Source organism: Kushneria avicenniae (genome assembly GCF_900112585.1).
Classification (GTDB): domain Bacteria; phylum Pseudomonadota; class Gammaproteobacteria; order Pseudomonadales; family Halomonadaceae; genus Kushneria; species Kushneria avicenniae.
The window spans coordinates 1-57,328 of record NZ_FOLY01000007.1 but is presented as its reverse complement, the minus strand read 5'-3'; the positions used below and the strand labels follow the sequence as shown (position 1 = coordinate 57,328).

The 57,328-nt window shown below is 61.2% G+C and carries 47 protein-coding genes, 1 tRNA gene and 1 riboswitch (1 of these 49 cut by a window edge); of the genes, 36 read left to right on the top strand and 12 right to left on the bottom strand.

Annotated features, from left to right (window positions below; translation table 11 throughout):
- The 3 genes from BM079_RS14830 to BM079_RS14820 all read left to right on the top strand — a co-directional run.
- Positions 1 to 874 carry the 3' portion of a metal ABC transporter permease gene (locus tag BM079_RS14830; RefSeq protein WP_245743104.1) on the top strand. The gene continues 8 nt to the left of window position 1, outside the view, so only the last 874 of its 882 coding nucleotides appear in the window; the start codon falls outside the window, past its left edge; it ends in the stop codon at positions 872 to 874.
- A gap of 47 nt (positions 875 to 921) precedes the next feature.
- Positions 922 to 1,908, top strand: coding sequence for a metal ABC transporter solute-binding protein, Zn/Mn family (locus BM079_RS14825; RefSeq protein ID WP_090135636.1), 987 nt, complete (start codon positions 922 to 924; stop codon positions 1,906 to 1,908).
- Positions 1,909 to 2,043: 135 nt separating this feature from the next.
- A complete protein-coding gene (locus BM079_RS14820) occupies positions 2,044 to 3,519 on the top strand; it encodes a protein adenylyltransferase SelO (RefSeq protein WP_090135634.1) in 1,476 nt (491 codons plus the stop codon).
- A 20-nt stretch (positions 3,520 to 3,539) separates the two neighbouring features.
- Here the strand turns inward: BM079_RS14820 and BM079_RS14815 are convergent, their stop codons facing one another.
- Entirely contained in the window at positions 3,540 to 4,571 is a 1,032-nt protein-coding gene (locus tag BM079_RS14815; RefSeq protein ID WP_090135632.1) for an oxidoreductase, read from the bottom strand.
- Between the two features lie 92 nt (positions 4,572 to 4,663).
- Between BM079_RS14815 and BM079_RS14810 the strand changes: the two genes are divergently transcribed.
- On the top strand, positions 4,664 to 5,473 hold the full coding sequence (locus BM079_RS14810) for a TraX family protein (RefSeq protein WP_090135630.1): 810 nt from the start codon (positions 4,664 to 4,666) through the stop codon (positions 5,471 to 5,473).
- Positions 5,474 to 5,497: 24 nt separating this feature from the next.
- Positions 5,498 to 6,364: a M23 family metallopeptidase gene (locus BM079_RS14805; protein ID WP_090135628.1), complete on the top strand. Its 867-nt coding sequence runs from the start codon at positions 5,498 to 5,500 to the stop codon at positions 6,362 to 6,364.
- Positions 6,365 to 6,390: 26 nt separating this feature from the next.
- Here the strand turns inward: BM079_RS14805 and BM079_RS14800 are convergent, their stop codons facing one another.
- Positions 6,391 to 6,834, bottom strand: a complete 444-nt coding sequence (locus tag BM079_RS14800) for a hypothetical protein (RefSeq protein WP_090135626.1) — start codon at positions 6,832 to 6,834, stop codon at positions 6,391 to 6,393.
- Between the two features lie 132 nt (positions 6,835 to 6,966).
- Positions 6,967 to 8,130, bottom strand: a complete 1,164-nt coding sequence (locus tag BM079_RS14795; protein WP_090135624.1) for a phosphoglycerate kinase — start codon at positions 8,128 to 8,130, stop codon at positions 6,967 to 6,969.
- A 427-nt stretch (positions 8,131 to 8,557) separates the two neighbouring features.
- Between BM079_RS14795 and BM079_RS14790 the strand changes: the two genes are divergently transcribed.
- Complete coding sequence (locus tag BM079_RS14790; RefSeq protein WP_090135622.1) at positions 8,558 to 9,610, top strand: class I fructose-bisphosphate aldolase; 1,053 nt, start codon at positions 8,558 to 8,560, stop codon at positions 9,608 to 9,610.
- 146 nt (positions 9,611 to 9,756) lie between these two features.
- Here the strand turns inward: BM079_RS14790 and tkt are convergent, their stop codons facing one another.
- The 3 genes from tkt to BM079_RS14775 form a co-directional block, all read right to left on the bottom strand.
- The gene (gene tkt, locus BM079_RS14785) at positions 9,757 to 11,751 is read right to left on the bottom strand and encodes a transketolase (RefSeq protein ID WP_090135620.1); all 1,995 of its coding nucleotides are present in this window, start codon (positions 11,749 to 11,751) and stop codon (positions 9,757 to 9,759) included.
- A 199-nt stretch (positions 11,752 to 11,950) separates the two neighbouring features.
- On the bottom strand, positions 11,951 to 12,718 hold the full coding sequence (locus BM079_RS14780; RefSeq protein WP_090135618.1) for a triose-phosphate isomerase family protein: 768 nt from the start codon (positions 12,716 to 12,718) through the stop codon (positions 11,951 to 11,953).
- A gap of 73 nt (positions 12,719 to 12,791) precedes the next feature.
- Positions 12,792 to 14,507 carry a dihydroxyacetone kinase family protein gene (locus tag BM079_RS14775; protein ID WP_090135617.1) on the bottom strand — a complete coding sequence of 572 codons (1,716 nt, stop codon included), beginning with the start codon at positions 14,505 to 14,507 and terminating at the stop codon, positions 12,792 to 12,794.
- Between the two features lie 421 nt (positions 14,508 to 14,928).
- Between BM079_RS14775 and rpiB the strand changes: the two genes are divergently transcribed.
- The 7 genes from rpiB to BM079_RS14740 all read left to right on the top strand — a co-directional run bounded on the left by rpiB (position 14,929) and on the right by BM079_RS14740 (position 21,721).
- A complete protein-coding gene (gene rpiB, locus BM079_RS14770; RefSeq protein ID WP_090135614.1) occupies positions 14,929 to 15,402 on the top strand; it encodes a ribose 5-phosphate isomerase B in 474 nt (157 codons plus the stop codon).
- A gap of 274 nt (positions 15,403 to 15,676) precedes the next feature.
- Entirely contained in the window at positions 15,677 to 16,657 is a 981-nt protein-coding gene (locus BM079_RS14765) for a sugar-binding transcriptional regulator (protein ID WP_090135612.1), read from the top strand.
- A 328-nt stretch (positions 16,658 to 16,985) separates the two neighbouring features.
- Positions 16,986 to 18,059, top strand: a complete 1,074-nt coding sequence (locus BM079_RS14760; RefSeq protein WP_090135610.1) for a TRAP transporter substrate-binding protein — start codon at positions 16,986 to 16,988, stop codon at positions 18,057 to 18,059.
- A gap of 89 nt (positions 18,060 to 18,148) precedes the next feature.
- Positions 18,149 to 18,709 (top strand): TRAP transporter small permease, encoded by a 561-nt coding sequence (locus BM079_RS14755; RefSeq protein ID WP_175489723.1) that lies wholly within the window; start codon positions 18,149 to 18,151, stop codon positions 18,707 to 18,709.
- Positions 18,706 to 19,965: a TRAP transporter large permease gene (locus tag BM079_RS14750; RefSeq protein WP_090135606.1), complete on the top strand. Its 1,260-nt coding sequence runs from the start codon at positions 18,706 to 18,708 to the stop codon at positions 19,963 to 19,965. Before BM079_RS14755 ends, BM079_RS14750 begins: the two co-directional genes overlap by 4 nt.
- Positions 19,966 to 20,045: 80 nt before the next feature.
- A complete protein-coding gene (locus tag BM079_RS14745) occupies positions 20,046 to 20,918 on the top strand; it encodes a sugar phosphate isomerase/epimerase family protein (protein ID WP_090135604.1) in 873 nt (290 codons plus the stop codon).
- Between the two features lie 44 nt (positions 20,919 to 20,962).
- A complete protein-coding gene (locus BM079_RS14740) occupies positions 20,963 to 21,721 on the top strand; it encodes an SDR family NAD(P)-dependent oxidoreductase (protein WP_090135602.1) in 759 nt (252 codons plus the stop codon).
- Positions 21,722 to 21,781: 60 nt separating this feature from the next.
- Here the strand turns inward: BM079_RS14740 and BM079_RS14735 are convergent, their stop codons facing one another.
- The gene (locus tag BM079_RS14735; RefSeq protein ID WP_090135600.1) at positions 21,782 to 22,447 is read right to left on the bottom strand and encodes a GntR family transcriptional regulator; all 666 of its coding nucleotides are present in this window, start codon (positions 22,445 to 22,447) and stop codon (positions 21,782 to 21,784) included.
- A gap of 376 nt (positions 22,448 to 22,823) precedes the next feature.
- Between BM079_RS14735 and BM079_RS14730 the strand changes: the two genes are divergently transcribed.
- From BM079_RS14730 to BM079_RS14705, 6 genes are all read left to right on the top strand, one after another.
- The gene (locus BM079_RS14730) at positions 22,824 to 23,480 is read left to right on the top strand and encodes a DUF2291 family protein (RefSeq protein ID WP_090135598.1); all 657 of its coding nucleotides are present in this window, start codon (positions 22,824 to 22,826) and stop codon (positions 23,478 to 23,480) included.
- 24 nt (positions 23,481 to 23,504) lie between these two features.
- Positions 23,505 to 25,055, top strand: a complete 1,551-nt coding sequence (locus tag BM079_RS14725; RefSeq protein ID WP_245743103.1) for a sugar ABC transporter ATP-binding protein — start codon at positions 23,505 to 23,507, stop codon at positions 25,053 to 25,055.
- 42 nt (positions 25,056 to 25,097) lie between these two features.
- Entirely contained in the window at positions 25,098 to 26,219 is a 1,122-nt protein-coding gene (locus BM079_RS14720) for an ABC transporter permease (protein ID WP_090135596.1), read from the top strand.
- A gap of 67 nt (positions 26,220 to 26,286) precedes the next feature.
- The gene (locus BM079_RS14715) at positions 26,287 to 27,249 is read left to right on the top strand and encodes a D-ribose ABC transporter substrate-binding protein (protein ID WP_090135594.1); all 963 of its coding nucleotides are present in this window, start codon (positions 26,287 to 26,289) and stop codon (positions 27,247 to 27,249) included.
- Between the two features lie 329 nt (positions 27,250 to 27,578).
- Entirely contained in the window at positions 27,579 to 28,688 is a 1,110-nt protein-coding gene (locus BM079_RS14710; protein WP_090135592.1) for an MDR/zinc-dependent alcohol dehydrogenase-like family protein, read from the top strand.
- An 88-nt stretch (positions 28,689 to 28,776) separates the two neighbouring features.
- Positions 28,777 to 30,096, top strand: coding sequence for an MFS transporter (locus BM079_RS14705; RefSeq protein WP_090135589.1), 1,320 nt, complete (start codon positions 28,777 to 28,779; stop codon positions 30,094 to 30,096).
- Between the two features lie 39 nt (positions 30,097 to 30,135).
- On the opposite strand, the gene BM079_RS14700 is transcribed toward BM079_RS14705, so the two are convergent.
- On the bottom strand, positions 30,136 to 31,140 hold the full coding sequence (locus BM079_RS14700; protein ID WP_090135587.1) for a lactonase family protein: 1,005 nt from the start codon (positions 31,138 to 31,140) through the stop codon (positions 30,136 to 30,138).
- A 339-nt stretch (positions 31,141 to 31,479) separates the two neighbouring features.
- Here BM079_RS14700 and metK point away from each other — a divergent pair, with 339 nt between their 5' ends.
- The 3 genes from metK (at position 31,480) to ahcY (ending at position 35,736) form a co-directional block, all read left to right on the top strand.
- Positions 31,480 to 32,700 (top strand): methionine adenosyltransferase, encoded by a 1,221-nt coding sequence (metK, locus tag BM079_RS14695; protein ID WP_090135584.1) that lies wholly within the window; start codon positions 31,480 to 31,482, stop codon positions 32,698 to 32,700.
- Between the two features lie 130 nt (positions 32,701 to 32,830).
- Positions 32,831 to 34,096, top strand: coding sequence for a cation:proton antiporter (locus tag BM079_RS14690; protein WP_090135581.1), 1,266 nt, complete (start codon positions 32,831 to 32,833; stop codon positions 34,094 to 34,096).
- Positions 34,097 to 34,236: 140 nt separating this feature from the next.
- A riboswitch (S-adenosyl-L-homocysteine riboswitch) is annotated at positions 34,237 to 34,318 on the top strand.
- A 14-nt stretch (positions 34,319 to 34,332) separates the two neighbouring features.
- Positions 34,333 to 35,736, top strand: a complete 1,404-nt coding sequence (gene ahcY, locus BM079_RS14685) for an adenosylhomocysteinase (RefSeq protein WP_090135577.1) — start codon at positions 34,333 to 34,335, stop codon at positions 35,734 to 35,736.
- A gap of 115 nt (positions 35,737 to 35,851) precedes the next feature.
- Here the strand turns inward: ahcY and polX are convergent, their stop codons facing one another.
- Both polX and BM079_RS14675 read right to left on the bottom strand, forming a co-directional pair.
- Complete coding sequence (gene polX / locus BM079_RS14680; protein ID WP_217639709.1) at positions 35,852 to 37,564, bottom strand: DNA polymerase/3'-5' exonuclease PolX; 1,713 nt, start codon at positions 37,562 to 37,564, stop codon at positions 35,852 to 35,854.
- Between the two features lie 152 nt (positions 37,565 to 37,716).
- Positions 37,717 to 38,841, bottom strand: coding sequence for a glycerol dehydrogenase (locus BM079_RS14675; RefSeq protein ID WP_090135575.1), 1,125 nt, complete (start codon positions 38,839 to 38,841; stop codon positions 37,717 to 37,719).
- 174 nt (positions 38,842 to 39,015) lie between these two features.
- Between BM079_RS14675 and BM079_RS14670 the strand changes: the two genes are divergently transcribed.
- The 10 genes from BM079_RS14670 to sodC all read left to right on the top strand — a co-directional run bounded on the left by BM079_RS14670 (position 39,016) and on the right by sodC (position 51,315).
- Entirely contained in the window at positions 39,016 to 39,864 is an 849-nt protein-coding gene (locus BM079_RS14670; RefSeq protein WP_245743102.1) for a UDP-2,3-diacylglucosamine diphosphatase, read from the top strand.
- A gap of 353 nt (positions 39,865 to 40,217) precedes the next feature.
- Positions 40,218 to 43,295: a formate dehydrogenase-N subunit alpha gene (gene fdnG, locus BM079_RS14660; RefSeq protein ID WP_139215319.1), complete on the top strand. Its 3,078-nt coding sequence runs from the start codon at positions 40,218 to 40,220 to the stop codon at positions 43,293 to 43,295.
- 10 nt (positions 43,296 to 43,305) lie between these two features.
- Entirely contained in the window at positions 43,306 to 44,253 is a 948-nt protein-coding gene (gene fdxH / locus BM079_RS14655) for a formate dehydrogenase subunit beta (protein WP_090135568.1), read from the top strand.
- Entirely contained in the window at positions 44,250 to 44,966 is a 717-nt protein-coding gene (locus tag BM079_RS14650) for a formate dehydrogenase subunit gamma (RefSeq protein ID WP_090135566.1), read from the top strand. Before fdxH ends, BM079_RS14650 begins: the two co-directional genes overlap by 4 nt.
- The gene (gene fdhE, locus BM079_RS14645) at positions 44,944 to 45,885 is read left to right on the top strand and encodes a formate dehydrogenase accessory protein FdhE (RefSeq protein ID WP_090135563.1); all 942 of its coding nucleotides are present in this window, start codon (positions 44,944 to 44,946) and stop codon (positions 45,883 to 45,885) included. The genes BM079_RS14650 and fdhE overlap by 23 nt, the downstream gene beginning before the upstream one ends.
- Positions 45,886 to 46,115: 230 nt before the next feature.
- Positions 46,116 to 47,534, top strand: coding sequence for an L-seryl-tRNA(Sec) selenium transferase (gene selA / locus BM079_RS14640; protein WP_090135561.1), 1,419 nt, complete (start codon positions 46,116 to 46,118; stop codon positions 47,532 to 47,534).
- A complete protein-coding gene (selB, locus tag BM079_RS14635) occupies positions 47,531 to 49,462 on the top strand; it encodes a selenocysteine-specific translation elongation factor (protein ID WP_090135559.1) in 1,932 nt (643 codons plus the stop codon). Before selA ends, selB begins: the two co-directional genes overlap by 4 nt.
- Positions 49,463 to 49,513: 51 nt before the next feature.
- Positions 49,514 to 49,609: transfer RNA gene (locus BM079_RS16750), tRNA-Sec, on the top strand.
- Positions 49,610 to 49,855: 246 nt separating this feature from the next.
- Positions 49,856 to 50,698 (top strand): methylenetetrahydrofolate reductase [NAD(P)H], encoded by an 843-nt coding sequence (metF, locus tag BM079_RS14630; protein ID WP_090135557.1) that lies wholly within the window; start codon positions 49,856 to 49,858, stop codon positions 50,696 to 50,698.
- A gap of 89 nt (positions 50,699 to 50,787) precedes the next feature.
- Positions 50,788 to 51,315, top strand: a complete 528-nt coding sequence (gene sodC, locus BM079_RS14625) for a superoxide dismutase family protein (RefSeq protein WP_090135555.1) — start codon at positions 50,788 to 50,790, stop codon at positions 51,313 to 51,315.
- A 74-nt stretch (positions 51,316 to 51,389) separates the two neighbouring features.
- On the opposite strand, the gene BM079_RS14620 is transcribed toward sodC, so the two are convergent.
- A complete protein-coding gene (locus BM079_RS14620; protein WP_090135553.1) occupies positions 51,390 to 51,641 on the bottom strand; it encodes a YheV family putative zinc ribbon protein in 252 nt (83 codons plus the stop codon).
- 47 nt (positions 51,642 to 51,688) lie between these two features.
- Positions 51,689 to 53,731, bottom strand: coding sequence for an oligopeptidase A (prlC, locus tag BM079_RS14615; RefSeq protein WP_090135834.1), 2,043 nt, complete (start codon positions 53,729 to 53,731; stop codon positions 51,689 to 51,691).
- Positions 53,732 to 53,861: 130 nt separating this feature from the next.
- On the opposite strand from prlC, the gene BM079_RS14610 reads away from it, so the two are divergent.
- From BM079_RS14610 to BM079_RS14595, 4 genes are all read left to right on the top strand, one after another.
- Positions 53,862 to 55,205 (top strand): sodium-dependent transporter, encoded by a 1,344-nt coding sequence (locus BM079_RS14610; protein ID WP_090135832.1) that lies wholly within the window; start codon positions 53,862 to 53,864, stop codon positions 55,203 to 55,205.
- 82 nt (positions 55,206 to 55,287) lie between these two features.
- Positions 55,288 to 55,827: a gamma carbonic anhydrase family protein gene (locus tag BM079_RS14605; RefSeq protein WP_090135551.1), complete on the top strand. Its 540-nt coding sequence runs from the start codon at positions 55,288 to 55,290 to the stop codon at positions 55,825 to 55,827.
- Between the two features lie 82 nt (positions 55,828 to 55,909).
- Complete coding sequence (locus BM079_RS14600) at positions 55,910 to 56,581, top strand: metal-dependent hydrolase (protein ID WP_090135549.1); 672 nt, start codon at positions 55,910 to 55,912, stop codon at positions 56,579 to 56,581.
- A 28-nt stretch (positions 56,582 to 56,609) separates the two neighbouring features.
- A complete protein-coding gene (locus tag BM079_RS14595) occupies positions 56,610 to 56,942 on the top strand; it encodes an HAD family hydrolase (RefSeq protein ID WP_090135547.1) in 333 nt (110 codons plus the stop codon).
- Positions 56,943 to 57,328 lie beyond the last annotated feature (386 nt).

Genomic DNA, 57,328 nt, shown 5'->3' with positions numbered 1-57,328 from the left:
TGTAACCATGGCCTATGACGCCACGCTGGCGCCCTTCGTGGAGTTCGGTTTCATGCGTCGGGCGCTGGTCGCCTGCATGGCGCTGGGGCTGGGCTCCGGGCCGGTGGGTGTCCTTTTGATGCTCAGACGCATGAGTCTGGTGGGCGATGCCATGAGCCACGCCGTACTGCCGGGGGCTGCGGTCGGCTTTCTGGTCGCCGGGCTGTCACTGCCGGCGATGGGACTGGGCGGTCTGGTCGTAGGGCTGGCGGTGGCACTGCTGTCGGGACTGGTCAGTCGTACGACTGCGGTGCGCGAGGACGCCAGCTTTGCCAGTTTCTATCTCACCTCACTCGCTGCGGGGGTGTTGATCGTATCGCTCAAGGGCTCGAGCGTGGACCTTTTACACGTGCTTTTTGGCACCATTCTTGCCATCGACCAGAACGCGCTCTATCTGATCGCCGGCATCTCGTCGCTGACGCTGGTGCTGCTGGCCCTGATCTACCGGCCGCTGGTCATGGAGTGTTTTGACCCCGGGTTCCTGCGCGCCGTTGGCGGGCGCGGCCATCTCTATCACGTGCTCTTTTTGCTGCTGGTGGTGCTCAACCTGGTGGCGGGCTTTCAGTCGCTTGGCACCCTGATGGCGGTAGGGCTGATGATGCTGCCGGCGGTGGCGGCACGCTTCTGGGCGGTGAGCCTGCCGGGCATGATGTTCAGTGCCATGCTGGTGGCGTTTCTGGCCGGCATCGTCGGACTCAATATCTCCTTTCATACCGGCGTGGCGTCGGGGCCGACCATTGTGCTCTCGGCCAGCGGGATTTATCTGCTGTCGTTTCTTTTCGGGCGGCTGGGCATCGTGCGCCAGCGCCTGTCACGGCCGCATCTGGCCGGCTAGGCCGTGGCTTTTGGACCAGGATTTCTACTGACAAACGGAGAGCATGCATGAAGATCAGAGTCTGGTGGGCGGGTGCTGCAATGCTGGCCCTGTCACCGCTGTCGGCCGCCGTAGCCCAGGCCGCGGACGTCAAGGCAGTGGCAACCTTTACCGTGCTGGCCGATGTGGTCAGTGAAGTGGGCGGTGACCGGGTCGAGGTATCGAGTCTGATCGGCCCCAACGGTGACCCGCATGCCTATGAGCCGACCCCGAACGACGTGCGCCGGGTGCGTGACGCGGATGTGGTCTTCATGAGCGGGCTGGGCCTTGAGGGCTGGATGGATCGCCTGATTGCGACCTCCGGCTTCAAGGGGCAGCCCGTGGTGGTCTCGGAGCACATCCATACCCGTGAAATGGAGGAAGAAGACCACGATCACGGCCATGACGCGGACGATCACGATCATGGTGACCATGACCATGACCATGACCATGACGATGGCGGCCATCACCACCATCATGACGGTCCCGACCCGCACGTCTGGAACAGCCCGGCCAATGTCGAGGTATGGGTCGACAACATCGTGGCGGCGCTGTCGAAGGCAGACCCGGCAGGCGCCGATGAATATCGCGCCAATGGCGATGCCTACAAGCAGGAACTCGAATCGCTGGATGAGTACGCCAGAACGCAGATCGAGGCCATTCCCGAGGATCGGCGCAAGATCCTGACCTCACATGACGCCTTTGGCTATTTCGGCGACCGCTACGGTGTCACCTTCCTGGCCCCGCTGGGCATGACCACCGACAGCGAAGCCTCGGCGAAGGATGTGGCAGGGCTCATCACCCAGATGAAGGAGGAGCACATCAAAAGCTACTTCTTTGAAAACTCCAACGATCCGCGGCTGGTCGAGCAGATTGCCAGTGCGGCGGGGGCTCAGCCCGGTGGCGAGCTGTATGTGGAGTCACTCTCGAAGCCCGACGGCCCGGCGGCGACCTATGCCGACATGTTCCGTTTCAACGTCGATCAAATGGTGAAAGCCATGAAGCAAAACGATTGATGTGACACGCCACTGACGGCTTTTCCAGGGCCCGGCCTCGTTAGTGAGTGCCGGGCCCTTGCGTCTGTGATGTTCTACCCTTGTCATCCGGACGGATCATTTCATCAATGCGCAGCATCTGCTGCTGGAGTCACCATGTTTCCGACCTTTACGCTTCGCTATTCGAAGCTTCCCGCCCACTTTTTCGAGCCCTTTACCCCCGTCACCGTCGAGAAGCCGGAGCTGGTCGCCTTCAACCGACCGCTGGCCGAAACGCTCGGTTTTGAAGTCGCCGCCTTTGATGAGCGCCAGGCAACTGACTGGTTTTCCGGCAACGATCTGCCACCCGGCGCTGACCCGGTCGCGCAGGCCTACGCCGGACATCAGTTCGGCGGTTTTTCCCCGCGACTGGGCGATGGTCGGGCGGTCCTGCTGGGTGAGGTGACGGATCGTGACGGGCGATTGCGTGATATCCAGCTCAAGGGCGCAGGATGTACGCCCTTTTCGCGCGGTGGAGACGGCCGGGCGCCGCTGGGGCCGGTGCTGCGCGAGTATCTGGTCAGCGAGGCGATGCATGCCATGGGCATCCCGACCACCCGGGCACTGGCGGCGGTGACCACCGGCGAGCGGGTCATGCGGCGCATGCCCGAACCCGGCGCGGTGCTGACGCGGGTGGCTTCCAGCCATATCCGGGTGGGCACCTTTCAGTACTTCGGATCACGTCATGATGGCGAGTCCGTCAGGACGCTGGCCGATCATGTGATCGAGCGTCACTATCCCGAGCTGCTCGAGATCGAAGAGCAAAACCGCTATCTGAATCTTTTGAAGGCGATCCAGCAGCGCCAGGCCGAGCTGGTGGCACGCTGGATGGGCGTGGGCTTCATTCACGGTGTGATGAACACCGACAACACCTCGATTGCCGGCGAGACCATCGATTTTGGCCCTTGTGCCTTCATGGAGCGTTATGACCCGAAGACCGTGTTCAGCTCGATCGATACCGGCGGGCGCTATGCCTATGTCAATCAGCCGGTGATACTGCAGTGGAACATGGCGCGGCTGGCCGAGGCGATGCTGCCCCTCTTTGACAGTGACGAGCAGCGCGCTATTGAACGCGCCACCGAGGTGGTACAGGGCTTCTCCGAGCAGTATCTCGATGCCTGGCTTGGGGTCATGCGACAAAAGCTCGGTCTGGTGCAGGAAGAGGACAGTGATCAGGAACTGATCGAGGCGCTGCAGGAGGCGATGCGTGTCGGACGTGCCGACTTCACCCTGACCTTTCGCCAGCTCGGCGAGTGCGCCCGTAGCGAGGCCGGTGACGACGCCCTGCTGGCACTGTTCGAGCAGGACGGTGATATCCGCGCGTGGTTGCCGCAATGGCGCGCGCGTCTGGCGCGCGAGGGACGCGACGGCGAGGAAGTCGGACGTGACATGCACAAGGTCAATCCGCTCTATATTCCCCGCAACCACCGCGTTGAGCAGGCCCTGAGCGCCGCCGCCGAGGGTAACTTCGAGCCCTTCGAGACGCTGCGCGAGATGCTCGCAGACCCGTTCGAGGTGCAACCCGGCCGGGAAGCCTGGACGCTGCCGGCCGGGCCTGATGAGGCCGTATTTCGCACCTTCTGCGGCACCTGACGCCAGGGCGTGTCGGGCCGCTAGAACTCAACCTCGCGTCCGGTGGCGCTACTTTCGTGCGCGGCGTCGATCACGCGCATGACGTCAAGCGCCTGCTCGGGCGTTACGGCAAGGTCTGCGTCACCGTGCAGATGCGCGACGATGTTGGCGTAGTAGGCGCGATACTCGCCTTGAGCGTTATCGATAGATTCGCTGTCGCCGGTTTCACCATGATAAAGCGTGCCACGGACCGGGTCCTCGCCCCAGCCGGGCTGGCCCGGGGTGCCGCCGTCGCGCAGGGTCTGCTCCTGGGTGTCGATGCCGTGCTTGATGTATGAGGCGCGGGTGCCGTCGATGGCGTAGCGCAGAGAATCATGAGCGCTCAGGGCGTGGCTCGAGAGCACGACCCGATGGTGGTCATAGCGCAGCAGCACGTGGAAATAATCCACTGCGCCGCCACCCGGTCTGAGCGTTGCCAGGTCGGCGTAAACGCCCCGCGGCGTGCCAAACAGCGTCAACGCCTGATCGGCCAGATGCGAGCCCAGGTCATACCAGCCGCCGCTGCCGGGGCCGGGGCGTTCGCGCCAGCGATCGCGCACTTCGGGGCGAAAGCGGTCAAAATGCAGATGGCTACGGGTGGGGTGTCCCAGGCGGCCGGCGTCCAGAAGTCCCTTGAGGGTGAGGAAATCGGCGTCCCAGCGGCGGTTTTGAAAGACGCTGACCATGCGTTTTACGCGCCGGGCGGTGTCGATAATGCGTTCCAGTTCAGCCCGGTCAAGCGTGGCCGGCTTGTCGATCACCACGTGCTTGCCGGCTTCAAGGGCGGCCAGCGCCAGCTCGGCGTGGGTATCGTTGGGCGTGGCAATCACGATCAGATCGACCTCGGGGTCCTTCAGAGCCTGTTCGGCTTCCGGGTAGACCTTGATATCAGGCAGGTCGGCATGAACGTCATCCGGGCGGCTGGAGACCACGCCCCTGAGGGTCAGGCCGTCGGTATGGCGAATCAGCGGCGCATGAAAAACGCGTCCGACCAGCCCAAAGCCGATTATCACAGTGTTGAGGGGGGAGTACATGAACGGCCTCCGTATCATTAAGTGGACTTGCGCCGCGCCCGCCGCGGCTTATGGTGTAACCTTCGCCAAAGTGATCTGACGACGGAGCGCGCATGACCGATATAACCGCCGGGGCCGCGGCACCCGCCTCGAGAGCTGCCCGGTCCCGATGGACGGACTGGGGCAAGTGGCTGGCCCTGATCTCGATGACCGTGGACCACGTGGTGCGCTATGCGCTCTCCAACGAGCTCTCCTGGCAGTTCAGCTGGGCCAGTTCCACCATCGGGCGAGTGGCCTTTCCGCTGTTTGCGGCCATGGTGGCCTGGCATGGACTGTTTGATACCCGCAACCCCATGCGCTACGCGCGGCGCATCCTGATCATCGGTCTGATCGCCCAGCTACCCTATATGCTGATGCCGCGTTACTCCAGCGTGCTGGTGATCAATGTCTGTTTTACGCTGGCCTTCGGACTGGTGTGGGGCGCCTGGCTGCGACAGCTGCTGGTGTCACCGCCCATGGAAATGCGCGCCCGGGTGGTCAGCGCCGCTGTTGTGGCGCTGTCCATTGTCGCCTGGTACACGGCAGGTCCCCTGCTGGAATACGGTCGCTTCGGCATTCTGATGGTGCCGGGTTTCATGCTGGCCATGGCGGCCTATCAGCGCTTTGATCACGGTGTGATGCGCATCTGGGCCTGGCTTGCCGGTGTGCCGATTCTCTGGATCACGGCCCAGCTCAACATCTATACGATCAGCAAGAGCGTGGCGTTTTCGACCACGCTGGTGGTGCTGGTGCTCGCCGCGGGACTGGCGCGCTTTATCCCGGGCGTGGTGCGCATGCCGCGCTGGCTGTGGCTGGCCTGGTATCCGGGCCATCTGACCGTGATCGCCCTGATCGTCTATCTCCCCTATCTACTGCCCACCTGATCATCTGCCGAGAGTGAGTGACCCATGTTTTTTGATGCCACAATATCGATCGCCGGCCTGCGTCGCGTGTTGTCCGGACTGTTGCCGGCCCTGATGCTTGCCGGGACGCTGATGAGCGGCCCTGCTGCGGCTGAACGCCAGGTACCGATTGTCTTTCCCGAGCATGTCCAGCAGGGGAGCATGGTGATCGGTCGGGTGCCGCCCGGCAGTCAGGTAGTGCATGCCGGCCGCACGCTGGGCGTCACCGACTACGGCACGGTGGTGTTCGGGATCGGCCGTGATGCCACGGGCAACAGCGAGGTCAGCGTCACACCGCCGGGTGAGCCGGCGCGCACGGTTGATATCCGGGTAACGCCGCGGGATTTCCCTGTCGAGCGCATTAACGGTGTGCCGCCGAAAACCGTGTCGCCGCCGCCAGAAATCGCCGAGCGCATTCGTCGCGAGCAGGCCGGGGTCAGCCAGGCGCGCACCCGCGATGAGCGCATCACCGATTTCACCGAGGACTTTATATGGCCGGTGAAGGGACGCATCAGCGGACGCTTCGGCAATCAGCGCATTTACAACGGCACGCCGGGCTCGGCGCATTCGGGCATGGATATCGCGGCGGCGACCGGGACGCCGGTCAAGGCGCCGGCCGGCGGGATCGTGACCTTTGCCAATCCGGATCTGTATCTGACCGGCGGGACGGTGCTGATCGATCATGGCTACGGCATCAGCTCCAACTTTCTGCATCTGTCAAAGCTGGATGTGAAGGTGGGCGATCGCGTGGCGCAGGGCGATGTGATTGGCGAGGTCGGCGCGACGGGCCGCGCCACCGGCCCGCATCTGCACTGGGGCATGAACTGGTTTGATACCCGTATCGATCCGCTGCTGGTGCTGGAGCGCCAATAGCGCCCCAAAAGGGCGCCAGGACGCCGTCAGTCGGCGGCGTGATCGCTCAGCGCCTGACGGTATTGACGAATCAGGCGCTTGATCAAAAGCGAGATCAGAAAGACCAGCCAGCCAACGGTCATCAGAAGGCAGGCCAGCGTCCACTGCTGGGCGTCGGGCAGATTGCCCACAAGGCGCTCCAGCAGCCACCACAGGGGCGGGGCGAGCAGCAGCGGCGGGTAGAGGATGTGCATCCACATTTCAGTGCGACGCTTTCTGACCCGATAGCGCGCCAGCGTCAGCTTCAGCGGCTGCCACATCAGTGTGGTGAGCGTACAGACCAGCACCAGCAGGGTCGCCAGCAGAAAGACGAGACTCTGATGATGGACCAGCGACCATTGAATGCTCCAGCCATAGCCTACCCAGAGGGCGCCCTCGAGCAGAGCGGCGGAATCGGGCCAGCTGCCGGCATAAAAAAGTCGTTTGTTCATGAATGGCCTGTTGTGCACTTTGTCGCAGTGTATCGCCACTCATCCGTGACGGAAACATGATGGCAAAGCGGTGTTACAAAAGAGGGCCCCGTTCCCGGGCGGGAACAGGGCCCTTTTCATGCGTGAAGCCGATTATCTGGCGGCGTCGCGCAGGGCGCTGACGGCCGGCAGGGTCTTGCCTTCCACATATTCGAGGAAGGCGCCGCCGCCGGTGGAGATATAGGAGATCCGGTCGGTGACGCCGAACTGATCGATCGCCGCCAGGGTGTCGCCGCCACCGGCGATCGAGAAGCCGTTGCTGTCGGCGATGGCATGCGCCATGGCTTTCGTGCCGGCACTGAACTGCTCGATTTCGAATACGCCGGCCGGGCCGTTCCACAGAATGGTGCCGGCTTCACGCAGGGCGTCGGCGTAGGTCTGCGCCGTCTGGGGGCCGACATCGAGAATCATCTCGTCATCGCGCACCTCATCGACGTTGCGGGTGACCGCCTCGGCCTTGTCCGAGAACTCGGTGGCCACGACGACATCGATGGGCAGGGGCACGTTGACCTTGTTCATGAGCGCTTTGGCCTGATCGACCAGGTCGGCTTCATACAGTGACTTGCCGACGTTGTAGCCGGCGGCTGCGATGAAGGTGTTGGCGATGCCGCCGCCCACGATCAGCTGATCGCACTTTTCGGACAGGGCGTTGAGCACGTCCAGCTTGGTGGAGACCTTGGAGCCGCCGACGATGGCGACCATCGGACGCTTCGGGTTGGACAGCGCCTTTTCAAGCGCCTCCAGTTCCGAGGAGAGCAGCGGCCCGGCGCAGGCATCCGGAGCAAAGCGGGCCACGCCATGGGTCGAGGCCTGGGCGCGGTGGGCGGTGCCGAAGGCGTCCATCACGTAGACATCGCAGAGGCTGGCGTATTTTTTCGCCAGTGCCTCGTCGTCCTTTTTCTCGCCCTTGTTGAAGCGCACGTTTTCCAGCAGCACGACCTCGCCTTCCTGTACTTCGGGGTCCTGCTCCAGATAGTCGCGCTCCAGGCGAACCGTCATGCCCAGCAGTTCCCCCAGATGGTTGGCTACCGGTGCCAGCGACTCTTCATCGTTGGGCTCCCCTTCGGTGGGGCGGCCCAGATGGCTCATCAGCATGATGCGCGCATTCTGTTCAAGGGCCGTGCGAATGGTGGGCAGGCTGGCCCGGATGCGGGCATCCGAGGTGACCTTTCCATCCTTGATCGGCACGTTGAGATCCTGACGAATCAGGACACGCTGGCCGGCGAGGTTCAGCTCGGACATCTTGCGCACAGACATGTCGCTACTCCCGTTTTGGCATTAAGTGATCGGCATTGAGCGGTAACAGGCCCTGTCTGGTATCAACAGGGTTGATCGGAAAACTGTCTCCAGCATAGCAGGGACATGGAAAACGAAGACAGCCGCACCGGGCGCCATTATTGACCGGGCCGACGCCGCTGCGGGCATGAGACTTTCGTCCAGGGTGTGGCGGCGGCGCACACGCTGGTCAAGTGGGGCGGGCCGCATGCGTTCAACAATGATGGTCGGTCATGGCGGCCCTGAGCATGTGGTTGTCCGTGGCAGACATGCGACGTCGCGCCGTTCATGCGTGAATACCACTGACAAAACATGACATGAACTGCAACGTATAGTTGCTTATGCTGTTCGAGCCGCGGCACTGGCCGCTGGCAGTGCAAAATCTTTCGTAGAAAAGAGGATGAAGATAATGACAGATATCGCCAGGCTGCTGGGAGAGGAAGCGGATAGCCTGCTGAACCATACCTGTGAAGGGTTCAGGAAAGAAGACCTGCACCTGCCGGGTCCCGATTATATTGATCGCGTCATGATGGACAGCAACCGCTCGCCTCATGTCCTGCGCAACATGCAGACGATCTTCAATCACGGTCGACTCGGCGGCACGGGCTACGTCAGCATGCTGCCGGTGGATCAGGGCATCGAGCACTCTGCCGGCGCTTCCTTCGCCCCCAATCCGCAGTACTTTGATCCCAAAAACATCATCGAGCTGGCCATCGACGGCGGCTGCAACTGCGTGGCCTCCACGCTGGGCGTGCTGTCCTCGGTGGCGCGTCGCTATTCGCACCGCATCCCGATGATGGTCAAGCTCAATCACAACGAGACGCTGACCTATCCGGCCATCTACGACCAGACGCTGTTCGCGCAGGTCGAGCAGGCCCATGACATGGGCTGTGTCGCGGTCGGTGCCACCATCTACTTCGGTTCGCCGGAAAGCCGTCGCCAGATCCAGGAGATCAGCGAAGCGTTCGAACGTGCTCACGAGCTGGGTATGGTCACCGTACTGTGGTCCTACCTGCGCAATCCCGAGTTCAAGAAAAACGGCGTCGACTACCACGTCTCTTCCGACCTCTCCAGCCAGGCGGTGCATCTGGCGGCGACCATCAATGCCGATATCGTCAAGCAGAAGCTGCCGGAGAACAACGGTGGCTATCGTGCGGTCGGCTTTGGTCACACCCATGATCGCGTCTATGACGAGCTGCTCAGCGACAACCCGATCGACTGGGCCCGCTATCAGGTCGTCAACAGCTTCATGGGTCGTGCCGGTCTGATCAACTCCGGTGGTGGCTCCAAGGGTCACTCCGACATGGGTGAGGCAGTACGTACTGCCGTCATCAACAAGCGTGCCGGCGGCATGGGCCTGATCTCGGGGCGCAAGGCGTTCCAGAAGAGCCGTGAAGAGGGTGTGGCGCTGCTGAATGCGATCCAGGACGTCTACCTGAACAAGGACATCACCATCGCCTGATGGCGCTGTCCTGACGCGTTGCAATACGCAAAAGGGCCCGGCAATCAATTGCCGGGCCCTTTCTTTTGTCTTCGTCATGCGATCCCGGGTGCTGATGCATCACGAAGAATACCGGGCGACACGGGTCACCCGGATGCGGCGAGGCGTTACGCCTTGAGCATTGCTTCGGCGCGCTCGACGACCTTGTCGACGGTAAAGCCGAAGTGCTTGAACAGGTCGCCGCCCTTGCCGGACTCACCGTAGGTGGTCATGCCGAAGACGTCGCCGTCGAGGCCGACATACTTGTACCAGCTCGACGGGATCGCCGCTTCGATCGCCAGACGGTTGCGCACCGACGGCGGCAGCACGGAATCACGGTAGCCCTGATCCTGCTCGTCGAATTTGGTGGTGCAGGGCATGGAGACCACGCGCACCTTCTGACCCTTGCCTTCGATCTCTTTAGCGGCATCCATCGCCAGGCCCACTTCGGAGCCAGTGGCGATCAGGATCAGCTCGGGCTGGCCTTCGCAGTCACGCAGGATGTAGCCGCCGCGGCGGATGTTTTTTACCTGCTCGTGATCGCGCGACTGGGCCGGCAGGTCCTGACGCGAAAAAATCAGCGCGGTCGGGCCGGTTTCGCGCTCGAGACCTTCGACCCAGGAGGCCGCGGTTTCGGTCGCGTCACAGGGGCGCCACGTGGCCAGACCCGGCAGGTTGCGCAGATCGGCGAGCTGCTCGATCGGCTGGTGGGTCGGACCGTCTTCGCCCAGACCGATGGAGTCGTGGGTAAAGACGTGGATGATGCGCGTGTGCGACAGGGCCGACATGCGCACGGCGTTGTGCATGTACTCCATGAACACCAGGAAGGTGGCGTCATAGGGAATGAAACCGCCGTGAGTGGCGATGCCGTTGGCGATCGCGCCCATGCCGAATTCCCGCACGCCGTAGTGCAGGTAGCTGCCGTCGAAGTTCTCCTTGCTGACGGCCTTCGCGCCCTTCCACAGGGTCAGGTTGGACGGCGCCAGGTCGGCACTGCCGCCAAAGAGTTCCGGCAGCTCGGGGGCCAGCTCGTTGAGCACGCCAAGCGAGGCCTTGCGCGAAGCGGTGGTGTCCATCTTCTCCTGCGCGCGCTGGATCAGCGCTTCGCCATCGAAGTTTTCCGGCAGCTTGCCGCTGTAGCGACGCTTGAGCTCCTTCGCCAGCTCCGGATGCGCCTTTTCATAGGCGGCCAGCTTCTGCTCGTACTCGTCTTCGAGCTGCTGGCCCTTGTCGCGGGCATTCCACGCCTTGTAGATGTCGTCGGGAATCTCGAACGCGCCGTGCTCCCAGCCCAGCTGCTTGCGCGCGGCTTCGACTTCCTCTTCACCCAACGCGGCACCATGACTCTCTTCCTTGCCGGCCTTGTTGGGTGAACCAAAGCCGATCACGGTCTTGCAGATGATCAGGGTCGGCTTGTCGGTGACTTCCTTCGCCTCATGAATGGCGGCGTTGATCTGTTCGGCGTCGTGGCCGTCCACGTCGCGAATCACGTTCCAGTGATAGGCCTCGAAACGCTGGGCGGTGTCATCGGAGAACCAGCCTTCGACTTCGCCATCGATGGAGATGCCGTTGTCATCGTAAAAGACCACCAGGTTGCCCAGACCCAGATGGCCGGCCAGCGAGCATGCTTCGTGGCTGACGCCTTCCATCATGCAGCCGTCACCGGCAAATACCCAGGTGCGGTGGTTGATGATCTCATGGCCATCGCGGTTGAACTGGGCTGCCAGCGTACGCTCGGCAACGGCCATGCCCACGGCGTTGGCCAGACCCTGACCCAGCGGGCCGGTGGTGGTCTCGATGCCCGGCGTGTAGCCGTGCTCCGGGTGGCCCGGCGTTTTGGAGCCGATCTGGCGGAAGTTCTTGAGCTCTTCCATCGGCAGGTCATAGCCGGTCAGATGCAGCAGCGAGTAGTGCAGCATCGAGCCGTGGCCGTTGGAGAGAATGAAGCGGTCGCGTTCTGCCCAGTCGGGGTTGGCCGGGTTGTGTCTGAGGTGATCATTCCAGAGCACTTCCGCGATATCGGCCATGCCCATCGGCATGCCCGGATGGCCGGAGTTGGCCTTCTGCACGGCATCCATCGAAAGCGCACGGACGGCATTGGCGAGGTGACGACGCGAGGTCATAGCTGGGTAAACTCCTGCCTGCTGGTGGTAGTAACAAGGGGCCCTGACATCATCAGGCAAATCGATGCGCCATGATGCCGGGCCCGCATTGATTCCGTATGTATTTATCCGACAAGAGTAGCTGCATGAGCCGATGATGTCGCCCCCCTGACGTCAGGAAAGATGGTCTGAAACGGCGGTTTCAGACCACCGGTGGCGGTCAGCGAGATGCTGTCTGAAGGGTCATGACTTCATCGAGAATCTTCTCGAAGGCACGTGCGTCATGGACAAAGCGGCCCAGAAACATGCCCTGAACGCTGCCTTCAAGGCGTGATAAAAGCCCCGGCCCGGCGCTGCCACCGTAGATGACGCGACCGCCGCCGTGACCGTCCAGATACGCCTGAAGCTTCAGGCACACCGCACTGATATGCTCGTTTGAGGCTGGCTGGCTGGCACCGATCGCCCAGTGCGGCTCGTAAGCCACGATCAGGTCGGCTTCTCTGGGGCTGGAGACGTCTGTCAGCGCGCTTTGTACCTGGCGAATGCACTCTTTGGCTGCGACCTCCGGATCGCCTTCCTCGGTCTCGCCGATACACAGCACGGGGGCCAGGCCGCTGTCCATGGCCCGGGCCGTCTTGGCGGCCACCAGTGCCTCATCCTCATGGAAGTGACGTCGCCGCTCGGCGTGGCCGACTTCGACGCAGCGACAGCCCATTTCGGCGAGCATGTCGGCGCTGACTTCACCGGTCCAGGCGCCGGGCGGCTGGTCGGAAAGGTTCTGCGCGCCAATGCGGATATCGGTGCCGCGCACGATTTCCAGCACCGGCGCCAGGCTCGGAAAGGAGGGCATGATGAACAGCGCCGCATGTCCCTGCGTCACGGCGGGATGCTGACGAGCGATCTCCGTGACCCGGCGACACCAGTCAAGCGTTTGCTGATAGCCAAAGTACATCTTGAGGCTGGTGCCGATAAGCAGGGGGGCGGCCATGTCGTTCTCCTGTGGTCAGGGGGCTGTCATCAGAGCGTGCTGTCATTAGAGTGCACTATAAGCAGAGCGTGAATTACAGCACATCCACCACGGCGCGGATGATCATGGACAGCGATACCGCTCCGGCATCCGGGGTACCCTTGCTCTTTTCCGCCAGCGGGCGGGCGCGACCGATTTTCGGCACCAGACCGGCGGTATCCTTCGCGGCCTGCTCGGCGCGTTCGGCACCGGCCTGCCAGGCCGTTTTCAGATCATCGCCGGCCTCGACGCGCTCGCTCAGCACCTCGCTGAAGGGGACCAGCACGTCGATCAGCGTCTTGTCGCCGACCTGCGCCTTGCCAAAGTGCATGATGTTGTCGCGGGCATCGCTCACCCCCTGGGCGATACGCGCGGCATCGGGCTTTTTCTCGTCGCCGATCGCCATGGCCAGTGAATGCAGTGCTGCGCCCCAGATGGCGCCCGAAGTACCGCCGGCCCGGTCGGCCCAGGCATCGCCTGCCATGCGCAGCAGCGTGCCGGCACCGGCACCGCGCTCCTTCACTTCGCGGCCCTTCTCGACGGCGGCCTTGCCGCCGCGGGCCATGCCGATGCCGTGATCGCCGTCACCGGCGACGGCGTCGATGCGTCCGAACTCTTCCTCGTTTTCCTCGATGACCCTGTAGGTGGCCTCGAGCGCCGCCAGCACCTTGTCGGCGGTTTCCTTCGATTCGTCCGTGGCGTCGGGAATGGCATCCGGGTCGGGGATGTCGAGTTCGGCATCGCCGAGCTGCTCGGCGCTGACGACGCTGCCCTTGCTGTAGGCGGGTGTATCGCAGGGTGCGGCCCAGAACTTCTCGAGCTCGTCATCGAGCCAGAACAGCGTCAGTGACGCGCCGGCCATGTCGAGGCTGGTGACCAGCTCGCCGACCTCGGGCTCGACAATCTCGATGCCGGCCTCTTGCAACAGCTGATGGACGCGGCGATAGACCACGAACAGCTCTTCATACTTGACCGTACCCAGGCCGTTAAGCAGCACCGAGGCGCGGGCGCCTTTTGCGCTGCTGACGCCTTCGGGGAGCTCCTCGAGCAGCCGCTTGACCAGCAGCTCGGCCAGCTCGTCGGCGGTCGGAATGTCCTGCTCACTGATGCCGGGCTCGCCGTGGATACCAAGGCCCACGGCCATTTTGCCTTCCGGCACGTGGAACAGGGCATCATCGGCGCCGGGGAGGGTGCAGCCGTCAAAGGCCACGCCGAAGGAGCGAGTGCGCAGGTTGGCCGCTTCGGCGGCGCGCACGACCTCTTCAAGCGAATAGCCGGCCTCGGCGGCGGCCGAGGCGATCTTGAATACGGTCAGGTCGCCCGCGATGCCGCGCCGCTTTTGAATCTCGTCAAGGCTGGCGCTGGAGACGTCATCGATGACCTTGACCATTTCGCACGGAATGCCTTCGCTGATCAAACGGTCACGGGCCTGCCCGAAATGGAGGACGTCGCCGGCATAGTTGCCATAGCTCAGCAGAACGCCCGCGCCGTTATTGGCGGCGCGAGCGACCGAATAGATCTGCTGGGCCGACGGCGAGGCAAACAGGTTGCCCATGGCCGCCCCGTGCGCCAGACCCTGACCGACCAGCCCGGCAAAGGCGGGGTAGTGGCCCGAACCGCCGCCGATGACCACTGCGACGGTGTTCGGCTCACTTTTCGTGCTGCGGATAACGCCGCCGGGCACCTGGCGTACCCGATGAGAATGCGCGGCCACGAAGCCTTCGGTGGCTTCGTCGACAAAGGCGACGGGGTCGTTGAAAAGGCGTGTCATGGGGCGTACTCCTGATAAGGCAACAATGATCAGGCATCGCGTTCGGCCTGTGTTCATGCGCTCTGGCACGATGACCGTTCGATGCCCCTCCCCCCTCGCGTGCGCGTCGCACCCGAACAGGCAACCGGCAAAATGATAATATGATCCTGACATGTGCATTTGTTAGGACGTTCAGGCCATATTAGCGCCGTGCTGCGCCGGTTCGCATGAGACTTTGGTTTTATTATCGCCTTTTGTAGGGTGGCTGTCCGCGTATTTATGCATCAATGGGTGATATTGTCGCCATCATGGGTGCGTTTACACGATCATCCGGCACGATCAGCAGTATTTTTCATATGAATGCGCTTTGTTCATATGATCGGCAAGGCGTACGCTATGGCGTGTTCACGTACAAGGGTGTCGGTTCACCCGGGGAGAAATCATGACAGCAGAGACCAGAAAGCTTCGGGTTGCACTGGGGTGTGACGAAGCGGCGTATGACATGAAGCAGGCCATGGTGGAGCATGTTCGCTCGCTGGGCCATGAAGTAGAGGACTTCGGGACGCACAACGCCGAGCCCGTCCTCTATCCGGACATTGCCTTCGCCGCCGCACATGCGGTCAGGGATGGCAAGGTGGATCGCGCCATCCTGATCTGCGGTACCGGTATCGGCGTTGCCATCTCGGCCAACAAGGTGCCGGGCATTCGGGCCGCTCAGGCGCACGATACCTATTCCGCCGAGCGAGCGCGCAAGAGCAACGATGCCCAGGTACTGACCATGGGCGCGCGCGTCATCGGGGTCGAGCTCGCCAAGAAGATTGCCGAGTCCTTTCTTGAAAGCGAGTTCAGCGGCGGCGGCTCGCAGGCCAAGGTGGATCGCATCAAGGCCTATGAGCAGGAAAACGGCAAGGCATGATCACATCGGCTGACGCGGGGCGCCTGCGCTGAAATGAGGGGGCAGTACGGCGAATCGGCGTACTGCCCCCTTTTGATTGAGCCAGGATGCTGGCTGAATCATGGTATTGGCTGAGCCAGAGTGTTGACGGAGCCAGGGTGCTGGTTGCATCGCCGTGTCGCTTGAGCTGTTGTATTGATGGGATCGTTGAATTGAGCGAACCGCTGTGACACGGGCGGTGCGGACAGGTATTGTCCCGCTTCCCTGTTATTAGAGTGTCTGATCCGGAGCCCCCATGAACGAGCGTGCCGACCCCGATATCGCGCTGATGACCGAGATTGCCAGCCTGTATTACATGCAGGGTGAGACCCAGGAAGCGATCGCCGGACGCATGGGCATGTCACGCATCAAGGTCGGGCGCCTGCTCAAGCGTGCCCAGTCCGAAGGCATCGTGGACGTTCGGGTGCGCCATCATCCGTCAGTGGCCGCCGAGATCGAGCAGGCGCTGATTCGCCGATTTGGTATCCGACGGGCACTGATCGCGCTCGATTGCGCCGATGCCGAACAGCAGCGCCACGAGGTGTCGAGTCTGGTGGCCGATCATCTCTCGCGCACACTGGAGGACGGCACCATGGTGGCCGTCGGCATGGGGCGTAACGTGGGCACCGTGGCCGACAATGTCTTCACCCAGCGCACCCGCAAGTGTTCGTTCATCTGCGCCATCGGCGGCTCGTTGCGCGCCGGAGAGTACATGAACCCGGATCACATCTGTCGGCGACTGGCGGCGAAGTTCGGCGGCGAGAGTGAAACCCTCTACGCGCCGGCCATGGTGGCCAGCGCCGAGCTGCGTGATGCCATGCTGGAAAACCCTACCGTGCGACAGACGCTGGATCGCGCCCGGCGCGCCGACATCGCCATGATTGGCGTGGGCGATCTGTCAGAAGACAGCAATATGGTGCGCATGGGCTGGTTTTCACCGCAGGAGATCGCCGAGGCGCGTCTGTCCGGTACGGTCGGTGACATGATGGGCTATGACTTCATCGACCTGAACGGGCGCACCTCCACCACGCCCATGCAGGGGCGTGTGATCGGGCTGACCATTCCCGATCTGGCCCGCATCCCCGAAGTCATCGCGATTGCCAGCGAAAGCACCAAGGCCGCCGGCATCCTCGGTGCGCTGCGCACCGGCGTCATTGACGTGCTTGCCACCAGCGCCACCAACGCACACACCCTCCTGCATCTGGATGAGGCTACCCGCGGCCAAAACGAGGGGTAATCCTTCGTTCGGACTCTGTGGATACTCTCTTTCTGCGGCGGTCGGCCTGATGGCCGACAGCTGCTCGACTCTGCCTTCCTGTCTTCTCTTCCCCGGGCCAATGACGCCTGAAGCCGGACTACATGCCTGGCGCCTTTAGTCGTATCAGGCCCGAATTCGTTTTAAAAATCCGGTTATTTCAATCGGTTGTCGCGTACTTCGAAAGTCTCACAGCTGCCATTGTTGACTGTTAACAATGAATCCGAATACTGCAGGGACAGAGCCGGCCGTGGCTTTCGATGATTCAGGGCGCTGCGGCCCGATCCTTTCAATCGTCAGGAGAGAGACCATGAAAGATTTCGTTGCACCGCAGGTTCCGGCAGTACGACAGAGCGGAAAGCGCGCTTTCAGGACGGCGCTGGCGCTGAGTGTGGGGCTGGCGGCTGCGGCCATGGTTGGTGCTGTACAGGCGCAGACGCTGGTGCTGGGGCATGGCGCGGCCCCGGGGAATCCTCGTTCGCTGGCTGCCGATCGCATGGCTGAACTGGCGTCAAAGTACAGCGATGGTGATCTGGAGCTGCGCATTCAGGGTGCCGAGCAGCTCGGTTCGGATGTGCAGATGCTGCAGCAGACCCAGAGCGGGGCGATCGGGTTGACGGCCAACAGCCAGGGATCACTGGCCTCCATCGTCCCTAGGGCCAACGTCTTTGGTCTGCCATTTCTGTTTGATTCCCCCCAGGCCGCCTGGCAGGTCGCGGACGGACCGATCGGCGAGGAAGTGGCCGAGCAGGCCGAACAGCGCGGCCTGAAGGTGCTCGCATGGTGGGATAACGGTCTGCGCCAGTTCACCAACAACGTGCGACCGATCGAGTCACCGCAGGATCTCGAGGGGCTCAAGATGCGCACCTCTCAGGATGCGGTGACCATCGACACCCTGCGCACCCTGGGCGCCAACCCGACCCCGATGGCCTTCGGCGAGCTCTATGTCGCGCTCAAGCAGGGCACGGTGGATGGTCAGGAAAATCCGGTGGTCAACATCATGTCCTCACACCTTGAAGAGGTGCAGAAGTATCTGTCGCTGTCCGACTACCGCTACGAAACCACGCCGGTCGTGATCGGCATGCCGACCTGGCAGCGTCTCTCCGAGAAGGATCAGAAGGCGCTGGCGCGTGCCGCGCATGAAGCCGGTGATTTTCAGCGTCAGACGCTGATCGATCAGACCGACGAGCTACTCGAAAAGCTGCGCGGCAACGGCGCCATGGAGATCAATACCGTGGATACCGCGGCCTTCCGCGAGGCCACGAAACCGGTCTACGACATCTGGCAGGACAAGCTCGGCGATATCGTCGAGCGTACCCGCAAGGCGGCTGAAAAAGCCAACCAGGGCCATGAGTCCACCACCGGCGGGTCGTCCGCATCATGATGACAGGTTCGAGCCCGGTGAATGCCGGGCTCGGTCGAGAGACATGCCACGCAGGTGTAACGCCAGAGCTTGATGCGATGGAGATGACAATGAGTCAGGGGCATGACGCAATGAAGGCAGACAATTCCACCTCGACACCCCCCTTGCTGCGGTGGCTGAACCGTGGCCGTGAGCTGTTTTACGTTATCGGCAGCACGGTTGTGGTCATCACCACGGCGGTGATCGGCGTGACGCTCATGGCTGGTGTCATCGTGCGCTATTTCCTGGCCGGCTCGCTGGCCTGGGGCAACGAGCTGCCGGTGATTCTGTTTCCATGGCTGATCATGGGCGGCGTGGTCATGGCGGCGGCGCGCCATCAGCACCTGGGTGTGGATTTCTTCGCACGCAAGCTGTCACCGAAGGGGGCCCGGGCGCTGATGGTCGTGGTGCAGCTCATGGTGGCGGCCCTGATGCTGCTGCTGGTTCAACAGTCGTTTGTCCTTTTGCAGTTCATGCAGTACCAGACGACGCCGGTGCTGGGCTGGTCCGCGACATGGGCCTTTTATAGCCTGCCGCTGGGAGCCGTCGGGGTACTGCTGCTGGCCATTATCGATCTGATCGGGCTGGCCAGCGGCGCCGAGCCCCCCCTTCAGGAGGCGCTCATCCCATGATCGTCATTGCGCTACCGCTGTTTCTGCTGCTGCTGGTCATGGCGCTGCCGATCGGCTATGCGCTGCTGGGCGCCAGCAGTATCGGCATCGCCCTGAGCGGCAGCTACCCGCTGTCGATTGTCGCGCAGCGCTTTTTCGATGCCACGCAGAGCTCGCTGCTGCTGGCCATTCCGTTTTTCATTCTGGCCGGCGAACTGCTGATTGCCGGCACCCTGGGCCAGCGCATCATTCACTTTGCCGGCATTCTGGTCGGCCGGGTGCGCGGGGCGCTGGGTCAGGTCAGCGTGGTGACTTCGATGCTGTTTGCCGGCGTCTCCGGCTCGGCGGTGGCGGATGCCTCGGCGCTGGGATCGGTACTGATTCCGTGGCAAAAGCGGGAAGGTTATCCGGCCCCCTTTGCAGCGGCGGTCAATTCGGCCAGCTCGGTGATCGGCGTCATCATCCCGCCTTCGATCCCGCTGATCATTTATTCGAGCGTGTCGCAGGTGTCGGTCGGCGCGCTCTTTCTGGCCGGCATCGTGCCGGGCTTCATCTTCGGTGCGGCGAGTCTGGTGGCGGTTTACCTGATCGCCCGGCGCGGCAACTTCCCGCGCAGCGATCAGCCCTTTGCCTTCGGTCCGGTCGTGCGAGGTTTTATCGCTTCGCTGCCGGCACTTTTGATGCCGGTGATCATACTGGGCGCCCTGATCGGCGGGATCGCCACGCCCACCGAAATCAGTGTGGTGGCGGTGTTTTATGCGTTGATCGTGCGGCTGTGCTATCGCGACCTGACGCCGCGCGGGCTGCTCGGTTCGGTGCTGAGTGCCGGTCAGGCCACCGGTGCGGTACTGCTTTTGATCATGGCCTCCTCGGTACTGGGCTGGATCATGACCGTGGATCAGCTGCCCTCGCGGCTGGTGGACTTCATCAATGCGCTGGGTCTGGCCGATGTGCTGGTGGTGCTGTTCATGAATCTGCTGATGCTGGTGGTCGGGGCCGTGATCGATATGACGCCCGCCATTCTGCTGCTGGCACCGATCATGATTCCGCTGGCCGAGTCGATCGACATGAGCCTGATCCAGCTGGGCATCATGATGGTGCTGAATCTGGCGATCGGTCTGTTTACGCCGCCGGTGGGAACGACGCTGTTCATTTCGTCCTCCATTGCAGGCGTTCGGATCGAGCAGACTGCTCGGGCACTGGTGCCGTTTTACATCTTTGCGCTGCTGGTGTTGATGCTGGTGAGCTACGTCCCGGCACTGTTCCCGGCCGGTTAGAACAGAACGCGGTGCTCTGACCGGGGGCCGCGTCAAAATTTGTCCGTTTTTTATTGTTAACAGTCAACAAGGAGGTTTCGATGAGCGTTGGACTGCCTGATGCCGATCGGATGCGTGCTGTGGGCATGTCGGTCAGTACTGCGGCGTGGGACGGCTACGACTGGCCCGAAGTCTTTGCCTCGATGGCGCGGCTCAATATTGCCGATGTCGAGCTGGCCTTTATCAAGGGCTACGTCAATGAGTTTACCGATGCCGATCTCAACGCCGAACTGGCGCAGACGCTGCGCGCGCTGATGGCCCAACACGGGCAGCGCTGCGCGGTGCTGTCGGCCCATATCGATCTCGGCGAGCCGGGCGCTGCAGAGAGCATGGCGGTGCGCATCCGTTTTGCCGCCGCGCTGGGGGCGCGCTACCTGATCTCCAACGCGGCAAGCCTTGCCGGGCGCGAGTATTTCGAGCAGGGGCTTGATCACATGATGGCAGCGGCGCGCGAGGCCGGCGTCAGGCTGCTGTTTGAAAATCCGGGCGATGGCAGTGACAACCTGATCAATCAGGCCAGCGAGCTGCCGACGCTGCTGGCACGTCTGGATGCCTCTGCCACCGGTATCAATTATGACCCCGGCAACCTGATCTCCCATCGCCCGGCGCTGTCGCCGGTCGATGATGCGCTCGAAGCGATCCCGCTGAGCGCTCACCTGCACCTCAAGGCAGTGCATCGTGACGCCGAGGGGTATCGCTTCGGTGCGCTGGGCACCGGCGATATCGACTACGCGCCCATTGTCGAGGCGCTGGCGATGCGTGAGCTGCCCTTCAGTCTCGAGCTGCCCTTCCGGCTGCGGCGTGATGCCCATGCCCAGCCCGACAAACGCCCTGAACCGCTGCCGCTCGAGGAGATCGAGCAGGGCGTGGCGGCGTCCCTGCGCTGGATGGTGCAGCACCATCCGGGCCTGTAATTCACAGCGGTAATCGACTGTTTCACCCACTTCTGGAGCACATCATGAAAGGACTGTTGGAAGACAAGGTATGCATCATCACCGGCGGCGCCGGTCCTCGCGGTATCGGCAAGGCGGCAGCACGGCTTTTTCATGAGCACGGTGCCATCGTGGTGATCGCTGATCTTGATCTGGACAAGAGCCGCGAGGCGGCAGCGGATGTCAGCGGTGAGCGCACTCTGGGCGTGGCCTGTGACGTCACCGACAAGGCCTCCTGCGAGGCGGCCGCAAAGGCCGTTGCCGATCAGTACGGGCGTATCGATGTGCTGATCAACAATGCCGGGATTACCCAGCCGCTGAAAACCATGGAGATTACGCCGGAGAATTACGAGCAGGTCACTGATGTCAGCCTGCGCGGCATGCTCTACATGTCTCAGGCGGTGCTGCCGTACATGGTCGAGCAGAAGGGCGGTGCGATCGTGAATACCTCGTCGGTATCGGCGCAGCGTGGCGGGGGTATCTTTGGCGGACCGCACTACAGTGCCGCCAAGGCGGGAATGCTGGGCCTTTCCAAGGCGATGGCGCGTGAATTCGGCGTGCACAATATTCGCGTCAACTCGGTCACGCCGGGGTTGATCCAGACCGATATCACCGGTGGCAAGCTGACCGATGAGATGAAAACGCAGATCCTGACCGGGATTCCGCTCAATCGCCTGGGCGATGCCGATGATGTGGCACGGGGCTTTGTGTTTCTGGCCTCCGAGCTCTCCTCCTACACCACCGGGGCGGCGCTGGACATCAACGGCGGCATGCACATGTACTGACACGTCCGGGGCCCTGTCGATGACAGGGTGCCCTGCGATGAGGCGCAGTGCGCCGGTTGATCAACCGGCGCACTGTGCTTCCATGGCGCGCATCAGGCGCTGAGCCGCCTCATCCATGTGTTCAACGAGCACCCGTTCAATATGCGCCGGGTCGCGTTGGGCAATCACATCCAGCAGATTATCGTGACGATCCGCCGACATGTTGTGCAGGGCGCGCTCGAGACCGGCATGCATGATCGTGATTCGAATCGGTCCTTCCAAGGCCAGCCAGCTCGACAGCAACACCGGATTGCCACTGAGCTCGCAAAGCGTGCGGTGAAAGGTCAGGTCGGCCTCGATCTGCTCGCCAAGATCACCCTGTACCTCATGCAGCCTTTGCAGACATTCGCGCAGAGTCTCCATGCGCGCTGTAAAGTCGTCATGAAGACAGAGGCTGCGTGCCGCCAGTACTTCAAGGGCCGCGCGGACCTGATAGAGATGACCGATTTCCCCTTCATTGATCTCTCTGACCCGCAGCTGGCCGCGTGGTCCGGCGACCAGCAGCCCTTCCTGTTCCAGCCGTCGCATCGCTTCGCGCAGCGTGCCACGGCTGACGCCAAAGGCCGCCGAGAGATCGGTTTCCACCAGGTGATGGCCGGCCGGCAGCTGCCCGGAGGTAATGGCAGAGCGCAGACCATCCAGACACTGATCGCGAAGGGTGGTGCGCTGAAGGCTTTTGATGCTCATGAACGGTTCCTGTAGAGACGGCAATGCAGCGATCAGGATACCTTTTTTGACCATTGTAGACTGTCAACAAATGGCTTTTGATGCTGCACCGATGTTCCTGATCTGTAGAAATGTTCGCATTATCAGCAGTTTTTATAGCGGAGAACTTTAGTCGCATGCGCTTCAGAGTGCGCTATTTATTGCTTTTGATTTCAGTGTGTTAAAAACGTTAAGCACAAAGTCTTAGCGTCTGAAGCCGGTCCGGGGATTGCAGGTAGAACGCGCCGCAGCGTTAATACATTTGAACGAAGGCAGGTCAAATGATGCGGTCAGGCATCCATGGCGCCATGCGCCGACCCTGATCGGCACCTGCCCCTGCAGCGGAGACCGGTTTGATATGACAACAAATACCAGCACCCATGCCCGCCCTCGTCCCCGCAGGAAAAAGGGGCGCGCCATCACGGCCGTTGTGGTGATCATCGTGGCCGCCACGATGGTCTGGGATACACATGTGGTCGAGCAGGGCGCCCAGTCGGATGCGCAAAGCGGTCAGTTCTCGGCCGAGCGCTATGGCCAGGAGCAGTTCCCGAACATTCGTGAAAGCGTTGAATCGCGCGCCGTCGAGGCACCGGCGCTGGCGCAGGCGCTGAATGATGATGCCAGCGCCGCCGGACAGCGCTACGGCGTGGCCAGCAGCATCGGTCCGATCTTTCCGGTGCATGTCACCGGCACGGTCGGGGAGGGCAAATCCGGTATCTATACCATCAGCGTTCCCGACATGCCGGAAGGCACCACGGTGCGCGTTCAGACCGGGCCGGCCATCAACGGCACCACCCTGCGCGATGCGACCGGCGAGATCAGTTTCGGTCAGTTCACCAACCAGATCGAATACCAGAATGCCGGGGCGTCGATCAACAACGCCATGAAGGCTGAGGTGCTCGAGGGCGTGGATACGGCGAATCTGAGCGGTAAAACGGTGGAGGTCACCGGCGTCTTTCAGATGATCAATCCCAAAAACTGGCTGATCACACCGGTAGCGCTGGATGTGCAGTAAGCCGGGCGATTACGGGAGCGTTTCATGAACAGTGAAGAGAGCGTCATGGACAGGCCGGCATCGCCATCACGCGAGACAGGCGAGGTCGTGCTGTCGGCGCGCAACGTGGCCAAGTCCTTTGGCAGCGTGCACGCGCTCAAAAGCGTCAATTTCGATATCCGCCGTGGGCAGGTCACCACCCTTTTCGGCGAAAACGGCGCGGGCAAGTCAACGCTGATGAAGATTCTCTCCGGCGTGATACAGCCCAGTGCCGGCGAGATCGTGCTCGATGGTCGTCCGGTCAGCTTCGATTCCACCGTGGATGCCCAGCGCCACGGCATCTCGATCATTCACCAGGAGCTGAGCCTCGCGCCCAACATGACCGTGCGCGACAACATCTTCATGGGGCGCGAGCTGGGCGGACCGGGGGGCGTGAATTACGCCGAAGAGGCGCGCGAGACCGAGCGGCTGATGGCCGAACTCGACGAGCCTATCGATCCGCTGACGCTGGTGGAGGACCTGCGTCTGGGACAGCAGCAGATCGTCGAGATCGCCCGCGCCCTGTCGGTCGACTCGCGCATTCTGATCATGGATGAGCCGACCTCGGCGCTGTCGGCCTCTGAGGTCGAGGTGCTGTTCCGGGTGATCGCCGATCTGAAAGGCCGTGGCGTGTCGATCGTCTATATCTCGCACCATCTGGAGGAGGCGCTGACCATTACCGACCACGCCGTGGTGCTGCGTGATGGTGCCATGACCGCTCGGGCCGAGCGGAGCGAGATCGATCTGGAGTGGATCGTGCGCCATATGGTGGGCGACAACTTTGATCTGGGCTCGCCGCCGACCGGCCATACCATGGGAGAGGTGGCACTGTCGCTCGACAATATCAGCGTGGCCGATGTTGCCGTACCGGAGCGCTCGGTGGTGGATCGGCTGTCGCTGTCGGTCCGTGCCGGAGAGATCGTGTGTATCTATGGGCTGATGGGCGCTGGACGCACGGAGCTTCTGGAGTGTGCGGCGGGGCGCGTCACGGCCAGTGACGGGCACGTCATGCTGGAGGGCGAGGACATTTCCCGGCTGAGCATCGCCGAGCGTATCGAGCGCGGGCTGGTGCTGGTGCCGGAAGACCGTCAGCGCGATGGCCTGGTGCAGACCATGACGGTAGGGGAAAACCTGTCGCTGGCCAGCATCAAGGCCTTTACCCGCGGGCTGTTGACGTCAGGTCGACGCGAGCAGGGCGTCGTCGATGACTCGATTCGCAACGTGCACATCAAGACCGACGGTGGCGGCGCCGGGATCGGCTCCCTGTCCGGCGGCAACCAGCAGAAAGTGGTCATCGGCAAGATGCTGGCCACGCACCCGCGAGTGGTGCTGCTCGATGAACCCAGTCGCGGCATCGATATCGGCGCCAAGGCCGAGGTGTTCCGGCTGCTGGCCGAGGGCGCCTCGAAAGGGCTGGCGGTGATCTATTCGACCTCGGAAGTAGGGGAGTGCCTGAGCGTGGCGCATCGCATCGTGGTCATGAGCCGCGGGCGCATCAGCGCGGAATTCGGGGCCGATGTGACCCGGGAAGAGATCATGGCAGCCTCCGGAGAATAATCCGCTGAAGGCTGAAACACGTGTACAGCAGGGATCATCAACATGTCCGATGTTCAAGGAAATGCTTCATCCGACACCGCCGCCCGGTCATCTTCACGCTCGGCGCCACGTCGCGCCGGCGGGTTTGATCTGGGGCGCATGCTTCTGGAAGGGCGTGCCTTTTTTGCCCTGATTGCCATCATCATCATCTTTTCGATCCTCTCGCCGGTCTATTTCTCGACCAATAACTTTCTGACCATGTCGTCTCACGTGGCCATCTTCGGGCTGCTTTCGATCGGCATGCTGCTGGTCATCCTGACCGGCGGTATCGACCTGTCTGTAGGTTCGACCATGGGGCTTGCGGGCGTCATTGCAGGTTTTCTGATGCAGGGCGTGTCGCTGGATATGTTCGGCGTGACGCTCTATCCGCCGGTCTGGGCCGTGGTGATACTGACCTGCGTGGCCGGAGCGTTTGTGGGCATGATCAACGGCGTGCTGGTCTCGATCTTTCGAGTGCCGGCATTCGTGGCGACCCTGGGCACGCTCTACGTCGCGCGCGGCGTGGCGCTTTTGATGACCGACGGCCTGACCTACAACAATCTGGGCGGCAATCCCGAGTTCGGCAATACCGGTTTTGACTGGCTGGGCTTCAATCGCCTGTTCGGCGTGCCGGTAGGCGTGCTGATCTTTGCGGCGGTGGCGATTGCCTGCATGTTTGCGCTCAACCGGACGCCCTTCGGGCGCTGGGTCTATGCCACCGGCGGCAACGCGCGCGCCGCTGAGCTCTCCGGCGTTCCGGTCAAGCGGGTGCAGGTGTGGGTCTATGTGCTTTCCGGTGTCTGCGCCGCCATTGCAGGACTGGTGCTCTCCTCGCAGTTGACCTCGGCCGGGCCTACGGCCGGCACCACCTATGAGCTGACCGCGATTGCCGGGGTCGTCATCGGCGGCGCGGCGCTGACCGGCGGGCGCGGCAACGTGCGCGGCACGCTGCTGGGCGCCTTTGTTATCGGCTTTCTGTCCGATGGTCTGGTCATTATCGGGGTCTCTTCCTACTGGCAGACCGTTTTCATGGGCGCGGTCATCGTGCTGGCAGTGCTGTTGAACAGCATTCAGTACAAGCCTCGCAAAAAGCGTGCTCCAGATGCCGGGGAGAAGAAGGCGCCGGCATCCTCCGGAGCGGCGTAGGCCGGTCCGGATGGCATCGAAACGCCGGTTCGCCGGCACATCAACCGTCAAGGCAAGGAGAAGCATCATGTTGAGAAAAGGGAAGCGTCTTTTGGTGGCGGGGCTGGCCATCGGTGCCATGGTGTTCGGTGGCAGCGCGCTGGCTCAGGATCAGCAGAAGGGACTGATCTCGATCATCGTCAATGACACCTCCAATCCATACTGGCTGACGGAGGGTCAGATTGCCCGGGAGACCGCCGAGGAGATGGGCTACAGCGCCAACGTCAGCGCCCACAAGGGCGATACCAACGCTGAAAGCCGCCAGGTCGATACCGCGATTACCAACCAGGCGAAGGCCATCATCCTGGACCCGGCCAACGCTGATGGCTCGGTCGGCGCGGTCAAAAAGGCCGTCAATGCCGGCATTCCGGTCTTTATCGTCAATGCCGAGATCAACCAGCAGGGGCTGGCCAAGGCACAGCTGGTTTCCAACAACGCGCAGGGGGCAGCGCTGGGTGCCCAGCAGTGGATCGAGGCCGTGGGTGACAGCGCGCGTTACGTCGAGCTCAAGGGCGCACCTTCGGACAACAACGCCGCGACCCGCTCCAATGGCTACCAGACGGTATTGAGCCAGTATCCGGATCTCGAACTGGTCGCTTCTGACGTGGCCAACTGGGACCGCACTCAGGGCTACAACAAGACCCAGAGCATGCTGCAGGCCAATCCGGACATTCAGGGCGTGATCAGCGGTAACGACGAGATGGCGCTGGGCGCCATCGCAGCCCTGCGTGAGTCGGGCAAGCTCAAGGATGTCGTGGTCGGCGGTTTCGATGGCTCGCCGGATGCGGTCAAGGCGGTCAAGGCCGGTGACATGGCCTACACCGTTCTGCAGCCGGTGGCGGTGTTTTCAAAGCGCGCTGTGGAGCTGGCCGATCAGTTCATCCGTACCGGTGAGACCGGTCTGGATGGTGAAAAGCAGCTTTTCGACTGCCTGCTGATCACACCGGACAACGTTGATCAGGTAACGTCGCCCTTCGTGCTGGAACAATAAGCGCTCGGAGCGTCTCTCTGAAAGCATCGAAGCCGCCCGCCAGGGCGGCTTCTTTCGTTGGAGCGTGAGTGCAGATAGCGGCTTGTTCGCACTGTTCAAATGATCAATGATCGATCATTAAAAGATAATGTCAGGCCATCATGACCGGCCCAGACATTCGTCTAATAGGGTTTGAAAAAGGACTCCATGTTCAAGGGGATATAGCGCCTTGCGCTAAAGTATAAGGTCTGGAGGCGCGGCGTTTGATTGACCGGGTGCGGCCTGTGGCGTTATTTCATTTGTCCATGGCAGGAACAAATGATGTTTGCAGCCCGCTACGAGGTGATCACATGTCTGACACGCTGACGCAGGATAACGTTACCCAGCACGAGATTCCCAAAACCATGCATGCCGTGGTCGCTTACGGCCCCGGCGACTACCGCTATGAAGAAGTGCCGGTGCCGACGCTGGACAATGACCGCGAGATTCTGGTCAAGGTCGAGGGGTGTGGCATCTGTGCCGGTGATATCAAGTCCTTTGACGGGGCGCCGAGCTTCTGGGGCGATGAGTATCAGCCGGCCTATATCAAGGCGCCAATGATCCCGGGCCACGAGTTTATCGGTCGAGTGGTGAAGGTTGGCGATGCGGTCACCGACTACAAGCCCGGCGATCGCGTGATCTCCGAGCAGATCGTGCCCTGCTGGGAGTGCCGCTTCTGCGGACGCGGCCAGTACTGGATGTGCGAAAAGCACGATCTCTACGGCTTTCAGAACAACGTCAATGGCGGCATGGCCGAGTACATGAAGTTCACGAAAGAGGCCATCAATTACCACGTGCCCGAAGAGCTGCCGCTGGAGAAGGCGATTCTGATCGAGCCGTATGCCTGCTCGCTGCACGCCGTTCAGCGCGCCAAAATCGAGCTGGGTGATGTGGTGGTGCTCTCCGGGGCCGGCACGCTGGGGCTTGGCATGGTCGGGGCGGCCAAGAAGGCCGGCGCCGAAAAGCTGATCGTGCTTGATCTCTTTGATGATCGTCTGGAGCTGGCCAAAAAGTTTGGCGCCGACATGGTGCTCAACCCCAAAAATGACGACGTGGTGTCGATCATCAAGGAGATGACCGGCGGCTACGGCTGCGATGTCTATATCGAGGCCACCGGGCATCCGAAGTCGGTCGAACAGGGGCTGTCGATGATCCGAAAGCTCGGCCGCTTTGTCGAGTTCAGCGTGTTCAAGGACCCGGTCAGCGTTGACTGGAGCATCATCTCCGATCGCAAGGAGCTTGATGTGCTGGGCTCGCACCTCGGACCGTACTGCTATCCGCTGGTGATCGAGGGCATTAAAAACGGTGACTTCCCCACCGAGGGCGTCGTGACCCATCAGATGCCGCTGGAGAAGTTCGAGGAAGGCTTTGAGCTCATGACCAGCGGTGCGAAGTCGCTCAAGATCGTACTGGTCCCCTGAGTACACCTCACAAACAGCGCGGCGATAACGCCGCGCTGTTTTTTTATGCCTGCGTTTCGGATGAGCCATCGACACGGACGGGATAGTAATGACGACCAAAGCGGTTGCGGGCGAGGCCGGGGAAACCCGCCTTGACCGCGTGGGGATTCCCCACAGCCTGCGCTGGGGATTTCTCGGCGTTCTGATTTTCATGACCGGCAACGGTGTCGAGTCCAACTTCATTGCACCGCACATGAGTCATGCGCTCGGTGAGGCGGGAGCGCCTCTGGTGCCGACCATCATCGCCATGTACAGCTTGGCGGTACTGATCGCCTCCTATCTGTCCGGCGCACTGGCCGACCTGTTCGGTCCGCGGCGCGTCATGCTGCTGGGCTTTGGCGTCTGGATGGTGTTCGAGATTCTCTTTTTGCTGTCGCTGCGCATTGACTCGGTAACGCTGGTCTTTGTGAGTTACTTCTTTCGCGGCTTCGGCTTTCCGCTGTTTGCCTTTGCCTTTCTGGTCTGGATCAACGCAGTGGCACCGCGCAGTCGCAACGGCGCCGCGGTGGGCTGGTTCTACGTGATGTTTACCGGCGGGCTGCCGACGCTGGGCTCGCTGTTTGCGGTGATCGCCATCCCTGCCTTCGGCGGTGGCCATCTGGGCGAGACGGCCACCATGTGGGCGTCCATGGCGCTGGTGACGCTGGGCTTTGTGCTGGCCTGGTTCGGTGTGCGTGAGCCCACCGGGCGCCTGCGACTGGCGCCTGAAGGCGAGTCTGCAGCTGACGTCATGACCAGCGGTCTGCGCCTGACCTTTCGCGAGCCGCGCGTGGCGATGGGCTTTCTGGTCCGGCTGATCAATACCGCGCCGGAGTTCGGCATGTTCGTGATCCTGCCGGTCATCATTGCCGATGAGATGGGCTGGGGGCAGTCACGCTGGCTGTTGATGACCACGGTGATCTATGCCGGCAACATTTTGTTCAACGCTGCCTTTGGCACGCTGGGCGACAGATGGGGTTGGACGCGTACGGTGCGCTGGTTCGGCGTGGTGGGCTCTGCCGTGGGGCTCTTGCTGTGGTGGTACGTGCCGCACATGGTGCCGGCAGGTTCCGACTGGGGCTATGTGGCAACGCTGGCCGCCGGTACCGTGTTCGGCATCATGCTGGCGGGTTTCGTGCCCATGGGGGCGATCATGCCGGCGCTGGTGCCTGCCCACAAGGGCGCGGCGATGGCGATGTACACCACGGCGGCCGGCGGTGCCATTTTTCTGGGGACCGGTGTGGTGGCGCTCATGCAGCCGCTGGTCGGCAATACCGGGGTGGTCTGGACCTTTGTGGCCCTCTACGCCTGTGCCTTCGTGATGCTGCACTGGCTGAAGGTGGATCAAAGTGATGCCGCCGAGCAGCACGAGACCGGCACAGGGCGCTGACGAACAGCGACCGCAGGCGAGGCCTGCGGTCGCCAGTGTTCAGGCCATCTCGACCCAGTCGGGGGATTCGGCGACTTCGACGCGATCCCTGAACTCGAGTCGTCCTTCGTTGAGGTGATAGGCCGCCACGTGATGGGATTGCTGGCCGGCCACCAGCATGATCTGCCCGGTGGCATCCAGCGCGAACCCTCTGGGCTGGGTTTCGACCTCGAAGGCATCAACGCGCGCGAGCTGGCCGCTGTCGCTATCGACTTCAAACGAGGTGACCAGCGAGCTGCTGCGCTCGGAGGCGTAGAGATAGCGTTCTTCGGCATCGAGATGGATGTCCGCCGCCCAGAAGGTCTCTGCCGCCCCCTTGTCGATCACGACCCGCTGTCGCTCGGTCAGGCGCCGGCTGCTGCTGTCGTAATCAAACAGCGTGATGGAGCCATCCAGCTCGCCGAGCAGATAGAGCTGCGTCCCTTTCTTGTTGAAGATCAAATGCCTGGGGCCGGTGCCCTCAGGCAGGGTGACGTCACTCGTGTCGGAAAAGGGCGGCTGCGCCTCGATACTGGCGCAGTAGACCCGGTCACCGCCGAGGCTGGTAAACAGCAGGTTGCGCTCGTCCGGGTCGGGCAGAATGCAGTGCGCGTTGGGTTCGGTGGCCTGGCGCGCCTGCTCGCTTGCTACGCCGCCCTCTGGAGACGTTGCGTAGGCGGCCACCAGGTGATGATGGTAGGACGCCGAGTAGAGACGGGCCTCCCGCGTCGTGCAGGCCAGATAGGCCACGCTTTCTTCAATGGGAAAGCTCGATACCGGAGAAAGACGATGGCTGTCGGCATCAATGGCAAACGTGAAGATGCCCATCGGGGTGCCGCGACCGGCCGCATAAAGATAGCGTCGGTCCGGGCTCAGGCACAGCGGCATGGAGCCGCCGGCCTTTTCGAGGCCGGGCAGCATGACGCTTTCGATCAGCTCAAGATGCTCCTCGGCGTAGTGCACCAGACAGACCCGGCCGGCGCCGCCACAGCCGATATAGGCAAAAAGGGCGTGCGGTGATGACATGGTTTCACCTTTTTCTGAACGTGTAAGGGAAAAGGGGGACAGCCGTGTTCCCTTTATTCCAGTTCGTGATTGTAAGGGGCGCTGTCGTAAAAGGCGTCATCAACGATGGTCAGGTCGGGAAAAAGGGACGTGTCTTTTTCATGAGCGCTCTGCGTGGCGGTCTTGAAAACACTGCAGGGCAGCGGGTTAGGCACTTTGCTTTTACCGGGTGTAAACTTTTTGCCATGTGCCGATAGTATCGGTAGCCACAGCCATGACAGGACAACTGCTGCGTGCAGTGTGGCCTGACCCCTTATATTTCCTGCTCAGCAATGAGCGTCAAAAGGATCCAGAGTCTTCATGAGCGAATACTCCCTGTTTACCTCCGAATCCGTCTCCGAAGGCCATCCCGACAAGATCGCCGATCAGATTTCCGATGCCGTGCTTGATGCCCTGATTGCCCGGGACAAGCAGGCGCGCGTGGCATGTGAGACGCTGGTCAAGACGGGAGTGGCGATCGTGGCCGGCGAAATTACCACCAGCGCCTGGGTGGATCTGGAAGATCTGGTGCGCCGTGTGATCTCGGACATCGGCTACACCTCCTCCGAAGTCGGCTTTGATGGCGCCACCTGCGGCGTGCTCAATCTGATCGGCAAGCAGAGCGTCGATATTGCCCAAGGCGTGGACCGCTCCAAACCCGAGGATCAGGGCGCGGGTGACCAGGGCCTGATGTTTGGCTATGCCACCAACGAGACGCCGTCCTATATGCCGGCGCCGATCCACTACTCACATCGTCTGGTCGAGCGTCAGTCTCAACTGCGCCGTAACGGCACGCTGGGCTGGCTGCGTCCGGATGCCAAAAGCCAGGTGACCTTCCGCTACGGCGAGGATGGCAAGCCGGTCTCGGTAGACGCGGTGGTGCTGTCGACCCAGCATGATGAGAGCATCTCGCAGGAGGAGCTACGCTACGCCGTCGAGGAGCTGATCATCCGTGATGTGCTGCCAGCCGAGTGGATCACCGAGTCGACCCGCTTTCACATCAATCCGACCGGCAAGTTCGTGATTGGCGGTCCGGTCGGCGACTGCGGCCTGACCGGGCGCAAGATCATTGTCGATACCTACGGCGGCATGGCCCGTCACGGCGGTGGCGCCTTCTCCGGCAAGGACCCGTCCAAGGTGGATCGCAGCGCCGCCTACGCCGGGCGCTATGTGGCCAAGAACGTGGTGGCCTCCGGCATCGCCGACAAGTGCGAGATCCAGATCTCCTACGCCATCGGCGTGGCCCAGCCGACGTCGGTATCGATCAACACCTTCGGGACCGGCAGAATCAGCGATGACAAGATCATCGAGCTGGTGCGCGAACACTTTGACCTGCGTCCCCATGCGATCACCCGCATGCTGGACCTGCTCCATCCGATGTATCAGCTCACTGCCTCCTACGGCCATTTCGGCCGTGAACCGTTCGAGCACACCTACACCTGGCGTGACGTCAGCGGTAAGGAGCAGACCGAAACCTTTACTGCCTTCCCCTGGGAGAAAACGGACCGTGCCGAGGCGCTTCGCGACGCGGCCGGGCTGTAATTTCCGCGGCTGACATGGCGGTATTGGATCAGGGCCCACGCTTGCGTGGGCTTTTTTATGGCCCAGGATTGGCTATCCTCATGAGCCTTTCTGCCCTGAACAGGCCGATTTCTCGACCGAGCACGCTGTTATGCTGAATATTGCTGCCCTTTTCATCACGATTACCGCGTTGTTTTCGTGGTTCAACTACCGTTTTGTTCGCCTGCCCGCCACCATCGGCGTGATGGTGATTGCCCTGGTGATGTCGCTGGCGCTGATTGCGCTGGATCATCTGGGGTTTACCTATGTCACCGATCTCACCGAGCAGTGGCTCGGCAGTATCAATTTCAATGCGCTTTTAATGGACGGCATGCTGTCGTTTCTGCTGTTTGCCGGTGCCCTGCATGTGGATATCGACAAGCTCAGGCGCTATCGCTATTCGATCGGCTTTCTGGCCTCGGTGGGTGTGGTGGTGTCCACACTGGCCATCGGCAGCGCTGCCTGGTGGCTTTTCAATACCTTCAATATCGAGGTGCCGTATCTCTACTGCCTGGTGTTTGGTGCGCTGATCTCACCGACCGACCCGATCGCGGTGCTGGGTATCATGCAAAGTGCCGGTGCGCCGGAGGACATGGAGATCAAGATCGTCGGCGAGTCGCTGTTCAACGACGGCGTGGCGGTGGTGGTCTTTACCCTGCTGGCAGGCGCGGCCACGGCCGGCGAGCAGCTCACGGCGACGCACTCGCTGATGCTCTTTGGTGAAGAGGCCGGCGGTGGTCTGCTGCTGGGACTGATCGTGGGGTACATCGCCTATCAGATGATGAAAAGCATCGATCAGTATCAGGTCGAGGTGTTGATCAGTCTGGCGCTGGTGCTGGGCGGCTATGCGCTGGCCACCTGGCTTGAGGTCTCGGGGCCGATCGCGATGGTCATTGCGGGGCTTTTCATCGGCAATCGCGGCCGCGAACATGCAATGTCGGAAAACACCCGGCGCTATGTGGACGGCTTCTGGGAGCTGATCGATGAAATTCTCAACGCCGTACTGTTTGTTCTGATCGGGCTGGAGCTTTTGCTGATCCCCTTCGAGAGCAGCTATCTGCTGGTGGCAGGCCCCCTGATCCTGATCATTCTGGCAGTGCGTCTGACCACTATCGGCCTGCCCATGATGGCGATGCGTCGCTGGGTCGATTATCGCCGCGGCACGACCCGGGTACTGACGTGGGGCGGACTGCGCGGCGGCATCTCGGTGGCGCTGGCGCTGGGCCTGCCGGAAAGCGAGTATCGTGAGCCGATCGTGATGATCACCTACATCATCGTGCTGTTTTCCATCCTGGTGCAGGGACTGACCATCGGAAAGCTGGTCGGGCATGTGGTGCCGGGGATCGACAAGTCTTCCAGTGAATCGACCCATCACTGATGGTGTCTCGCGTTTCGCCTTGAGCTGCCGATAACATGAGCGAAGCTGGCGGCTCTGGTGTCCAGTGTTGACCATTCAAGGTGCCAGCCCGCTATAATTTGTCTCAGCATTTTGCCTCACGCCCTTGTGAGGCGTCATGTCCACTCGAGGGGCGCTGCAGCAGGGAAGTGATCCCTGCGAGGCTCGAGCTGGATACCCCGGATTCAACGGCGCCCGCTACCTGCCAGGAGTATTTCATGGCTACTGCCGAAAACGCCGTTCAACAGGACTACAGGGTTGCCGATATCGGTCTGGCCGACTGGGGCCGCCGCGAAATCCGCATCGCCGAGACCGAAATGCCGGCGCTGATGAAGATTCGCGCCAAGTATCGCGATCAGCAGCCGCTCAAGGGCGCCCGCATTGCTGGCTGCATCCACATGACGATTCAGACGGCGGTCCTGATCGAAACGCTGATCGAGCTGGGGGCCAGCGTCCGCTGGTCCTCGTGCAACATCTTCTCGACCCAGGATCAGGCCGCCGCGGCGATTGCCGCCGCCGGGACGCCGGTTTTTGCCTGGAAGGGCGAGACCGAAGAGGAGTTCTGGTGGTGCATCCAGCAGACCATCGAAGGCCCGGACGGCTGGCGCCCGAACATGGTGCTCGACGATGGCGGCGATCTGACCCTGATGCTCCACGATGATCACCCGGAGCTTCTGGATGCCATCCACGGCATCAGCGAAGAGACCACGACCGGCGTGCATCGTCTGGTCGAAATGATGCGCAAGGGCACGCTGCGCGTCCCGGCCATCAACGTCAATGACTCGGTCACCAAGTCGAAAAACGACAACAAGTATGGCTGCCGCCACTCGCTGTCGGACGCCATCAAACGCGGTCTTGACCACCTGCTCTCCGGCAAGCAGGCGCTGGTGATCGGCTACGGCGATGTGGGCAAGGGCTCTGCGGCCGGTCTGCGTAATGAGGGCATGATCGTCAAGGTCAGCGAAGTCGATCCTATCTGCGCCATGCAGGCCTGCATGGATGGCTATGAGGTCGTCTCGCCCTACGTCGACGGCATCAACGACGAGTCCGGCAGCAACCTCAACACGGCCATGCTGGGCAGGATCGACGTGCTGGTGACCACCACCGGCAACATCAACGTCTGCGACGCCGGCATGCTGGGCGCGATCAAAAAGGGCGCGGTGGTCTGCAACATCGGTCACTTCGACAACGAGATCGATACAGCCTGGATGCGCAAGCACTGGGCCTGGGAAGAGATCAAGCCGCAGGTCCACAAGATCTATCGCGATGGTACACCGGGCAGCTTCGATGCCAGCAGCGACGACTATCTGCTGCTGCTCTCCGAAGGCCGTCTGGTCAACCTGGGCAATGCGACCGGCCATCCGTCGCGCGTCATGGACGGCTCCTTCGCCGACCAGGTGCTGGCACAGATTCACCTGTTCGAGCGCCGATTTGCCGATATCCCGGTCGCCGAGCGTCCGGCCGTGACTGTGGAAGTGCTGCCCAAGCAGCTCGATGAGGAAGTCGCTCGCTACATGGTCGAAGGTTTTGGGGGGATGCTCACCAAAATGACGCTGAAGCAGGCCGAATACCTGGGCGTGCCGCAGGAAGGCCCGTACAAGCCGCACGAGTATCGCTACTGATTCTTTTTTGTGATCCATCGACGCCGCCCCGGCCGGGGCGGCGTTTTTGTTGGTCTGTCGAGTAATGAAAATGCCGCGGTATCCTCGGTGAGGTCACCGGGGGCTACTGGAGACGTTAGCGTTGCATCAGCTTTTTGAGCTGGGTGACGGTTCGGGTATTGAGCACATCCTTTCGTTCCAGCCAGCCGCTGCGGGCCTGGGTGACGCCGACGGTCATGTGACCCAGCTGGCCGGTGGCGTGGGCATCGGTATTGATTGCAAGGGCCACGCCGATATCGCGTGCCATGCATACCCAGTGATCGGTGAGGTCGAGCCGGGCGGGCTGGGCGTTGATCTCGAGAAAGACGCCGCGCGCTCTGGCGCCGTGCAGTACAGCCTCGATATCGACGTCATATCCTTCACGACCGTTGATGATACGCCCGGTCGGGTGGGCCAGAATATTGACGTGCGGATTGTCCATGGCGCGCAGGATGCGCTCGGTCTGTTTCTCGCGTGACAGGTTGAACTTCGAATGTACCGAGAATACGCAGACATCGAGTTCTGCAAGCACGTCATCGGGCAGATCCAGCGTACCGTCTTCCAGAATATCGACCTCGTTGCCCTTTAACACGGTAAAGTTCTTCAGTCGGCCATTGAGTGCGTCGATCTCGGCCATCTGTTCACGCAGGCGCCTGGCATCCAGCCCGTTGGCCATCGCCAGACGCTGTGAATGGTCGGTAATGGCAATATAGCGATAGCCGCGCTTTCTGGCGGCGTGCACCATTTTCTCGAGGCTTGCCTGGCCATCAGAAGCCGTGGTGTGCATATGCAGGTCACCGCGAATGTCATCAAGGGTGACAAGCTCGGGTAGGGTACCCTCAAGAGCAGCCTCGATTTCGCCGCGGTTTTCCCGCAGTTCGGGCGCTATCCAGGGCAGGTCGATTTTTGCCAGAACCTCTTCTTCGGTGCGGCCTGCCAGCTGTTGTTTCCCCTTGTAGATGCCGTACTCGTTGATCCTGAGTCCTCGGCCGGTGGCCATTTTACGGGTGGCAATGTTGTGGGCCTGCGAGCCGGTAAAATAGTAAAGCGCGGCGCCAAAACTCTCATCGGCCACCACGCGGACATCCACCTGCAGACCCGAATGGAGATAAATGGTGGATTTTGTCTTGCCGTGAGCAACAATCTCGGCTATCTCCGGATAGTTCATCAGGTGGGCCATGATGGCCGGGCCATCATCGCTGCTGACCAGAATGTCGAGATCGCCGATCGTCTCCAGACCTCGGCGCAGGCTGCCGGCCACACTGAGTCGCTGGACTCCGTCGGCGCGCTCAAGCCATTTGATCAGCTCCTCGGCGGCCTGAAGGGCCTCATCGATGCGCGTACGTGGCAGGGCATCGTCCAGGCGCTCGGCCTCCCTGAGAATGCCGGCTTCGGTCTTTTGCCCAAAGCCCTCGAGCGCGCTGATCCGGCCTTCCCGAGCCGCTTCCTTGAGGGCTTCGAGGCTGTCGATGCCCAGCGCGTCATGAAGCTGGCGTATACGTCGCGGTCCCAGCTGACTGACCCGCATCAGCTGTAACAGTCCGGAGGGCAGCCGCTTCTCGGTCTCTTCAAGCACTGCAAGATGCCCGGTGGTGATCAGTTCGGTGATCTTTTCGGCCAGGTCGCGGCCGATGCCGGACAGCTCGGTCAGTGCCTCATCATTGGCCACCATCTTCTGCAGGGGGCGGGAGTGTGACTCAATGGACTGTGCGGCGCTTCGATAGGCGCGAACGCGAAAGGCATTGGCACCTTCAATGTCCAGAAGGGTCGCCAGGCGTTCAAGCGTGCGGGCAATGTCGGCGTTTTGCATGGGGCTCGGCTTCCGATCCGGCCACATCAAGGGAATCAACACTGCTGTCAGCATAGCGAGGCCGCCATCCTTTTTCGTCTGTCAAAAGCGGTATCGGCTGGCGGTGGGCACGAAAAAGGGCCGCGGTGCGGCCCTTTTCTGTCAGAAGACGGTTATTCCCAGCCGAGCTTTTCCATATAGGCGCGCGCATGGACGTCGACCGCCTTGATGGCGTACACGACCTGATCCGGGGTGAGCGAATAGGCCAGATTGTGAATCGACTCTCCTTGCTTGAGCGCGGCTTCAGCCACGCGGTAGAGGTCTTCATCGCTGACGTCCTTGAGCTTGAGGGCTTCAAGCGTCACCGGCAGCCCCAGAGCGAGGTAGAGATCCAGATACTCTTCCAGCTCGGCCTGGGGCGTCTGATCCAGAATCAGCTGCGCCACGGTGCCGTAGGCGACCTTTTCACCGTGGGTGAGCTCGTGAATCTCGCCGTGCAGGGCGGTAAAGCCGTTGTGGATGGCATGGGCACCGGCCAGTCCACCGCTTTCAAAACCCAGTCCGCTCAAAAGCGTGTTGGCTTCGACCACGGCTTCGAAGGCGGGGGTCACGACCTGCGCTTCGTTGGCCTGCCAGGCCAGCAGGGCGTGATCAAACAGGACTTCCTCGCACTTCTCGCCGATGGTCTGACCGAGAATCGTGGCCTGGCCGCCGGCCATGTTGGTGGCGCTGGCGCGAATGGCGGCGCGCGCCTCGACCCAGGTGGCCAGCGCATCGGCAATACCGGAAGCCAGAAAGCGTGGCGGTGCCTTGACGATAATGGCGGTGTCGACCAGCACCAGGTTGGGGTTCTTCTCGTAGAAGCGATAGGACTCGAATTCGCCTTCATCGCTGTAAATGACCGACAGCGCGCTGGTCGGGGCATCCGTCGAGGCAGTGGTGGGCAGCACGGCGCAGGCGGCATTGAGTCTGTCGGCCACGCCCTTGGCGGTGTCCAGCGTCTTGCCGCCGCCAAAACCAATGACCACGTCGGCCTTGAGCATTTCGCCCTGTTTGACCAGCCGGTCGATTTCGCCAGTAGAGGATTCCCCTTCAAAAAGCGCGTGTTCAAAGCGGATATTGCTGTTCTCGAGACTGTCGCTCAGCGTCTTTCCAGCCATCTTCCAGACGAAGTCGTCAGCAATGACCAGTGCCTGCTGACCCAGCTTTGACACATAGTGGCCAGCACGGGAGAGCGTGTTGGCGCCCTGAACATAGCGGGCGGGGCTGATAAAGACTTTCTCGTTGGGAGCAGACATCGAAGGTCTCCTTTGGAGGGGAATTTATGCTGTCCTGCCCTGACAGCATAGCCAGTTCAAAAGACACCGGAATGCGGCAATTCGACGTAGCCTGATGTTATGTCGATAATTGAGGGTTCTGACTCAAATGTTCGGCTGATGCCGGTGGGCGTTGTCAAGAATGTCCGGAGGATCATGATGGCCATGAGGCCCAACGTACGCACCCTGTTTGTCTCTGACCTTCATCTGGGAACGCCCGATGCGCAGGCCACCCTGCTGCTTCATCTGATGCAGCAGGTGCGTCCGGAGCGGCTGTATCTGGTCGGCGATGTCTTTGATCTGATTGCCATGAAGCGTCGGGCCATCTCGGTACTGGATGCTCACCAGCAGCGGCTGGTTCGCCACATCCTGCGGCTGGCCCGGACCGGTTGCGAGGTGATTTATATCCCGGGCAATCACGATGCCGCCTTTCGAACCTTCTGTGGCGAAACCTTTCGTAGCGTCGAAGTGCGTCGCGATGCCATTCATGTCACAAAAGATGGTCGGCGGTTGCTGGTCAGCCATGGCGACGAGTTTGATGGCCATTTCAAGGCGCCAAAATGGAAGCTGGTTGTCGGAGAGATGGCGCTGCACACCATGCGTCGCACCAATCGCTGGACGGTTCAGGCGCGTCGTCGCATGAACCGTCCGTACTGGTCGCTGTCAGCCGCGCTCAAGCGTCGCTCGAGCAACGTCAAGCACTTCGCCGGCGCCTTTCGTCAGTCGGCACTGGCGCGCGTGCGGCGTGAAGAAGTGGATGGCTACATCGGAGGCCACATCCACATCCCGTTTTTTGGCGAGTGTGAAGGCTTTGTGTACTGCAACGACGGTGACTGGGTCGAAAACTGTACGGCGCTGGTCGAGGAGTTTGACGGTCGATTGCGTCTGGTCGACTGGCAAAACAGGACGCTGGTGGATGATCCTCGACCGCCGTCCGGCCATCGCGAAAAAACCGAAACAGAGGACTGGCTGGCGGATGAGGCAGAGGATTCGACGTCCAGTTAAAATAAAATTAACGTCACGACCGGCGTAACCGCATGAATCCCATCGGGTTTTAAAAGTGCTTGAAAATTATGGCGTTTACTTTTGAAACCCGATGATGACAAAACGTACAATGTCGCTGAAAATCACCCTGTGCGGCATTTTGTCTCCGTGACGCCCACCGCACGACCATTTCCCTATCCCTTCTTTTTGCATCGCCTGATAAAAAACATCCCAACCATGGGAAGTATTAATAATCGGTGAAGCCATGCCGATAAACAGTGACTGGTGATATCGCGCCTACGGGCCGATGTTCAAGCATGACGCCTGCCCGCCCTGACAGCTTTTAAATCGGCAGGCGATGAGGAGATTGACCCATGACGGTTAATGTAACCCGAAGACAGTTCTTCAAGCTGGGGGCGGCAGGCGTGGCCTCTTCCAGCATGGCGATGATGGGGTTTGCCCCTGAATCTGCCGAAGCGTCCGTACGTCAGTTCAAGCTGACGCACGCCAGGGAAACCCGTAACAACTGTACCTACTGCTCGGTCGGTTGCGGCATCCTGATCTACAGCCATGGCGATGGTTCCAAAAACGTTCGCCAGGAGATCTTTCACATCGAGGGCGATCCGGACCATCCGGTATCACGTGGCTCCCTGTGTCCGAAGGGCTCCGGACTGCTGGATTTTGTGCGCAGCGAGACGCGTCTCGAGTATCCACAGGTGCGCGCCCCGGGTTCCAGCGAGTGGAAGCGTGTCAGCTGGGACGAGGCGCTTGACAGGATCGCGCGTCATATCAAAAAAGATCGCGATGCCAACTTCGTCGAGCGTGACGAGACCGGCAGGACGGTCAATCACTGGACGACTTCCGGATTTCTGGCGGCGTCAGGGGCTTCCAACGAAGCCGGCTACATCACCCACAAGGTGGTGCGTAATCTTGGCATGGTAGCGTTCGACAACCAGGCGCGCGTCTGACACGGACCGACGGTGGCAGGTCTTGCCCCAACATTCGGTCGCGGTGCGATGACCAATCACTGGGTCGACATCCGCAATGCCAATCTGATTCTTTCGATGGGCGGCAACTCTGCCGAGGCTCACCCCGTGGGTTTCCGCTGGGTTACCGAGGCCATCGAACACAACAAGGCCAAGCTGATCTGCATTGATCCGCGCTACACGCGTACCTGTGCAGTGGCGGACTACAAGGCCTTTATCCGTACCGGAACCGACATCACGTTTTTGGGCGGTCTGATCCATTATTTGATCACGACCAATCAGATCCAGCGTGAATATGTCCTTCACTACACCGATGCCTCGCTTCTGGTGCGTGAAGACTATGGTTTTGAAGACGGTATCTTCACCGGCTACAACCCCGACAAGAAAGCCTACGACGACAAGTCGTCCTGGATGTATGAGCTGGGCGATGACGGCTACGCCGTGCGCGACATGTCGCTTCAGCACCCGAGATGCGTCTATCAGCTGATGCGCGAGCACTACAGCCGCTATGACATCGATACGGTATCGAGCATCTGTGGCATGCCCAGAGAGCACATCGAGCACATCTGGTCGGAAATTGGCAAGATGGCCGTGCCGCATCAGACCATGACCATTCTCTATGCACTGGGCTGGACGCAGCACTCCATCGGCTCGCAGATCATCCGTACCGCGGCCATGGTGCAGCTGCTGCTGGGCAACATGGGGATGCCGGGGGGGGGCGTCAACGCCCTGCGTGGTCACTCCAATATCCAGGGGCTGACCGACCTGGGGCTGCTCTCCCAGCTGCTGCCGGGCTATATGACCCTGGCCAACGCGAGTGAGCAGGACTACAGCGCCTACATCAAAAAGCGTGCCAAGCAGCCGATTCTGGAAGGCGAGGTCTCGTACTGGAAAAACTACGAGAAATTCCATGTCAGCCTGATGAAGTCCTGGTTCGGCGATGCCGCGACCCAGGAGAACAACTGGTGCTTTGACTGGCTGCCCAAGCTCTCCAGGCCGCTCTATGACGTGCTCGATACTTTTGAGCGCATGCACAAGGGTGAGATCAACGGCTACTTCTGTCAGGGCTTCAATCCGCTGGCATCGTTCCCCAACCGCCAGAAGGTCACTGAAGGCCTGTCCCGGCTGAAGTATCTGGTTGTCATGGACCCGCTGAATACCGAGACCAGCGAGTTCTGGAAGAATTACGGCGAATACAACGATGTGGACTCTTCACAGATCCAGACCGAAGTCATTCGTCTGCCGACGACCTGCTTTGCCGAGGATGACGGCTCGATCGTCAACAGTGCCCGCTGGCTTCAGTGGCACTGGGCCGCCGCGCCCGGGCCGGGTGAGGCGCGTCCTGATACGCGCATCATGGGGGAGCTGTTCATCCGGTTGCGCGACCTCTACCGCCAGGAGGGTGGCGCTTTCCCGGATCCGATCCTGAATCTGGACTGGGATTACGACATTCCTGAAGCGCCTTCCTCGGAAGAGCTGGCGCAGGAGTACAACGGGCGTGCGCTGGTCGATCTGACCGACGACAACGGCAACGTGACTCGACGCGCGGGCGAGCTGCTGTCCGGTTTCTCCGAGATGACGGCGGATGGGCGCACCGCGTCAGGCTGTTGGATATTTTCCGGGGCCTGGACCCAGGACGGCAACCAGATGGCGCGGCGTGACAACTCCGACCCGTACGGTACCGGCAATACGCTGGGCTGGGCCTGGGCATGGCCGGCCAACCGTCGCGTGCTCTACAACCGTGCCAGTGCCGATACGCAGGGCCGGCCCTGGGGTCGCGAGAAGGCGTTCGTCTGGTGGAGCAGCGAGCAGGGTCGCTGGGTCGGTGCCGATATCCCGGACTTCCCGGTCACCTCCGATCCGGCGCGTGGACAGGGCCCGTTTATCATGCAACCGGAAGGCGTCGGGCATTTCTTCGCCGGACAGAGCATGGTGGATGGTCCGTTCCCTGAACACTACGAACCGTTCGAATCGCCGATCGATAACAACCCGCTGCATCCGAACAATCCGCTGGCGAAAAACAATCCGGCAGGCCGTATCTATGAGGAGGATCGCAAGGCACTGGGCACGCGTGAAGAGTTCCCGCATGCGGCCACAACCTATCGTCTGACCGAGCATTTCCACTTCTGGACCAAGCATGCGCGTCTCAACGCCGTGGTGCAGCCGGAACAGTTCGTGGAAATCAGTCATCAGCTTGCCGATGAAATCGGCGTGGCAGCGGGTGACTGGGTGCGGGTGTCCTCCAATCGCGGCTTTATCAAGGCCGTGGCGGTGGTGACCAAACGCATGCAGCCGCTGCGCATCGGCGACCGTGACGTGCATCACGTGGGTATTCCGATCCACTGGGGCTTCACCGGCGTGGCGAAAAAGGGCTATCTGATCAATGCCCTGACGCCTGTCGTGGGTGATGCCAATACCCAGACACCGGAATACAAGTCATTCATCGTCAAGGTCGAAAAGGCATAGGGGAGGGCACATGATCAACTCACAAAATATCGTTGCCCGTTCCGCAACGACACTGCCGGCACCGCATGCGCGCGACAACGTGGTGGAAGTGGCCAAGCTGATCGATGTCTCCAAGTGCATCGGTTGCAAGGCCTGCCAGGTCGCCTGCATGGAGTGGAATGACCTGCGTGATGACGTCGGTGAGTGCCATGGGGTGTATGACAACCCCATGGACCTGACCGCCGAATCATGGACGGTGATGCGCTTCAACGAAGTCGAGACAGACTTCGTGGGCGGCGAGGATGTCAGCCGGGAGAAGGAGCTGTCCTGGCTGATCCGCAAGGATGGCTGCATGCACTGTGCCGAGCCGGGCTGCCTTGAGGCCTGCCCGGCGCCGGGAGCGATCGTCAAGTATGCCAACGGCATCGTCGACTTCGATTCCAACAACTGCATTGGCTGCGGCTACTGCATCACCGGCTGCCCGTTCAACATTCCGCGTATCTCGGAAAAGGACAGCAAGTCCTACAAGTGCACCCTGTGCTCTGATCGCGTCAACGTGGGGCTTGAACCGGCCTGCGTAAAGGCCTGTCCGACCAACTGCATCGAGTTTGGCAGCAAAAAGGACATGCTGGCGCGCGCCGAGAAGCGGGTAAACGATCTGAAAGAGCGCGGCTACGAAAAGGCCGGAGTGTATGATCCGGCTGGCGTGGGCGGCACGCATGTCATGTACGTGCTGCATCACGGTGATGATCCGGGGCTCTATCATGGTCTGCCGAAGGACCCGCGCATCTCGCCGGTCGTCGGTGCTTGGAAGGGGATCACCAAGCCCATCATGTCCGCCATTCTGGGGATTACCGCATTTGCCGGTTTCTTCCACTACATCACCAAGGGCCCGAAGGAAGAGCCCACGGATGAGGAAGTCTTCGGCGAAGGGGATGATGATCATCGTGTCTCACGTGAAGAGGAGCATCGGTCATGAACTTCAAAAAACAGAAGACGATGCTGCGTTACGGCCCGGGAACCCGGGCCAATCACTGGGCCATGGCGGGTGCCTTCATTCTGCTGGCGCTTTCCGGGCTTGCCTTCTTCCATCCGCCGTTTTTCTTTCTGAGCCACACCCTGGGCGGGCCGGTCTGGTCACGGGTACTGCATCCTTTCATCGGGGTGGTGCTGTTTGTGCTGTTTGTCATCATTGCGGTGCGACAGCTGCGGCATAACCTGCTGATGCATAATGACATGAAGTGGATGCGTCAGATGGGCGATGTGCTCAACAACCGGGATGACAAGCTGCCACCGATCGGCAAGTACAACCCGGGGCAGAAGATGGTGTTCTGGGCGCTGGTAGTCTGCATTCCGGTGCTTTTGATCACCGGCGTGATCATGTGGCGTCCCTGGTTTGCCGGATTCTTCCCCATCCCGCTGATCCGGGTGGCCAGTCTGTTGCACGCTCTGGCTGCATTCATTGCGATCGCAACCATCATCGTGCACGTTTACGCTGCCATCTGGGTCAAGGGGTCCATCAAGGCCATGACCCGCGGGCGCGTGACCCATGCCTGGGCGAAGCATCACCATCCGCTCTGGTATGAAGAGGAGATGAAGGACCCTTCACAGCGCGCGGGAGACGAGAGCGCCCACGGGCGTGATACAGCATCCCGTCACGGAGCACGCCATGACGGCCGAACATCAGGCTGAACATGATTACGGGACAACCCCCGGCGGGGTAGTGGAACCCCCCGCCGTGGTGCTGCCCGAACGGCGACTTTTCAGCCATCGGGCGCGGCGTCTGCGCGATCTGTCCAGACGCCTGCGTTCAATGGCCGATTTTCTCGGTTTTGCAGCGCGCCTGGCTCAGGCCCAGCATCAGGTGCTGCAAAAGCGTACCAGCACCTTTGCCCCGGACAGTCAGGCCTTTGATCTGGCGCTGGAGCACGGCATGCCGCCGCTGTCGGTACAGTCGCTGCAGGATGATCTGGACTGGCAGGAAGATCTGGATGCCCTGTGCGACGCGCTGGAGCTCAACGTCGGGCAGCCGCAGCAGCAACTGATCCAGCAGCTGCGCCAGCTCGATCAAGAGGACCGCCGGAATATCGCCATCGAAGTGCTCAATGCCGGCACGGGAACGGAAGGCATTCGTGCCTTCATGCCTTTGGTGGCGGCGGCACTGCAGGTGGCCTGGCTGCGGCAGAGCAGCGCGCTTTCACGCCCGCCAAAGCGGGCGGAGGGCACGGCCCAGACGGTCTGCCCCTGCTGCGGTGCGCTGCCGGTGGCCAGCCTCATCCAGGTCGGGCGTGAGCGCTCGCGAGTGCGCTACATGCAGTGTTCGATCTGTGCCACCGAGTGGTACATGGAACGCGCGCGATGCACGACCTGCTTTGAAACCGGCAAGCTCGATTACGTCGGTCTCGAAGGTGAGGATGGCAGGCGACCGCTACCGGTACGGGCCGAAACCTGCGGCGACTGCGAAAGCTATGTGAAGATCGTTCACCTGGACAGCGAAGTGGACGCCGATGCTCTGGCCGACGATCTGGCCAGTCTCGGGCTGGATATCATGATTGCCCGCGAACGGGATCTTGGCCGCAGTAGCTATAATCCGTGGCTGATCGCCGGTTGAAATCGGTGCCTTTTGTTCCAAACGCGCTCATTATGGGCGCGTTTTTTTATGTGGTTATATCAAAACAATCTCTAGGGAAAATGTATCCTGCTTGTTTCAACACTTTTTTAATGGATGATGACCGGCTTGAATGATCATGTACCGTATGGTCCGATCTTGATCCAGCATTCTGTCTGCGGGTCTGCCGAATTCTGAACGCTCTCGCATTGATGCCATGAAAGGAGCCCTCGATGGACGACCCGCGACGTTATCTGCCGGCAGTGGATGTGCTGCTGTGCCATCAGATGATGGTGCACTCGCCGCTCAGCCTTCGCCTTAAAAGGCGGGCCGTGCGTGAGCTGCTGGCCGGCGAGCGTGAGCGTCTCTCCCGGGCCCGTGTGGCTCTCCGTGATGTTGAACAGCTGGCCGCCGCGGCGCTTGACAGGGCCCGGACGCTGGCGGCGTCCAGTGCGCCCAGCGTGTTCAACCTGACCGGTACCGTCATTCACACCAATCTCGGTCGTGCGCCACTGGCAGATTCCGCTATCGAGGCCATGACCCGGGCCGCCCGGCAGCCGCTGGCGCTGGAATATGACGTGGACAGCGGTCATCGAGGGGATCGAGATCAGGTGGTGGAATCCCTGCTGTGCGAACTGACCGGTGCCGAAGCCGCGACCGTGGTCAACAATAATGCCGCAGCGGTTGTTCTGACGCTGTCGGCGCTGGGTGCCGGTCGCGAAGCCGTGATTTCCCGTGGCGAGCTGATCGAGATCGGTGGGTCCTTTCGCCTGCCGGATATCATGCACACCTCTGGTTGCGAGCTGCGCGAAGTCGGCACCACCAATCGCACGCACGCCCGCGATTTCGAGCAGGCCATGAATGAGGCCACCGGCATGATTTTCAAGGCGCATACCTCCAACTACGCTGTTGAAGGCTTCACCGCTGCGGTAGAAGAGCGCGAACTGGCACGTATTGCTCACGCGCGCGACGTCCCTTTCATCGTGGATCTGGGCAGCGGTGCCCTGACCGATATGGCCGCGCTGGGGCTGCCCAATGAGGCGCGCCCCGATCAGAGCATCGAGGCCGGCGCCGATGTGGTGACCTTCAGCGGCGACAAGCTATTGGGTGGCCCTCAGTGCGGCATGATCGTGGGCAGCCGCGCGTACATTGATCGCATCCGTCGGCATCCGCTCAAGCGTGCCATGCGTGTGGACAAGCTGATCCTGAGCGCGCTGGAGGCCACCCTCCGGCTCTATCGCGACAGTGACGATATCGCTTGCGATATTCCGACGCTGACGCTTCTGACACGTCCCGAGCACGAGATCGCCGCGACGGCCGAGCGCCTGCTGCCTGCGCTGGTCGAGTGCCTGCCTCATATGCGGGTCAGCATCATGTCCTGCAAAAGCCAGCTTGGCAGCGGTGCGCTGCCGGTGGATCGCCTGCCCAGCCGAGCCCTGGTGGTGGCTCCCGGGCGCGATGAACGCCGTTCAGGAGAGCGTTCCCTGCGTCTGGTTGAAACCGCTTTCAGGCAGTTGCCAAGGCCCGTGATCGGACGGCTTCACGACGGCGCGCTGTGGCTCGACCTGCGCTGTCTGCAGGGCGAGGATGACGAGCAGGCTTTCATCGAGCAGCTCGGCCAACTCGCGTTGAAACGGGAACATGATTCATGATCGTGGGAACGGCAGGCCATGTTGATCATGGCAAGACAGCCCTGATTCACGCCCTGACCGGCGTCAGTACCGATCGGCTGCGCGAGGAGCAGGCGCGGGGACTGACCATCGAGGCCGGCTACGCCTATCCGGATATGGACGATGGGATCGAGCTGGGCTTTATCGATGTGCCGGGGCATGAAAAATTTATCCACAACATGCTGTCGGGTGTGGCCGGAATCGATACCATGCTGCTGGTTGTGGCTGCCGATGATGGCGTCATGCCGCAGACCCGCGAACACATGCAGATTCTGCGTCTGCTGGGCATTGATCGTGGCGTCGTGGCTCTGACCAAGTGTGATCTGGTCGAGCCCGGGCGGCGTCTGGAAGTCCATGAAGACATCCGGGCCCTTCTGGCGGGCTCGACGCTTGAAGACTCAATGATTCTGGAGGTCTCCAGTCGGACCGGCGAGGGCATTGAAGAACTCCGGGAGGAGCTCTGGCAACGCGCGCGGGCCAGCGATGCCGAGCCGGTGCAGGGCAGTTTTCGTATGGCCGTCGATCGCGCCTTTACCAAGACCGGTTCGGGGCTTGTGGTGACAGGCACGATCGTGGCGGGCGAGATCACGGTGGGCGACAGCGTCAGGCTGTTTCCATCCGGCCATGAGGCGCGTGTCCGGGGGCTTCGTCGTCAGGGACGGGTAGCAGAATACGCCCGTCAGGGGGATCGGCTGGCGTTGAACCTGGCCGGTCCCGGCATCGATCGGGAAACCGTTGAGCGCGGTGACTGGGTCGTCGCTCAGACGCTGGCGACGCCGGCCCTGACGCGAGTGGATATTTCTCTTGAACTTCTGGAGAATGCCCCGGCGCTGGATCACTGGTCGGGGGTCCATTTACACCTTGGGGCGTCGCATGTCACCGGGCGTATTTCCCTGCTGGAGGGACAGCAATTGCTGCCTGGCGGACACATGCTGGCACAGATGATTCTTGATGCGCCACTGCATACCTGTCTGGGAGATCGCGTGATCGTGCGCGATCATGGTGCACGCCATACCATTGGCGGTGGCATCGTGCTGGATGGTTCCCCGCCGCGGCGAGGCCAGCGTTCATCGGCACGCCTTCAGTGGCTGGAGAGCTGCCGTCAGGCGGTCATGAGCCATCCCGGTGTCATCTCTCTGACCGAGCCGCTCAAGGCAGCCCTGACGCTGCGTCCGGACGGTCCGGATGTCTATGGTCTGGCGCGAAACTTCAATCGCACGCCGGCCTCGCTGGCCAATGCATTCGAGGCGCTGGGCGCATGGGTCATCAGCGCCGGCCCGGAAATGCGTGCCTTCTCGCCCGAGTCACTCGAGTCGCTTCGGGGGCGCATACTCGAGGTGGTCACCGAAAATCACGAGCGCGAGCCGGCCATGCTGGGCACCGAGCGCGAGCGTCTGCGGCGCCAGGTCGTGCCTAATATGCCCAGCGCGCTGTTTCGCCAGATTCTGCAGCCACTGCTGACCGAGGGCATGCTGAAACAGCAGGGCCCCTTTCTGTCACTGCCGGCTCACCAGGCCGCTCTGTCGGCCGAGGATGAAGCGCTCTGGCAGCAGATTCAGGGCTACCTGGCCGAGACTCCCTATGATCCGCCGCGAGTCCGGGATCTGGCCGGGCTCGAGAACATCGATGAAACGCGGGTGCGTCAGGTCCTGACCTCGGCGGCGCAGCTTGGGCGTGTCTATCACGTGCGCCGCGATCACTTCTTTCTCGCCCGGTCCGTGCATGACATGGCCGAGATGATTCAGCAGATCGAGGTGCAGCAGGGTGCGGCACATGTGGCAAGCTTTCGGGATCGGCTGGGCGTCGGGCGCAAGCTGGCCGTGCTGATCCTCGAATTCTTTGACCGAATCGGCTATACACGGCGGGTGCGTGATGATCATGTCGTTCGCCGGGCCGACATGTGGCATTAACCAGGATATGATGCGAGCACGTTGTAAAACCTGCTAATATTAGCGGGTTGCGGAAGGGCTTCGTTCCCCGGTGGGGCGCTCGGGCTTCAAACCCGAGAGGGGCTGCCAGCAGTCCCTGGTGGGTTCGACTCCCACGCCTTTCCGCCATTTTTTGTCTCTCTTCAGCAGGTGGTCCACTCTGGCCCCCTTTTTCCTTCCCCGAACACCTGTCAGGCGTTCGATCATGAATTCTGCTTGATAAGTCCCCCCGAATCTTTCATTTGGCCCGGCCTGCTGGCGTCGTCACAATAGGTGACATCAATCAGCGGTCGACCGCTGCTGATCAACAGATCAGGAATGTGGCCATGGGCTCGTTCTGTCGACGCGCGACCCGTCAAAAGGATCCCGGACATCATGAGTGACGCCTGCTCACCCAATATCAGCTTTGAATTCTTTCCGCCGCGTACCGATGCAGGGCGTGACCGACTGCCGGAGGTGTACACACAGCTGGCCGAGCTCGATCCACGCTTTTTTTCGGTGACCTTCGGGGCCGGCGGCACTACGCGTGACTTCACGTTTGAAGCGGTTAAAAACATTTCACGTGATACCGGCGTCTGCACGGCGCCACACCTGTCATGCGTGGCCAGCGACAAGGCCGATCTTCGCAGGCTTTTGCTGCAGTACCGCGAGCACGGCATCAAGCGAATCGTTGCCCTGCGCGGTGACATGCCCTCGGGCATGCTGGGCATTGGCGAGTTTCGCTATGCTAAACATCTTGTCGATTTCATCCGGGAGGAGACCGGCGGTCATTTTGATCTGACCGTGGCGGCCTATCCCGAGTGCCATCCGCAGGCGAGCAGTTTCGAGCGTGATATCGATCACTTTGCCGACAAGGTGCGCGCCGGCGCCGATATGGCCATTACGCAGTATTTCTTCAACCCGGATGCCTACCATCACTTCGTGGATCGGGTTCGGGCGCGGGGCGTGGATATTCCGATCATCCCGGGCATCATGCCGATCACCAACTACTCAAAGCTTGCCCGCTTTTCCGAAATGTGTGGCGCCGAGATTCCGCGCTGGGTGCGTCGGCAGCTGGAAGCCTATGGCGATGACAGCGACAGCATTCAGGCCTTCGGGCACGAGGTGGTCACGCGCCTTTGCCAGCAGTTGCTGGATCAGGGGGCACCGGGGCTGCACTTCTATACGCTCAACCAGGCCGATACCTGCACCCGGATCGTCAGGGAGCTGTCGCTTTAGAAGCTGATCAGTGATTGGTCCACTTCGAGGTGAGCAGCTAGTCTTGAGAGTACGCCGATTGTTAACGGGCTGACTCAGGAGATTTCCCGATGAAAAGACTGTTTCTGGCATCTGCCCTGCTGGCACTGACGCCGCTGGCCATGGCTGACACGACCGTAGAGCTGCACAAGGCCACGCAGGATGGTGTGGGTGATTCCGTAGGCACCGTCACCTTCAAGGACACCGATTACGGCCTTCTGGCCACGCCCGACATTTCCGGGCTACCTGGATTCGGCATGCACGGTTTTCACCTGCATACCAACCCCAGCTGTGACCCGGCCACCAGCGATGGTGAAGTAACACCTGCCGGTGCCGCTGGTGGTCACTTCGACCCGGAAGGCACGGGGACTCATGCTGGCCCCTACATGGAGGACAGCCATCTGGGTGACATGCCGCTGCTGGTAGCCAATGACGATGGACAGATTTCAACGCCGGTGCTGGCGCCGCGTTTGAAGGAGAGTGATCTTGCAGGGCACGCTGTCATTCTTCACGAAGGCGGTGACACCTACAGTGAGCCTCCGCACCTGGGCGGTGGCGGTGGACGCTGGGCCTGTGGTGTGATTAAAGATAACAGCTGATCGATGACCGATCATGAAAAGGCCCTGCCGGATTACCGGCAGGGCCTTTTTGATGCTCGTTCCGTAATCAGGCGCTAGCGCTTGCCCGGATCGATGATTTTGACCGGCTGGAAATCGTTGCCTTCCGGTTCGGGTCGGCTTTTGGCGACCCGCGTATCCAGTGGGTCCAGACTCTCCTCGGTCATGGGCAGCTGTTCAAAAAAGTCGCAGCTGATACACTCTCGATAGCGGGTACCGTTACTCTCCCAGCTGCGAATGCGATCCATGGCATTGCAGCGGGGGCAGATGGCCCCGGCAATGAAACGCTTGGGCGTTTGCTGATTCATCAGACCTCCTGACCGGCAGATGAAGCTGCCGGTCATGGTGTTGAGGACTACGCCGCCCGGTGAATACCGCTGTGGCGCAGCAGTGGTTCGATGCTGGGCTCACGTCCGCGAAACTCCTGAAACAGAACGGCTGCATCCCGGGCGCCGCCCTGTTCCAGAATGCTGGTACGAAAACGCATACCGGTGCTCTGATCGAAGACGCCGGCCTCTTCGAAGGCCGACCAGGCGTCTGCAGACAGTACTTCGGCCCACTTGTAGCTGTAGTAGCCGGCGGCATAGCCACCTGCAAAGATATGGCCGAATCCGTGCTGGAAACGGTTGAAGTCGACTCTGGGCACCACCGAGACCTGGTCGCGCACGCTGTTGAGCAGGGACTGGATATCGCCGGCCTGCGGCGCGAGATGTTCCCGGTGCAAGCGCAGATCAAACAGCGAAAACTCGAGCTGACGCGCCATGGTCATGGCGGACTGGAAGTTTCTGGCCGCCTGCAGCCGCTCCAGCAGATCGTCGGGCAGCGGTTCCTTGGTATCAACGTGTGCGGCGATCAGATCGAGGCCTTCGCGCACCCAGCAGAAGTTCTCCATGAACTGGCTCGGCAGCTCGACGGCGTCCCACGCCACGCCATTGATGCCTGAGACGTCCGCCACCGTCTGGCGCGTCAGCATGTGATGCAGCCCGTGCCCGAACTCGTGGAAAAGGGTCAGGACTTCATCATGGGTCAACAGCGCCGGGCGATCACCCACCGGGCGAGTAAAGTTGCAGGTCAGATAGGCGATCGGCAGCTGCGTCTCGCCATTGCCACGCTCGCGCCGAACGCGACACTCATCCATCCAGGCACCGCCGCGCTTGCCTTCGCGGGCGTAGAGATCGAGATAGAAACCGGCGATGGGGCGGCCATTTTCCAGAATGTCGAAAAAGCGCACGTCGCTGTGCCAGCGCGGGGCCTCGGTATTTTCCTGAAAGCTGACGTTGAAGAGCTTGCCGATGACCCGGAAGAGACCGTCGACGGCACCGGGCGCCGGAAAATAGGGACGAAGTTCTTCCTGCGAAATGGCGTAGCGCGCTTCGCGAAGCTTCTCGCTGGCATAACCGGTGTCCCAGGGCGCCAGCGCATCAATGCCCAGTTCTTCACGGGCAAAGTCGCTGAGGGTCTGAAATTCTTCCCGGGCCTGCGGTACGGCGCGGCTGGAGAGGTCATGAAGGAAATCAAGCACCTGGTCGGGACTGTCGGCCATCTTGGTGGCCATCGAGTAGTCGGCGTAGGTGTCAAAGCCGGCCAGTCCGGCAAGTTCCTGTCTCAGTGACACGATTTCGGCCATGACCTCGGAGTTGTCGAACTCGCCGGCATTGGGACCCTGATCGGAGGCGCGGGTGACAAAGGCGGTATATACCTCTTCACGCAGGGCGCGGTCATCGGCGTGGCTCATGATCGGGAAAAAGCTCGGGAAATCGAGCGTGATGCGATAGCCCTCGACGCCCTTGGCTTCGGCGTTGGCGGCCAGCGTGTCCAGCGCACTCTGGGGCAGGCCATCGAGACGCTCGCGCGGGACATCCAGATGCCAGGCCTGGGTGGCGTCCAGCACGTTGTTGGAGAAGGTGTTGGAGAGCGTCGAGAGTCGGGCCTGAATCTCGCCGAATCTTGCCTTTTTTTCAGCGGGCAGATCGACACCAGCCAGGCGAAAATCGCGCAGGGTGTTGTCGATCGACTTGCGCTGGCCCTCATCAAGATGTGCATATTCGTCGCTTTCTGCCAGCGCCTGAAATGCCCTGAAAAGCCCTTCATGCTGACCCAGCCAGGTGCCATAGGCCGACAGCTTCGGCAGGCAGGCCTGATAGGCCTCGCGCAGCGCCGGCGAGTTCATGGTGGCGTTGAGATGTGACACCGGTGACCAGGCCTGGGAGAGCTGGTCGTTGATGGCCTCAAGTGGTGCTGCCAAGCCCTGCCAGGTGTAGCTGCCTTCCTCGACCAGCCTTTCGATGGCGGCCTTGTTGCGTGCCAGCAATTCATCCACGGCCGGTTCAATGATGTCCGGAGTAATGGCCTCAAAAGGCGGCAGCGTGTGGGATTCGAGCAGGGGGTTGGTAGACATGAAGCGACCTCGCGGTTGGCGAAAGATATACTGTCGACAATGAGGGTGTCGGGTGCCGGTTTCAATGCAGGCCCACGGCATCGTGAGTTGATCTGGCATGCGTCATGGCGCAGTGGAGGGGATGCAGGACATGTCCGAAGTGGTAGAGCGCTGGGGGTCACGCCGTGCATTTATTATAGCAGTGACGGGGGCAGCAGTAGGGCTGGGCAATATATGGCGCTTTCCCTGGATGACCGGTGAAAACGGTGGCGCTGCCTTTTTGATGCTCTATGTGGTGTTTCTGGTGCTGCTGGGTCTGCCGGTCATGATTGCCGAAATCATGATCGGCCGTGCCGGTCGACGCACGCCGATTCAGGCGCTGACTCATCTGGCCCGTGATGCGGGCAAAAGCCGTCACTGGGGATGGCTGGGGCTTTTCTGCGGCGTCACACTGTTTTTCATCCTCTCCTTTTACTCCGTGGTTTCCGGCTGGTCGATCGAGTATCTGGTGGACGCGCTGAGCGGTCATTTTGCCTCGCAGTCTCCACAGGAAATCGGCAGTGCCTTCGATGCCTTTCTGGCAAGCCCCGGGCGGGTGCTTTTCAATCACACTCTCTTTTTGTTCCTGACCATGTCGGTGGTGGCCCTCGGTGTGGGAGGCGGGCTCGAGCGGCTCAACAACCTGCTGATGCCGCTTTTGTATCTGCTGCTGGTGTTGCTGGTGGGCTATGCCTTTACCACCAGCGGGTTTACCGCTGCTCTGGCCTGGCTGTTCATGCCGGATCTGTCCGCGTTGACACCGATGGCGATCTTCAACGCCATGGGACATGCCTTCTTTACCCTGGCGGTAGGTGCCGGCGCGCTGATGACCTACGGGGCCTACATGCCCGATGATCAGAGTCTGCCTCGTGCCGTGGTCACCGTGGCCATTCTGGATGTGGCCGTGGCGCTGATGGCCGGTATTGCCATCTTCTCGATTGTCTTTTCCCAGAACATGGCGCCGGACTCCGGCCCCGGGCTGATGTTCGTGACCCTGCCCATTGCCTTTGCCGACCTGCCCGGCGGTGCGCTGTGGCTGGGGGCCTTTTTTGTCCTGCTGCTGCTGGCCACCTGGACCTCATCCATTAATCTGGCCGAGCCCATGGTGGCCATGCTGGGCAGTCTCGGTATGGCGCGCTGGCTGGCGGCGGTGCTGATCGGCGTCGGCGTCTGGTTGATGGGCCTGCCCTCGGCGCTCTCCTTTTCAATCTGGTCGGACGTTCGTCCTTTCGGCGATATGACGCTGTTTGATCTGGCCACGACCCTGCCGATCGACATCATGCTGCCCATCGGCGGGCTGCTGATTGCCTTTTTTGCGGCATGGGTCATGGAGGGGACTCGAGCGTCCATGGCCATCGGGGCCGGCGAGCGTTTTTATCGCCACTGGCGCGCGGTCGTGCGCTGGGTGTCCATTCCGCTGCTGGTGGTAGTGCTGGTGGGCTTTTTCCTGAGCTGATACACACGCCCGGCAAGGCTGGCGGCATTTCGGTGGTTGTTGCAGACTGGGATGACACATCGGGGATGGGAGGAGAAAGGACATGGGCATTCGAAGCTTCAGGGGCGTTTCACCCTCGCTGGGTGAGCGGGTCTTTATCGATGACACGGCCGTGGTGCTGGGGGATGTCACACTGGGGGATGACACCTCGGTCTGGCCCACGGCCGTGATTCGCGGCGACATGCACCGCATCCGCATCGGTGCCCGTACCAGCATTCAGGATGGCTCGGTGCTTCATATTACTCATGCCAGCGATTACAGCCCCGGAGGATATCCGCTAACGATAGGTGACGATGTGACCGTCGGGCATCGCGCCATTTTGCATGGCTGCACCATTGCCTCGAAGGTCCTGATCGGCATGGGGGCCACGGTGCTTGATGGCGCTGTGGTGGAAACCGAGGTGCTGGTGGCAGCCGGTGCGGTGGTGCCGCCCGGCAAGCATCTGGAAAGCGGCTATGTCTATGGCGGCAATCCAGTCCGACAGCTTCGCCCGCTCAAGGAAGCCGAATATCGCTTCTTTGAGTATTCAGCAGGTAACTACGTGTCGCTCAAGGATGAGTTCCTCGCCTCGATAAACGAGTGATCTCATTTCTTCGGAGCGCTATATCATTGTTGTTGTTGGGAAAATTGCGCCATAATATGGATTTATATCCAGTATTTGAGTCATGGCCAATTTTACAACGCACTTTACGGTTGCCGCTGTCGGCGGCGCACTCGTCGGAGGGCTGGGCTGGCAGGCCGGCCTTTGGCCCTTCGTCGAGAGTTTTCCAATCGCAGGAATAGTGGCGCTGGGCGGCGTGGTGCCGGATATCGATGCCGATCAGTCGCGAGCTGTACGCCTGATATTCACGCTGATGGCCATGCTGGCCGTGATCGGCTGTGTGTCGGCCCTGCAGCCCTTCCTGTCACTGGCAGAGCTGAGTGGCGTCGGGATTGGCGCCTATCTCTTCGTTCGCTATCCCCTGAGTAGGCTGTTCAAGCGTTTCTCTGTGCATCGAGGCATCTGGCACTCTCTGCTGGCCGCAGTGCTCTCAGCGCTTGTTGTTGCCTCAGTGAGCTATCACCTTTTTATACAGACTGCCGGGCAGTCGTGGGTTCTGGCCGGTGCCATGCTGATCGGCGTGCTCATCCATCTCCTGCTGGATGAAATCTACAGCATCGATATCGAGGGGCGTCGACTGAAGCGCTCCTTTGGCACGGCCTTCAAGCTCTATGATTACGGCACGCCCCAGACGGCAATGCTCATGGGGATTGTGATGCTGTCGACGATCCCCTGGCTGCCACCTTATGGCGTCCTGCAGGATTTGGGGCACAGGATATGGGCACTCTGGGGGTAAATACCGGTTGATCAGAGAGGAGGGCTGAATGGCACGCGAGATACTGTTGTTTGATGTTGGTGGCGTGCTGGCCGACTGGGACGGCACGACGCCGCTGGTCACGCTGACCGATGGACGGCTCACCCGTGAAGAGGCACGCCGGTTCTGGCTGGAGTTTGAGCCGCTTGCTCCCTTTGAGACCGGACAGTCCACCTGTGAGGGCTTTCTCGAGGCCGCCGTGGAAGCCCTGTCATTGAACATGACCCCTGAAGCCTTCGGGTGGTACGGCGCTGCAAGGGCACTGGGAGTGTCCGCCTTTCAGGTAAAAGGAAAAGAGGCGCTTGAGGCCTGTCTTGAAGAGAAGGGATATCTACTGCCATGAGTCTCCATCACAGTCATATGACAGTGTGGTGAAATCTTTTTGAAAAAAGGGTTGCGTCTCCAGTGGGTGATCTATAAAGTACGCATCCGCTGCCACGGAGCACACGGCGACGAGGCAGCGGGGAAGTCTGCAGGTGATTGTTTTGACTTGGGTTTTGGTCACTTCAATCGGATTCGATTCCAGTCGCTTGCTTCCGCATCGAAAAAAAAGAGGTTGACTTTTCGATGCAGGGCTGTAAAATGCCCACTCTCTCGAAGCAGCCGCCAACGGCGCTGACAACATCTTCGAGACGCTCTTTAACAAGTCGATCAGGCAATTTGTGTGGGCGTCTGGCTCGCGTGACACCAGTCACATAGATATTCGAGCAGACGAACACTCGTCAAGAG

Excerpts from the sequence above, each read along its gene's own strand:
- BM079_RS14825 (WP_090135636.1), top strand. The coding sequence starts at position 922 with ATGAAGATCAGAGTCTGGTGGGCGGGTGCTGCAATGCTGGCCCTGTCA.
- BM079_RS14715 (WP_090135594.1), top strand. The coding sequence starts at position 26,287 with ATGTTGAGAAAAGGGAAGCGTCTTTTGGTGGCGGGGCTGGCCATCGGT.
- ahcY (WP_090135577.1), top strand. The coding sequence starts at position 34,333 with ATGGCTACTGCCGAAAACGCCGTTCAACAGGACTACAGGGTTGCCGAT.
- rpiB (WP_090135614.1), top strand. The coding sequence starts at position 14,929 with ATGACAGCAGAGACCAGAAAGCTTCGGGTTGCACTGGGGTGTGACGAA.
- BM079_RS14805 (WP_090135628.1), top strand. The coding sequence starts at position 5,498 with ATGTTTTTTGATGCCACAATATCGATCGCCGGCCTGCGTCGCGTGTTG.
- BM079_RS14700 (WP_090135587.1), bottom strand. The coding sequence starts at position 31,140 with ATGTCATCACCGCACGCCCTTTTTGCCTATATCGGCTGTGGCGGCGCC.
- BM079_RS14610 (WP_090135832.1), top strand. The coding sequence starts at position 53,862 with ATGTCCGAAGTGGTAGAGCGCTGGGGGTCACGCCGTGCATTTATTATA.
- BM079_RS14595 (WP_090135547.1), top strand. The coding sequence starts at position 56,610 with ATGGCACGCGAGATACTGTTGTTTGATGTTGGTGGCGTGCTGGCCGAC.
- fdxH (WP_090135568.1), top strand. The coding sequence starts at position 43,306 with ATGATCAACTCACAAAATATCGTTGCCCGTTCCGCAACGACACTGCCG.
- BM079_RS14725 (WP_245743103.1), top strand. The coding sequence starts at position 23,505 with ATGAACAGTGAAGAGAGCGTCATGGACAGGCCGGCATCGCCATCACGC.
- metF (WP_090135557.1), top strand. The coding sequence starts at position 49,856 with ATGAGTGACGCCTGCTCACCCAATATCAGCTTTGAATTCTTTCCGCCG.
- BM079_RS14670 (WP_245743102.1), top strand. The coding sequence starts at position 39,016 with ATGATGGCCATGAGGCCCAACGTACGCACCCTGTTTGTCTCTGACCTT.
- fdhE (WP_090135563.1), top strand. The coding sequence starts at position 44,944 with ATGACGGCCGAACATCAGGCTGAACATGATTACGGGACAACCCCCGGC.
- selA (WP_090135561.1), top strand. The coding sequence starts at position 46,116 with ATGGACGACCCGCGACGTTATCTGCCGGCAGTGGATGTGCTGCTGTGC.
- BM079_RS14650 (WP_090135566.1), top strand. The coding sequence starts at position 44,250 with ATGAACTTCAAAAAACAGAAGACGATGCTGCGTTACGGCCCGGGAACC.
- BM079_RS14745 (WP_090135604.1), top strand. The coding sequence starts at position 20,046 with ATGAGCGTTGGACTGCCTGATGCCGATCGGATGCGTGCTGTGGGCATG.
- BM079_RS14600 (WP_090135549.1), top strand. The coding sequence starts at position 55,910 with ATGGCCAATTTTACAACGCACTTTACGGTTGCCGCTGTCGGCGGCGCA.
- polX (WP_217639709.1), bottom strand. The coding sequence starts at position 37,564 with ATGCAAAACGCCGACATTGCCCGCACGCTTGAACGCCTGGCGACCCTT.
- BM079_RS14750 (WP_090135606.1), top strand. The coding sequence starts at position 18,706 with ATGATCGTCATTGCGCTACCGCTGTTTCTGCTGCTGCTGGTCATGGCG.
- BM079_RS14620 (WP_090135553.1), bottom strand. The coding sequence starts at position 51,641 with ATGAATCAGCAAACGCCCAAGCGTTTCATTGCCGGGGCCATCTGCCCC.
- BM079_RS14740 (WP_090135602.1), top strand. The coding sequence starts at position 20,963 with ATGAAAGGACTGTTGGAAGACAAGGTATGCATCATCACCGGCGGCGCC.
- BM079_RS14690 (WP_090135581.1), top strand. The coding sequence starts at position 32,831 with ATGCTGAATATTGCTGCCCTTTTCATCACGATTACCGCGTTGTTTTCG.
- BM079_RS14800 (WP_090135626.1), bottom strand. The coding sequence starts at position 6,834 with ATGAACAAACGACTTTTTTATGCCGGCAGCTGGCCCGATTCCGCCGCT.
- BM079_RS14810 (WP_090135630.1), top strand. The coding sequence starts at position 4,664 with ATGACCGATATAACCGCCGGGGCCGCGGCACCCGCCTCGAGAGCTGCC.
- BM079_RS14790 (WP_090135622.1), top strand. The coding sequence starts at position 8,558 with ATGACAGATATCGCCAGGCTGCTGGGAGAGGAAGCGGATAGCCTGCTG.
- selB (WP_090135559.1), top strand. The coding sequence starts at position 47,531 with ATGATCGTGGGAACGGCAGGCCATGTTGATCATGGCAAGACAGCCCTG.
- BM079_RS14730 (WP_090135598.1), top strand. The coding sequence starts at position 22,824 with ATGACAACAAATACCAGCACCCATGCCCGCCCTCGTCCCCGCAGGAAA.
- sodC (WP_090135555.1), top strand. The coding sequence starts at position 50,788 with ATGAAAAGACTGTTTCTGGCATCTGCCCTGCTGGCACTGACGCCGCTG.
- BM079_RS14710 (WP_090135592.1), top strand. The coding sequence starts at position 27,579 with ATGTCTGACACGCTGACGCAGGATAACGTTACCCAGCACGAGATTCCC.
- BM079_RS14760 (WP_090135610.1), top strand. The coding sequence starts at position 16,986 with ATGAAAGATTTCGTTGCACCGCAGGTTCCGGCAGTACGACAGAGCGGA.
- prlC (WP_090135834.1), bottom strand. The coding sequence starts at position 53,731 with ATGTCTACCAACCCCCTGCTCGAATCCCACACGCTGCCGCCTTTTGAG.
- metK (WP_090135584.1), top strand. The coding sequence starts at position 31,480 with ATGAGCGAATACTCCCTGTTTACCTCCGAATCCGTCTCCGAAGGCCAT.
- BM079_RS14820 (WP_090135634.1), top strand. The coding sequence starts at position 2,044 with ATGTTTCCGACCTTTACGCTTCGCTATTCGAAGCTTCCCGCCCACTTT.
- BM079_RS14755 (WP_175489723.1), top strand. The coding sequence starts at position 18,149 with ATGAGTCAGGGGCATGACGCAATGAAGGCAGACAATTCCACCTCGACA.
- BM079_RS14605 (WP_090135551.1), top strand. The coding sequence starts at position 55,288 with ATGGGCATTCGAAGCTTCAGGGGCGTTTCACCCTCGCTGGGTGAGCGG.
- BM079_RS14815 (WP_090135632.1), bottom strand. The coding sequence starts at position 4,571 with ATGTACTCCCCCCTCAACACTGTGATAATCGGCTTTGGGCTGGTCGGA.
- BM079_RS14765 (WP_090135612.1), top strand. The coding sequence starts at position 15,677 with ATGAACGAGCGTGCCGACCCCGATATCGCGCTGATGACCGAGATTGCC.
- BM079_RS14795 (WP_090135624.1), bottom strand. The coding sequence starts at position 8,130 with ATGTCTGTGCGCAAGATGTCCGAGCTGAACCTCGCCGGCCAGCGTGTC.
- tkt (WP_090135620.1), bottom strand. The coding sequence starts at position 11,751 with ATGACCTCGCGTCGTCACCTCGCCAATGCCGTCCGTGCGCTTTCGATG.
- BM079_RS14735 (WP_090135600.1), bottom strand. The coding sequence starts at position 22,447 with ATGAGCATCAAAAGCCTTCAGCGCACCACCCTTCGCGATCAGTGTCTG.
- BM079_RS14705 (WP_090135589.1), top strand. The coding sequence starts at position 28,777 with ATGACGACCAAAGCGGTTGCGGGCGAGGCCGGGGAAACCCGCCTTGAC.
- BM079_RS14775 (WP_090135617.1), bottom strand. The coding sequence starts at position 14,507 with ATGACACGCCTTTTCAACGACCCCGTCGCCTTTGTCGACGAAGCCACC.
- BM079_RS14780 (WP_090135618.1), bottom strand. The coding sequence starts at position 12,718 with ATGGCCGCCCCCCTGCTTATCGGCACCAGCCTCAAGATGTACTTTGGC.
- BM079_RS14720 (WP_090135596.1), top strand. The coding sequence starts at position 25,098 with ATGTCCGATGTTCAAGGAAATGCTTCATCCGACACCGCCGCCCGGTCA.
- BM079_RS14675 (WP_090135575.1), bottom strand. The coding sequence starts at position 38,841 with ATGTCTGCTCCCAACGAGAAAGTCTTTATCAGCCCCGCCCGCTATGTT.